We start from the raw sequence: 46,749 nt of genomic DNA on the forward strand, positions 1-46,749 counted from the left end.
GCGCTGTGCCTCGGCGGGCTCCTGCACGTCTTCGGCGAACTCCTGCACGCAGCCGGGGGCTGGGGACTGTCCTTCGACCTGGCGCCCGCGCACGCCCAGGGCCAGTTCCAGGGCCTGTACAACACCGGTTTCCAGATCGCCGAGATCATCGCCCCGGCCGCGCTCGTCGCGCTCGTCATCGGGCAGGGCATGCGCGGCTGGCTTATCCTCGGCGCCGCGTTCGTCGCCGCCGGACTCGCCGTCCCGCTCGCGGCCCGCTGGGCGGAGCGCACGCGCCCGGCGCCGCTGGCACTCGACGAGGTCGTCACGGCGGCTTGACCTTCGGTCGGCGGCTAGCTCCAGCGGCTGAGCCGGTCGAAGTCGGCGCGGATGGTGCGTTGCGACGTGTAGTGGTCCCACATGCGGTGGCGTCCCCGGCCGCGCCGGATCAGCAGCGCGGCCAGTTGCCTGAACACGCAGTCGACGAGGGCGCCGAGGGTGCAGCCGCAACGCCGGGCGATGTGCCGGGCGGCTGCGGCGCCGAGGATGGCGAGCAGGGCGGTCGCGGCGCCGAACAGGAAGCCGGTGAACGGGTCGAGGTGAACGGTCGCCGGGGAGAACCCGGAGAGCTGAGTGACGGCGTGGTGGGTGAGATCGGGTAGATTCACTGGTGACATTCCTTTTGTCATGGAGCCACCCGGGCCGCACGCCGTGGGGTGGCTCCCTTTTCGCGTTGGCGGCCGGGGTTCGGTCGGGCCCTGTAGTGGTCTGTGGCGGCCGGTAGCGCCTGGCCGGGTCACCCCGTCGAGTGGACCGGGTCTATCGGGCCGGTGCCGGTTTCGGGGCCGCCCGAGGCCTTGCCCCGGATCCGGGCGAGGTCATCGCGGAGCCGACGTTCGGTGCGCAGCGCGTAATGGTGGCGCTCGGCGTCGAGGAGGCCGCGACAGCGGACGGGGCTGCGCACATCGCACACGGGGCATCGTTCGCTGCCGAAGCGGGGCGCGTGCTGGGCGCGCATTGTTGCGTAGTGGCGTTCCTCGCGGTCGAGGTCGAGGTCGGAGAAGTCCTTGATGTGCTTGCGAAGCAGGTGGTCGTCGAGCCGGAGGTGCGGGGCGAGGCGCGTCAGTCCGTTGAGGACGAACTGGGCGAAGAGCCACCCGAGGAGCCCGACTCCGACGGCGCAGGCGAGCGCGAGTGCCCAATGGAGGTGGGCGAGGGCCTGGTAGGAGACGTAGAGGGAGAGTGCCGCGGTGACGCCCGCGGGGATGCCTTCCCAGATCAGGCGCAGGAAGAACGTCGGCGGGTCGATGATCTTCCAGAGTGTTTTGAGCATGCGGAGCCCCTGTCGTGTCGCGGGTGGGGTGTGAGGTGGTGTGAGGGCAGGTGGGCGAACCGGTTACGAGAGACCGGGGTCGCGGCCGGTGCGGTGGCCGATGGAGCGGCGCAGCAGGTCATCCCAGTGGAACCACGACGCGCAGGGCCACAGTTGGCGGCAGAAGTGGCAGTGGCGCTCGTTGGGGTGTGGGGTGTGACGGTTCCACCAGTGGAGCTGGATCGTCCACAGTTGAGGGTGGCGGGCTGTTGGCGGGGGAGTCGCCGGCGGCCGGTTCAGGAGCGTGAACGGCGGGTACGGGAGCGGCGGGGTGTGCCGGGCCTGTGGGTCGCGGGCGTTCATGAGCGTGAGGTCTGGATGGGGATGAACCTCGGGGAGGACGGGTGCGCGCCGAGGATGGGCGCGCACGGCCAGGCGGTGCCGCAGGTCCGGCAGCGGCGGACGAACCACGGGACCGGAACGCCGGCGAAGCGTGCCACGCCGAAACGGCGGTAGGGCACGTGGTAGCTGGCGTGATACGGGGCGTGATAGACAGACAGGTGCCAGCGAGTGCGATCCACGATCGCTCCTCTCGTTGAGTGGAGATCGAGGCGGGCCGTCCGGGCCTTCGAAACCTCAGGCCCGCCTCGATCGTTTTCCTCACGCGATCCGTGTTCTGACAACGGATGTCGCCTACCCAGGCAGTCTGAGCTGGGAACATCACTGCCAGTCACATGAGCCGCGCTTGGTGTTAGCATTGCATGGGTATCACGAATATGCAACAACCGCATATCGAAATTTCCACTAGGGAGCTCCCATGCCGCAATCGCACCGCCGCCCGCTCGGGCCGAGCCTGCGCAGTCAATGGCTCGCGCAGAGCCTGAAGCGGCTACGCGGAGACAACGACCTCGGCATCGTGGAAGCCGCTGACTTCCTGGAGGTCGCTTCGTCGACCATGAGTCGGATGGAGAACGCACTCGTCCCGATCAAACGCGGCGACCTCACCGAGCTGCTGACTTTCTACAACGCCGATGAGCGGACACGTGCCAACCTCATGGAGTTGCGGGACATCGCATGGCGGCGAGACTGGTGGGACGGCATGGTCGGGGTGGGCCAGGAGTCGAGTTTCGCGGACTATGCATGGCTGGAATCGCGTGCCGAGACCATTCGGTGTTTCGAGTCCGAAATGGTGCACGGACTGTTCCAGACTGCTGACTACGCAGAGGCCATCATCCGTGCCTGCGAGGGGCCGGCGGTTGCCGATGAGAAGATCGATCCGTGGGTGAGCCTTCGCATGCGTCGCCAGGAAATCTTGGATAAGGATGCTGCGCCGAAGGTCACCGCGATCCTGGATGAGAGCGCCTTCCGGCGAGCCCTCGGTGGCCCGAAGGTCATGAAAGTGCAGCTCCACCGGCTGCTCGCATTCAATGAACGCCCCAATGTGGACATCCGGGTACTGCCGTTCTCCGCCGTCTCGCACGCGGGCTACTGCGGCAGCTTTACGCTCTTCGGACTCGATGATCGGTACCCGGACGTCGCCTACGCTGAGACCGCCGTGACGAAGATGTTTGTCGAAGATCCGGAGAAGCTGGACCGTCTGGAAGGCGTATACGCTGACATTTCCCGATCGGCGCTGACTCCTGGAGAGTCGGCGAGCTTCATCGCCGACATCGCGGAAGGACTCTGAATGGATCGCCCCTTGACCCGTGCTGCCTGGCGTGTCAGCAGCTATAGCCCCAGCGGCGGCGGCAACTGCGTCGAGGTCGGCCCCCTCACCGACCTCCCCACCCGCATCGCCGTCCGCGACAGCAAGGACCGCGAAGGCCCCGCCTTCCTCGCGTCCTCCGCTGAATGGTCCGGCTTCATCACCGGCATCAAATCCGGCGGCTTCGACCACTGATCAGTCACGTGCCCCGGCCCCGGCGAAGCCGGGGCCGGCGCACGTTCACAGCCCTGCGGCCCAGCCCGTCGCCTTCGTCGCTGCGCCGGTCGCACTCCCGGAAGCGGTTTCGAACTTCCCCGAAGCGTCCTCCAGATACCCGATCGCCTCGCGAACATCCCCCGAACTGGTCCCGTTGAAGGCATCATCCAGGACCCCGCCAAACTCAAACGCCTCATCGTCGACCTGATCGACAAAGAAAAGTGGTCCAGCGAGTCAGTCGACGTCAAAGGCGACGCCTACGAGGAACTTCTCCACAAGAGCGCCGAGGACGTCAAGTCGGGCGCGGGCCAGTACTTCACCCCGCGCGAGCTCATCACCGCCATGGTCGACTGCGTCCAGCCCACCGCCGCCGACACGATCGCCGACCCGGCCTGCGGCACCGGCGGCTTCCTGCTCGCGGCATATGAGTACATCGCCGAGAACAGCACGCGCCTCAGCCGCGAAGAGCGCGAAAAGCTCGCCGAAGGCGCCATCACCGGCACCGAAATCGTCGACGGCACCGCCCGCCTCGCCGCGATGAACATGCTCATTCACGGCATCGGCCGCCCCAACGGCGAATCGCCATCGTCGTGAAGGACGCCCTCGCCGCACCGCCGTCGCGGCATGCCAGCGTCGTCCTGGCCAACCCGCCCTTCGGCGTCAAGTCCTCCATCACCGTCGTCGGCGAGAACGGCAAGGCCGGTCGCGAGACGATCTCTTATAACCGCGACGACTTCTGGACGACCACGACCGACAAGCAGCTCAACTTCGTCCAGCACATCGCCTCGATGCTCGCCATCCCGGGCCGCGCGGCCGTCGTCGTCCCCGACAACGTCCTTTTCGACGGCGGCGGCGGGGAGACCGTCCGGCGTAGGCTGCTCAACCAGTTCGACGTCCACACCCTCCTGCGCCTGCCCACCGGGATCTTCTACGCCGGCGGGGTCAAGGCCAACGTGCTCTTCTTCGACAAGAAGACCGCCCGCCCCGGCCAACCCTGGACCGACACCCTGTGGGTCTACGACTTCCGCGTCGGCCAGCACTTCACCCTCAAGCAGAACCCGCTGCGCCGCGAACACCTCGACGACTTCGTCGACTGCTACCTGCCCGGCGAGCCGCGCTCGAACCGTGTCGAGACCGAGCGCTTCCGGCCCTTCACGTACGCCGAGCTCCTTGAGCGCGACAAGGTCAACCTCGACATCACCTGGCTCAAGGACCCGGCCCTCGACGACGCCGACTCCCAGCTCCCGCCGGAGGTCATCGCCCGCGAGATCGTCGAGGACCTCGAAGCCGCACTCAGCGAGTTCGCCGCGATCGCCGAAGCCCTCGCCGGACCGAAGGCCGCCGCTGCGGGCGATGCGGTGGGCTGAGTCCAGAGCCCTTGCCCTGCCGTCGATCCAACGATCATTCGTCCATCATGGACTGTTGTTCTCGCCGGTGCCCGCCGCTAGCCTGACCGGATCCCCGTGACCGTTGGACCGGTAGGGAAGGCGCCATGGCGACCACGCAGATCACCCAGGACATCCAACCGAAGCCGCCGACACTCGCCTGTCGCCTATGGGGGAGGTCGCGGTGTTCGTGGCTTGCGCGTAGGGTGCCGCTCAGCCGCTCCAGGCCGCCCGCCTGCTCACTGATCCGGGAATGCGACCGCTGCTGTCCGGGCAGGTCTTGCGGGTGCTGACCACGATCGGCGGTTTCGCCGCCCTCCTCGCCGGCGGCGTGATCGGCTTCGAGGCGGACACGGGGTGGCATACCGTGATCAACGGTTTCTGGCCGCTGGTCGGCGCGGCCGTGTTCCTGCTGATCCTCACGTGGGTGGTGAGCGCGCCGTCGGCGGCGCGGCGGATGAGGCGCCGGCTGACGTTCCAGGGTGCGACCGGTCCAGACGACCCGGTGTGGGGAACCGTACGCGTGGGGCGGCACGGGTTCGCCGTCGACGGTCCGGCCGAACCCGCGCCGGAAAGCCCGATCAGGGTTTAAGCGAACTCCAGCCGGCCCTCGTCGACGGATCCGAGCAGCCGACGCCGAAGCAGCTTGGCGGTCAGCCGCAGACCTCTTCCCGGGTCCACTCGTAGACGCCCGTGTCACTGTCGTGGATCGATGACCCATTGCGGATGATCAGCCGGTCGAATCGAAGAGGCTCGTCCCGGTCCTTGCAAGCGTCGATGTTGCCGAGCTGGAGTTCGTTCCACAGCACGATCTCGAACTCCTCCTCGTCGTGGAAGTAGAACTCGGAGTTCTTCTCCAGTGCGACGTCGATCCACACCACCGCCTCGTATCCGTCCGGGGCGTTCTCGCGGATGCCCTTGCCGTCTGGTTCGTTCTTCCCGTTCAGCTGGTTGACGGCGTCGTTGATGTGCCCCGCCAGCTTGTTCCCGGCGATCGTCTTGATCTGGACGGCCTGGTTGCCCGAGTCGCGTTCGATGAGCAGGTCAGAGCGCTTATTGTCGATCACGCCCTCGTACTCGACCTTCCGCACGGTCGGATCTCGCAGGACTCTGGCGATCGCTCGGAACTCGCCGAGGGTGCCCTGCATGGCGCTGGGGTTGGCGGGCTTGCCGAGCTTGTTCGCCAACACTCCCAAGCCTTCGAGACGACCGTCGGCCTGCGCCAGCGTGCGGAGATCCGGGAGGAGCTTTTTCTCCCTGGCGGTCTTCACGGCCGTCGCCGCCGTGTCCACCGGCACGCCGTCATCGGTCATCTGGTCAAGGGCTTTGAGGACATCGGGCAGATACTTCCCCTCGATACCGTCCAGTAGCGGTGGAAGGTTGTCGCCGTTGAAGCCCTTGTCCACCAGACGATTGAAGCGATCCTGGTCCCCGTGCAGTTCGACGGCGTACGGGAGGGCCGTGAAGCTCACCGTGACCGAGCCGCCGGTTCCGATCGCCTGATTGCGGTGGGACTTCGAGGCGTCCCCGGACTGCCCGGGCTGCAACACTCCGAGATCGTGCGGCCCCGAGGTGCCGCCGGGGCTTTCGATGAGTGTCACGTGCGTGTGGCCGGGCGCGGTGCCGGTGTTGGTCACCGTCGCCGACCAGCTGCACGTCTCGCTCGCGCAGACCGGCTCAAAGGCGTAGTCCACCGTGAAGGCCGGTTCCAGTGTGGTCGGCTTCTCCACTTCCGGCGGTGCCTCGCCGGGCGCGCTCGGCGCGGACGGCGTGGCCATCCCCGACGGCGTCGTGCCCTTGCCCGACATGGTTCCCGAGGCGTCGGTCTTCGCCTTGTCCGCGCCCGAGGAATCCGCCGGCTCCGGGCTCATCGACAGGTAGCCGCCTCCCGACTCACCCTCGACCTGCCGGATCTCCACGCCGGCGTCGCCGTCGAGCCCGAGTGGCACGATCGGCGATCCGGAACCGGTGTACCCGGCGGGGTGCAGCTTCCCGGACTCGACCGGCCCGCCGAGCCACACCACCCGTCGGGGCGTCTCGGTGGTCAGCAGCAGCGTCCATCCACCCGACCTCACCGTGACCACCGGCCGCCCGTCCACGGCGTCGCCCTCGTCGGTGAGCTCTCCGCCATCGGCGACCGCCGAAACAAGATCCCCGACGGCCGAGGGGGTCAATGCCGCGGCGATGTCCACCGGGAACGCCGTGCCCTCACTCGGTGACACCCACCGGTCCCGTCCCGCACTGACCCGGTCGGGCGCCCGCCGCAGCCACCAGTCCTCATCCCCGTAGACCGCGGTCGCCTCCGGTGTGACGACGAAAGCGGCGACGCCGGTGTCCTCGTCGGCCATCGTGCCGGTCGCGTACCCGTCCGCCGTGACCGTCAAGGTCCCGTCGGACTGGAGTCCGGTCGGATCGACGTAGGAGTACGCCAAGGTCACCGCGGGAGCCTCCGCGAGCGTGCCGGCGGCCCCGGCCACGATCTCCGCGGACGGTCCCCGCAGGCCCCATGACATGACCGCCGCGAGCATCGGAATCACCAGGAGCAGCGCCACGTGGGCCACGATCTGCAAACGCCGATGGCGCATACCATCACTGCCGGGCCCCTTGGGTCGCACTGTGGACGGTGGCCGGGCCGGTGTCGGCGACGGCGGACGTGGCGTGTTCGGCCACCGAGTCGGCCATCCGGGAGTTCGGAGAGGTTCGGCGTGCGGAGGGTTCTGCGGGGAACGTGGATCCATGGACGTCTCCTAGCCGGGAAGCGATCGGCCCGGCGGTGTCGGCGAACGCCGCAGGCGTCTTCAACCTCGCACTCCCCGGCGGGGACCCGTCCCGGGAACGCCTACAGGCGCCTTCCCTACCCCTCCTGCTTCGGCAGGTGCCGCAGCTTCTCCGGGTTGGCGACCATCTGCACGCCCGCGATGCGCCCGTCGGCGACGTCGACGGTGAGCGTCGACACCGGCTTGCCGTGGTGGTAGACGAGCAGCGAGAAGGCGCCGTTGAGGTCGGCGAACCCGTAGGTGAGCTCCTCGATGGGGATCCCCGCCCAGGGGCGCGAGGTCACGCCGAGCAGGAAGCGGGCCACCTTGTCGGCGCCGTGGATGGGGTTGCGCGCGGCCTGGATGCGTCCGCCGCCGTCGGTGACGAGCGTGACGTCGGGCGCGAGGACCCCCATCAGGCTCTCCAGGTCACCGTCCATTGTGGCCGCGAGGAAGCGCTCGGTGGCCTCCTTCTGCTTGGCGCGGTCGGCTTCGAAGCGCGGCCTGCGAGCCTGGACGTGCGACCGCGCGCGGTGGGCGAGCTGCCGGACGGCCGCCTCGGACTTGTCGAGCGCCTCGGCGATCTGGGCGTGCGGGTAACCGAATACCTCGCGCAGCACGAACACCGCGCGCTCGTCGGGTCCCAGGGTCTCCAGGACCACCAGCATCGCCAGCGAGACCGACTCGGCCATCTCCACCTCCTCGGCGACGTCGGGGCTGGTGAGCAGCGGCTCGGGCAGCCACGGCCCGACGTAGGCCTCGCGGCGCGCTTTGGCCGTGCGCATGCGGTTCAGCGCGGTCGTCGACACGACCCGGACCAGGTACGCCTTCGGGTACTCGACGGTCGAGACGTCCACAGTGGACCATCGCAGCCACGAGTCCTGCACGGCGTCCTCCGCGTCGGCCACCGAGCCGAGCATGCGGTAGGCCACCGAGAACAGCAGGTTCCGGTGCTCTTCGAACAGCTCGGTGGCCGTGGCCATGTCTCACCCCTTGCGCGCCGGAATGGCGCAGCTCTCCTTGAACCCCTCGGGCGCGAGGCCGAGGGCGTGGTTGTTGCGTCCGTAGAAGTTCTCGAGCGCGATCGTCGCGGTGATCTCGACGAGCTGCGCGTCGTCGAGGTGCTCGCGCAGCCTGGCGTTGAGCTCGTCGGTGACCTCGGGCGGAGTCTGCGTCATCGCCTCGGCGTACTCCAGGACCGCGCGCTCCACCGGCGTGTAGCAGTCGGCGTTTCGCCAGTTCGGGACCGATTCGATCTTATCGGGGGCGATGCCGTCCTCGACTCCCAGCCAGTAGCCGAAGTCCATGCACCACTCGCACTCGATGGTCGCGGCGGTGCGCATCATCGCCAGCAGGCGCAGGCTCGAAGGGTTCGCGTTCCACTTGGCGGCGCCCATCTCCATTTTCAGCGTGGTCATCAGGACCTTGCGGTTGTGGCCGGCGGCGGTGGCGGGGCCGAGCTCGCGGCCGAACTTGCGCTTGGCGAACCAGGCGACGAAGCGGTTGGTGAGCGTGCGAGGCGGTGTCATCGAGATGCGGGACATCGTGGGCTCCTTCGTGTTGATGTCCCTGTGGACACCCGCCGGCCGCGATCTGTGACAACCGGTGACCTGGATTACAGGATCACAGCCAGGTTTCCGCCTCGGCGAGCGCTTCGGGCGTGTCGCAGTCGAAGTAGGGCGGCGGGCCGGGGGAGGACCAGCGCAGTTCGTTGCGGCGAAGGGGGCCGAGGAGGGTGCGCAGGGGAGCGCCGGGGGTGATGTGCCGTGCCGCGGACGTGAGAGCGCCGACGCGCCAGCAGCCGCAGAGCCACTGTGGACGGTCGTCGGCGTAGAGGGCGCCGTCCGTGTCGCCGACCGCTTCGCGAAGGGCCGTGGTCGCCTGCGGGGTGAGCAGCGGGAGGTCGGCGGCGAGGACCCAGACATGTGTTGCGGCGGCGGGGATCCCGGCGAGGCCCGCCTTGAGCGCGTAGGCGGGTCCGGAGGCGGGCGGGTTCTCGGCGAGCACCGTGACGGTGTCGGGCAGGTCGCCGTGCTCGCCCGCTCCGCCGACGATGACCGTCGGCGTGCCGGGCGGCAGGGCGTCGAGGACGCGGCGGAGGAGAGGCCTGCCTTTGAGGCGCAGCAGGGGCTTCGGGGTGGCTCCGCCCATGCGTCGCGAGGATCCGCCGGACAGGACGATCGCCGCGTCGGTCACGTTCTGTCCTTCGTGGTCGCAGTCGGCTCGACGTCCTCCGAGTTCTTCCTGGTCAGAGGCGTCTCGGGTGCCGTATACGCGAAGTCTATGACACATATCGGCGAGTTATCCACAACCGGTCGGTTATCCACAGGCTCGCGTTCCGGTGCTGGCCGCCCCACCGCCGAGTCCCGCAATGTGGCCATATGGCGAACTCAACGACAGTCACCCGGCCCATCCGACTCAGCTCGCCCGAGGATCTCCTCGCCGCGACGCCCTACCTGCTCGGCTACCACCCGAGCGAGTCCATCGCGTTCCTCGGCCTGTCCTCGGGGGACGTCAAGGTCACCGGCCGCTACGACCTCTCCGGCCCCGAGGACCCGCGCGATCCCACCCGCCTCGTGGAGAACCTCGCCCGGCAGGGCGTCGACTCCGTGCTCCTGCTCGGCTACGGGCCACCGGGTCGCGTCACTGCCGACATGGACGTCGTCCGCGACGCCCTGGGCATCGCGGGGGTGCCCGTCCGCGAGGCCCTGCGCGTCACCGAAGGGCGCTACTGGTCCTACCTGTGTCCCGGCGGCGAGTGCTGTCCCGTGGAAGGCACCGCCTTCGACCTGACCGGCGAGCGCGTCTCGGCGGCGATGACCTTCGCGGGGCTCCAGGCCCTGCCCAGCCGTGGCGAGCTGGCCGCCCTGATCGCGCCCTGCGGCGAGGAGATCCAGGAGCGGATCCGCCGGGCGCTGATCGAGGCCAGTGCCCGGATGTCGCGCGAGCTGCTGGGGTCGAAGGACACCACCGCCTGCTGGGACCGCTGGCGGTCGGAGGGGGTGGGCCTGCTCAACCGGCTCGGGGAGATCGTCCGAGCGCACGGGACGCTCCCGAGTGTGGAGGACATCGCCGGGCTGTGCCTGATGCTCACCCACGACCGCATCCGCGACGAGGCCTGGGCGATGGTCGACGAGCACAGCCCGGACTCGCTGACGCCGCTGTGGGTGTGCCTGGTCCGGCACGCCGAGCCGGAGCACGTCGCGGCGCCGGCCGTCCTGCTCGCCTACGCCTCCTGGCGCGCGGGGAACGGGGCACTGGCCAGGATCGCGCTCGAACGGGCGCTGGACGCCGATCCGGAGTACCGCCTGGCGCTGATGCTGAGTGACGTCCTCAACGCCGGCCTCCCGCCCGTCGAGCTGCCGCCGATCACGCGCGAATGGATCGCGGCGACCTACGCCGAGGGGAAGGTGCCGGCCGAGGGTGCGGTGTCGGTCGAGGGCGCTGTGTCGGCCGAGGGTGCGGTGTCGGTCGAGGGCGCGGTGTCGGTCGAGGGTGCGGGGGAGGAGGTCCGCGACGTGCCGGTGTAGACGTTCATCGAGTCGCCGCGGACGAAGCCGACGAGCGTCATTCCCAGTTCTGCGGCGAGGTCCACGGCGAGCGTGCTCGGCGCCGAGACCGCCGCGAGCACCGGGATTCCGGCCATGGCCGCCTTCTGCACGATCTCGTAGCCGACGCGTCCGCTGACCATCAGGACGTGCCCGGTGAGCGGGACCGCGCCGAGCCGCAGGCGGTCGCCGACGACCTTGTCGACGGCGTTGTGGCGGCCCACGTCCTCCCGGACGGCGAGCTGTTCACCGCCGGGACCGAACAGGCCGGCCGCGTGCACACCACCGGTACGCGCGAAGGCCTTCTGCGCAGCCCGCAGCCTGCCGGGCAGCGCGGAGAGTTCGGCCGGGTCGAGGGTCGACGCGTCCTCGCGGATCGGCCAGCGCACCGCCTTGGCGGTGACCTCGCGGAGGGCCTCCAGGCTCGACGTCCCGCAAGTCCCGCACGCCCCGCTGACGGTGAAGCCCCGGCCGGCCCGGTCGGGCACCGCGACACCCGCCCGCAGGGTCACGTCCAGAACGTTCAGGTCGCTGTCCATGCAGTGCTTGGCGGTGACCACGTCCTCGTAGGAGGTGATGATCCCCTCGGCGTAGAGCCAGCCGAGCGCCAGGTCGACGTCGTCGCCCGGCGTGCGCATCGTGACCGACAGCGGCTCGCCGTTGACCTGGATCTCGAGCGGCTCCTCGACGATCAGCGTGTCCGGGCGGAAGCTCCGTTCGCCCTCGTGGATGCGCTGCACGCGGCGCCGGTCGGTCACTCGTCCCATGAATCCGAGCCTACGACCCCACGCTCTTGAGGAGAACACGATGTTCGACGAAGTCCGCGCCTTCAGCCGCTCCCAGCACTTCCGTGACCTGGCCCTCTACCTGCTCGCGGCCCTTGCCTTCCTGCTCGCCGTGAGCTTCGAGACACGATCGGCCCACGCCTCGCCCGGCGGGTCCGCCGCAGCGCGCATCGTCGGCGGCACCCTCGCCCCACCGGGCGAGCTGCCCTGGATGGTGCGCCTGTCGATGGGCTGCGGCGGTTCCCTCTACCGCTCCGACCTGGTCCTCACCGCCGCCCACTGCGTCGCCGGGGTCGACGACCCCACCACGGTGACGGCCACCGTCGGCGCCGTCGACCTGAACGATCCGCGGGCCCGCACCATCCGCGCCGCCGCCGTTCACGTGGCCCCCGGCTACGACGGCATGGGCCGCGACTGGGCTCTCATCCGTCTCGCCGAACCCGCCACCGACCTGCCGACTCTCCCGCTCACCCCTGACACCACCGCCGACTCCGGCACCTTCGCCGTTGCCGGCTGGGGCGCCACCACCCCCGAGGGCTCCCCGTCGGAGCTGCTCCGCAAGGCCACCGTCCACTTCGTTCCCGACGCCGCCTGCGCCGCCTCCGGCGGCAGCTACGCCGACCTCGTCGAAGACGAGGAATTGTGCGCCGCCGTCCCCGAAGGCGGCGTCGACAGCTGCCAAGGCGACTCCGGCGGCCCCCTCTTCCGGCCCGACGCCGAGGGCCGCATCGTCCAGGTCGGCATCGTCAGCTGGGGCGAAGGCTGCGCCGAGAAGGGCAAACCCGGCGTCTACACCCAAGTCAGCACCTTCGCCAGGTCAATGGCCAAAGCCGCCGCCACCCTCACCACACAATCCCCACCCCCGTAACCCACTCGTCCCACCGCCACCGCACCGCCACCCCACCGACCGGGTACGGCCGTCCTCCCCCGCGGCCGTACCCGCCAAGCCCACCAACCCGCCCACTACCACCCGCCCACCACCACAACCTCATGACCTACCGTTATCACTTCACTACTGCTTGCGATATTCTCGCCCCACACCCGTCGCCCACCAAGGCCCTCGCCGGCCCACCAACTCCGGCAGGGCCCCCGGGCGGCCCCCGAACTCGGGTACGGCCGCACACCCTCCCGCGGCTGTACCCGACCTCGGCGGGGTGGCCGCCGGTGCTCCGGCCCGTCCACTGCCCGCACCGCCGTGGCGACCTGTCGCGGCCGTCCGCTCCCGCCACTCGCACCTACCTGCTGTCCTTGCATCGCCTCGCACGCCGCCACCGCCGCTACCGACGGTCCGCCCGCGTTCAAGTGGATGTTGCGGCTCATGCCCGCGCCGACCGCGCCCACCTCGTCTCCGCCTGCCCGCCGGCCCTCAGTTCCTTCGCCCTCCCGCACGCCCGCCAAAGCTCCTTCGCCTGCCCGCCGGTCGGTGTCACCCTCCCGCCGACTGCGCGGTCCTGCCATCGGCCACCTGCCGCTTGGTCGCCTGCTCTCCCGCCGGTGGCGCGGATCGCGCCAGCGTCCAGTCGCCGCTTTCCGCCGGCTCGCCGACTCCACTGCCGGCTGGGTTGCCCTGCTCCTCCCATCCGTCCGCCGCCCACTCGCACACGAACGCTCGCGCCGACTGTGTGTCCCGAAGCCAGCTATACATCCCCGCCAAGCCTGCCGGTGCGCTGGGGCGCGGCGCGGGGCGCGGGGCGCGGATGTGCTGGTGTGTCGGGCCACGGCTACCCGTTCCCACACTGCCTAAGGAGCTCACGTCCTACGGTTGCCCTCCTCCATCTCCGTGCCGCCTTCCGGAGTTCCCGATCGTCTGCCTCACAGTGCTCAGGAAGCTCGCGCCTCGCTCGCCCCGCTCAGTCCTGCGCCGCCCCGCCCCGTCACGCCCGCCCCGTCCAAGGCCGCCCCGCCTCGCCCCGCCCTGCCCACCTCGCCCTGCGTCGCCTTGTCGCACCCCGCCCTGCCTGTCGCACCCCGCCCTGACCCGCGCCGCTCAGCCCGCCCCGCCCGCCACGTGCAAGGCCGCCCCGCCCCCACGCCACCCAGTCGCCAAGCCCGGCCGCCCCGCCCTCTGCTACCGGTGGCCACTCGCGCGCTTCGCCAACCCGCTTCGCCTTGCGCGGCCGGCCGCTTCCCGCCCTCGCCTCGCGAGGCAGATCGCTTCCCGCCCCGGCGCACGGTTTCTCCATCTGTCGGCGCAGTCCACGCTGCCCTCCGAGGTCAGCTCCCGCCCTGACCCACTTCCGTCCGGCCGCCGGGCGCACCGAGTCCGCCCAGTCGGCGATCACCCGTTCAATCCCCGCCCGCCAGGAGTCGCCGCCTACGGCTGCTCCTCCTACGGCCGCCGCACCCTCCGGAGCCCTCGCCCTCGCCCTCGCCCTCGCCCTCGCCCGCTCCGCCCTTGCCCTGCTTGCTCGGCGGAGCCCTCGGTCGCCGACGGCCCACGTTTGCCCGGTCCTCGATCCATGGCCGCCTTGTGCTCTGGGGTCCCGGCCACCTGGCCCTTGCGCTGGCGCGACCGGCACGGGCGCCGCGAGGTGGTCGCGAACCCCTGAGGCCCTCGGCGGCCCGGCCTCACCCCCCTTGGCGAAACTCGCCGCCCCACTCCGCGAAGCCGTCAGTCGCGCTGCCGCCTCGCCCCACCTGCGAAGCCTCAGTCGCCTTGCCGCCCTACCGCCTCGCCCCTCCGGCCCCGCCTCAACTGCGCCCCAGTACGGCTCCAGCGTCGCCCAACGCCGCACAATCCGCCCGGTCAACTTCACTGATAGTGGCGGATCCCCGTCAACATTCGCGTTGCGTGTTCCATTCGGCCGCTCTGTGTTGAAGGATCATCTCGTACCCACCGCCTACACGGAGGACTCAACCCATGCGCGTGCACACCGTCGTCGCCCTCAGCGCGTGCTTCGCCGCGGCTTTCGCCGCCGGGAGCGCGACGTCGGCCACCGCGCGGTCCTCGGAGGAGGCGGCCTCGCTCGTCCTCACGGTCAGCGGCTCCGCCTCTACGACAGAGGCGACCCTCTCCTGCGAGCCTACGGGCGGAACGCACGTCCAGGCCGCTGAGGCGTGCCGGGCCCTCATCGGGGTCGGCGGTGAGTTCGGGGCGCTCGACGTGGCACCGGACACGAACTGCCCCGCGATCTACGACCCGGTGCGGGCCACTGCCAGGGGCGTGTGGGCGGGCACGGTGGTCTCCTATGACCGCGAGTTCGGCAACTCCTGCGAACTCGGCGCCCGCACGGGCCCGGTCTTCGCCTTCTAAGTCTTTCCCCGACCCCCGACTGACGGGGTATGCCGGTGCCCCCGGGGGCTACCAGGTACTGCCGGACCTGGACGTCTCCCAGGTCTCCGGGAGCACCGGCACCAACCGAAGGAGCCGAACCGATACGGCGGCGGGTGGCGGGCTCGACTGTCGGCCACGGGAACTGCCCGCTCACGTCCGACCCGGCGTCCGTGCGCGCGGACGGGGCTTGGGCGGGCTCCCGGCCGAGGCCGCCGAGAACCACCGGTCACCCGGTTCCGACAAGCCTTACCGAAGGGGAGACGTCCCCGGGTCCGCCGTGTGCCGGCGGCGGGACCGGGGGCGTCGTTTCAGTAGCGGAGGGTGTGCCCCAGGAAGTCCAGGCTCGGCCGCTCGTCGGGTTCCTCGTGCGGCTCGGCCAGCGGGAGCGTGAGCGTCAGCCGCGACAGCGTCGTGTAGCCCGCCGAGGTCAAGGCCGCCAGCGCGGGCAGGTCGCGGGTCTCGGGCGCGACCGACAGGTGCGTCATCCGCCGCTTCTTCGCCTCCGACGCGACCCGTCCGAGCAGCGCCTTGCCGATCCCGCCGCCCCGGTGCGCGGTGGCGACGATGACGGGTTCGACGGCACCGCCGCGCCCGTCGAGGAGCAGACCGATCAGTCCGACCACGCCGGCCTCGGAGTCGTCGGCGACCCACATCCCGGTCAGGTCGAGCCGGGTGAGGTAGTCCTCGAAGGCCGCGCCGGGATCGTGCCCGCCGTACTTCGGATCGGCGTAGAGCTCCCGGTGCACCTCCACGAGTTCGGCCCACAAGGACCGGCACGCGAGATGGTCGCTCGGCCGGTATCCGCGGATGACCGCTTGCGCCTGGGTGTCCACCATGCCTCCATGTCTACTCTCATTTGCGCCCAAGTGGGGCCTTACACCTGTCCGACGCGGCGGGCACGGCCCCCACCGCCGACGGCGTTAGGCTCCCTGCGTGGACCTCGCTTACCTGCGCGCGCACCCGCATCAGGTGCCCATGTTCATCGAGCACCAGCGGATTCGCTGCACGCCGGTCCCGGGCGGCTCGGTGGGCGTGGCGCAGCGGCTGACCCTCGACGACGGCGGCGACGTGTTCGCGAAGTTCGTCGAGGACGGCCCGAAAGGCCTGCTCCACGCGGAGGCTGAGGGCCTGCGCTGGCTCGCCGCGGCCGACGGCCCGCCGGTCCCCGAGCTCATCGCCGTCGCCGACGAGGTCCTCGTCCTCGACTGGGTGCCCACCGGCGAACCGAGCGCGAAGGCCGCCGAGGAGTTCGGCGCCGCCCTGGCCCGCCTGCACCAGGCGGGCGCCGAGGGCTTCGGGGCGCCGTGGCAGGGATTCATCGGCCGGCTGCCGCAGGACAACGGCCCCGGCGACGACTGGCCGTCGTGGTTCGCCGCCCGCCGCATCGAGCCCTACCTGAAGACCTCCCGCGACTCCGGCGCACTGTCCACGCAGGACGCCGCCCTGGTCGGCGCGATCGCCGGCCGGATCGCCGACCTCGCCGGCCCCGCCGAACCCCCCGCCCGGATCCACGGCGACCTGTGGCCCGGAAACGTCCACTGGGCCGCCGACGGCCGCGCCTGGCTCATCGACCCCGCCGCGCACGGCGGCCACCGCGAGACCGACCTCGCCCAGCTCGGACTCTGGGGCGGCGCACCGCATCTCGACCGCATACTCGCCGCCTACGACGAGGCCCACCCCCTCGCCGACGGCTGGCGCGAACGCGCCCCCCTCCACCGCCTCCACCTGCTGCTCGTACACACCGCGCTGTTCGGCGCGAGCTTCCGCGACGAGGTCGTCTCGGCCGCCGCCCGCCTGCGCTGAGAGAGTTAACCCGCCGGTCACGTCCGGCCATTGTGGAGTGATCGACTCTCCTGCCAGACTGGCCGACCCGTCGATCCCCGCAAACGCCTGGAGCAACATGCGAAAGACAGCCTCGGCGGTGACGGCCGCGTTCACGGCGCTCGCCCTCGTCGCCGTGCCCGGCACGCCCGCACAGGCCGCGCCCGCCACGGTCTCGGTCGACTTCACCACCGCGATCGCCCAGCTCGACGCCTCGAAGTACGGCCTCGACATCACCGGCTACGGCAGCGGCAACTACATCACGGGCGCCAACGCGCACACCGCCAACGTGCGCCGCCAGAACTTCGGCACCATGCGCATGGAGCTGATGTTCGACGAGACCGGGCGGCTCGTCTGCGGCGGCGACGGCTGCGAGAAGGCGCTGCTCGACGGCGACGACTGGGTCGCCGCGATCCGTGCGCTGGGCGCCGAACCGATGCTCATCCTGCCGCTGGGCGGCACCCACGCCGGCGCCGCGCAGGAGAACCTCGCCGACGCGCTGGCCATCTACGACCACTTCGCGGCCACGGGCGCCCCGGTGCTCAAGTTCGTCGTCGGCAACGAGACCGACAACGACGGCAACCCCGACAAGCTCGACGCGCCCGAGTACGTCGCGCGCTTCAACGCCGTCTACGACGCGCTGCACGCCCGCAACGCCGCCGTCGAGGTCGGCGGCCCCGGTCTGGCCTCCTACGGCACCAGCGACTGGGAGTACGCGTACATGACCACGTTCCTCCAGGGATCGGGGACGCGCACCGACTTCGTCGACTACCACGACTACGGCGCCGGGTACACGCCCGCGACGCCCGAGGAGCTGGTCGGCCCCGTCATCACCGAGATGGGCACCGACATCGCCGACCTCAAGGCGCGCATCGCCGCACTCGTGCCCTCGCGGCCCGGCGGGATCCCGATCCAGCTCGGCGAGTGGAACATGGACTACGTCGACGCCGAGGACCGCATGGTCACCCACCTGGCGACGGTGTGGGGCGCGGCGGCGCTCGGCACGATCCTGGAGAACGGCGCCTCCTCGCTGATCTACGGCGACAAGAACGGCAACGCCGGCCAGAACACCGGCCTCGGCATCACCAGCACCGAAGGCGAGGGCCCCGGCGGGGTCAACGACCCGATGCCGATCTACCACGGCCTCGGCATGTTCAGCGGCGAAGGACTCTTCCGCGGCTTCGGATCCACCATGGTCGACACGAGCTCCAGCGACTCCCTGCTGCGCGCCTTCGCCTCCACCGGCTCGAAGAACATCGTGCTGGTCAACGGCGCCACCACCGCGACCACCACCAGCCTCGCCCTGACCGGCTACACCGCCGGAAGCGCGGCGATCTGGCAGTCCACAGGAGACACCGAGGCGAACTACGCGCCGCACCGGACCGGCACCCTGCCCATCAGCGGCGGCGCCGCGAACATCACCCTGCCCGCCCGCTCGGTCACCACCCTCGTGCTGGCCGAGCAGGGCCTCAAAGGCGAGTACTTCACCAACACGGCCCTGACCGGGACGCCCGCGCTGACCCGCGTCGACCCGACCGTGAACTTCGACTGGGGCATGGGCACTCCCGGCGCCCCCATCGGCGTCGACGACTTCGCCGTGCGCTGGACCGGCCAGGTCGACGCGCCCGCCGCGGCCACCTATTCCTTCATCACGACCACCGACGACGGCGTGCGCCTGTGGGTCGACGGACAGCTGCTCGTCGACGCCTGGAACGACCACTCCAAACGCGACGACACCGGCACGATCGCCCTGACCGCCGGACGCCACTCGATCCGCATGGAGTTCTACGAGAAGGGCTACGACGCGATCGCGCAGCTCGCCTGGTCCGCACCGAACCTCGCCCGCCAGGCCATCCCCGCCGGAAGGCTGTTCCCCGCCTAGGCCTCGCAGGACCCGCAGCGGCGGCGCCCACACGGGTGCCGCCGCTTCTTCACGTCCCCAGGCGACGAGCCGCACCATCCGCACACCGTCGACCCGTCACGGACGTCCGCGCCCACGGACCTGACCCTGCACAGGCACCGCGACCAGGCGGGGCCGAGGCGAACGGAGGGCGCCATGACAGGACCACACGGCCGACGGCGGCGGCACGGAGGCGGAGGCGACACGATCATCGCGCCGCTGATCAGCGGGGCGCTGGCCGCCGCTCCGGGAACGTACGCAGCCACCGGATCGGCCGTCACCGTCCTGCTCCTGCTCACCATCGCCGCGGGGATCGTCACGGTCCTCCAGCGCCGCTCCACCGGGCGCTGACCGATCGTGCCGAAACGATCACACCCCGACCCGTCACATTCCGGGCCCCCGGCGGACCCTGAAGAACAGAAGAACCCCGAACCTCCCCCGAACAGGAGAGTCCCCGTGGTCGAAGCCGACGAGGTGTTGGCCGAAATGGATCCCGACCCTCTCATGGCCATCGCCCCGTGCGCCTCGATGACCTTCGAGGAGTTCTGGAGCGAGAACTACGTGATCCTCGCCCGCCGGGCGGGGTATCTCGGCGCGGCTCCCGGCGACGTCGAGGACGTCGTCCAGGAGGCGATGTGCGACGTCTACCGCGGCTGGCAGGACATCGTGGACCCGCTGGCCTACGCCATGACGGCGCTGCGGTCCCACGTCGTGCGGCGCAACACCCGCGAGCGCAGGAAGGCCACCACCGCCCTCGAATCCGCGCCGGAGCCGCGTGCCCACGAGGGCGCCGAACCCGAGCGGCTGGTCGAGTGGGCCGATCCGGAGCGCGTCGAGCGGCTGCTGAGCCGGCTGACCGCCGACCAGCGCGCGGTGATGACCGAGATCGTGCGCGAGCAGTCCACCGCCGAGATAGCCGTGCATCTCGGCAAGTCGCACGAGGCGGTGCGCAAGCTCCTCGAACGCGCCAGACGCAGGCTGCGCCAGGCGGTCGCCGAAGAAGCCTCCGGATCGGTGTGGAACCCGCACGCCGGGACGGGCGGGAAGGAGGATCGTGATTTACGACGATGAGGGGGCGTGGGACCCGCGCCCGGACGCCGAACTCGACGGGGCCGCCGAAGCCTTCAGGACCCGTCTCGACGCCGCCGACGCCGCCGCCGAGGACATCACCCCGGACGAGGTCCAGGAGCGTCTGCGGCGCTTCCTGGACGCCCGCCGTGCCGAGACGGGCGGGGGAGAGGGGCCGTCGGATCCGTTCGGCGACTGGACCGCGCTCGGCGACCGCGTCCCGGTGCGGCCGGGGGCCTGGACCGTCGCGGACGGGCCCTTCGAGGCCGGTGCCGGCGCCCACGCGCACATCGCGCGGATCCAGGCCGAGGCGGAGGCGCTGCGGATGGAGGCGGGCCGGCTGCGCGACCAGTCGGCCTGGCACTGCCTGCGCAGCGAGCGGCTGCTCAACGGCGCCCTCGAACAGGCCTCCGCCCGCGTCGAGGCCGCCCGCCGGGAGGCCGCGTCGATCCTGGAGGAGGCCCGCCGGCACGCCGCGCAGATCAGGGAGGAGGCGCGTGCCGAGGTCCGCCGCGACCAGACGCTGACGGTCATCACTCCCCGGGGCCGGATGCAGGTGGTCGTCCTCGACACGCGTTTCACCGCCGACCACCCGGCGGAGGAGCCGAGCCGAGATCGCGGGGAGCGGGCCACGGTCGCCGCCGACCTCCTGGAGTCCTGGCTGGCCGTGCTCGGCGGCGAGGAACGGCGGCGCGTCCGCGCGCGCGCTCCGCGCACGCCCGACAGCGCCGGCGAGACACCGAAGTGGGAGCTGACCTTCCCCGACCTGGAGTCGCGCGTCCGCGTTCGCCTTGAGGAGCTGGCCGAGCTGGAGTCCGAGGCGGCGGGCGGTGCCGAGGGCGAGCGGGTGCCGATCTACCTGCGGGCGCCGGTGGAGTGGGCGACGGGCGAGAACGGGGACGGCTCGCTGGTCCCCGCCGAGGGCTGGGACGAGATCGTGGAGAGCGGCGATCGCGTCGCCTGCTGACGACAGCGGTCCGCCCGGCCCCTGGAGCGATCAGGGGCCGGGCGGACGTCTCGCGGCCGGTCGGGGTGCGTCAGTACACCCGCGATCCGATCCAGTCGTCGTGGCCGTAGCCGACGGGGTTGGCGTAGTCGCGCGCCGAGAGGTTGAAGTTCGTCCGGGCCGCCGAGCACGCGGCCAGTTCGAGGACCGAGCCGGACGCTGCGCCGGCGAAGGCGACGCACAGGTCGGCGCGCCCGGCCGGGTGGATCTTCGTGCCGTCGACGGTGAACTTCTGGTTGGCGCCGCCGTGGCAGTTCCACAGCACCAGGTCGGTGCCGGCCGCGACGTTGCCGCCCTTGACGTCGACGCAGCGGTCGTGGGAGAGCTCGACGTGCAGGGTGCTGCGCGCGGGGTCGATCCAGAAGCCCTGGTTGCGGCCGCCGTGGCAGGCGTAGGAGGTCAGGCGCGTGTTGTTGCGCGAGTCGTAGCCCTCGGCGTCGACGCACTGGCCGGTGTCGGCGCTCTTGAGGTCGCGGAAGGTGAAGAAGCCGTTGTAGAGGGTGCCGTGGCTGGTGCTGGCCGGGTCGACGCAGGTCGCCTGGCGCCAGCCGGAGTTCCACATCTGGGTCATGCATTCGGCGAAGGCGCCGTGCCCGGCGTAGTTCGGGTGCAGCGACTGCCGGAACGCGTGCTCACTGGGCAGCAGGGACGTCTCGACGTACACGCCGCGCGCCCAGGTCACGTCCTCGCACACGCCGTGGCCGTCGAAGAGCCTGCTCGCGTCGAGGAAGCGGGCGCCCTTGGCCAGCGCGCCGTCGCGGATCCCCTTGGCGAACAGCGGGACGGCCTTGTTGCGGGCGAAGGCCGCGTCGGCGAGGTAGAGGGTGCAGCCCCCGGAGTACCAGCCGGGGAAGTCCGGGTTGTCCTCGACGTCGGGACTGCCCGGGCTCGGGTAGTTCATGACGACGAGCTCGTAGTCGGTGCCGAGGTATCCGGCGTCGGTCATGGTCTGCCGGATGCTGTCGATGCTCGCCTCGACGCCCTGCCGCGAGATCTGGACCTTCGCCGCCCAGGTGTCGGAGTGGGCCGGCCAGCACGGGCCGAGGAACAGGATGCGGCGGGTGGCGCAGTCGGTGGCCACGCTGCCGAACTCGATGCCGCCCGCGTCGTTGGCGCCGATGACGACCCACACGAGCTTGAGGTGGGTGTTGCGCGCCTTGATCGCGAGGTTGTCGCCCTGGTTGAGCTCGTTCCACTGCCGCTGCCCGGAACCGGCGATCAGGTGCGGGCTGGCGCCGCCGGAGCAGGCGACGTTGTAGCGGACGTCGGCGGTGATCCCGACGCGGAACACGGCCTGGTCGAGCGAGCGGTCGCAGAAGTTGTCGGGACTGAACTGGTGGGTGCCGGGCTCGTAGTTGCCGACGCCCTCGCCGGAGATCTCGGAGTCGCCCATGGTGATCAGGGCGGTCTTGCGCGTTTCGATGGGCCGGATCGCGGGGCTGCCGTACAGGGCGGTGGCCTCGGCGGCACGGATCGTTTCGAGGTTCGCCGGTAGCGGCGTCGCCGCGGGGCGGGCGGCGGCCTGGGCCGGGGAGGTCGCCGTCAGGGCGCTGATCGCCAGTAGGGCGGCGGCTAACACGCCGGTGAGACGGGCCCTCTTTGCGCGGTCGAATGTGGACATCGCTGTCCTCCTTACCAGTCGGTAGGCAAAGGCTAGCGTCACCGGAGGGTGATGGGGAAGTCCTGGATTCGACACGTTCGACCGCGCGTGACCGTGCGGTTCCCGCGCTCGTGGGGCGGTGTCACTCGTCATCGGGGCGCTTGGCGATGAAGGGGAAGTCCCAGTTCCGCAGGGCTAAGGCGGCTTCGGCGATCGACTGGAGCGGGCGGCGGAAGGTGCGGGCGAGGGCCGCCTCCAGGCGCCAGGCGTGCCGGCTGTGCTGGGCGCTGATCCAGAAGCGGTGGCGCTCCTCGGCGTAGGTGAACGCGACCTCGATGCCGGGCGTCGACGGCTCGGTCGACCACTTCACGTCGGACAGCTCCGAGATGGGCGCGTCGACGGACAGGCGGATGCGGTTGAGGAGCTTGGACTGCCTGGTCATGACCAGGCGCCGCTTCGACAGCAGCAGCAGGAACTCGCCCGGGAAGCCGCCGCCGGAGCGCAGGCAGGGCGTGAGCATCAAGACCTCGTCGTCGGAGCGGAGATTTCGCCGCAGGCTCGGCACGTGGCGGCTGAGTGTGATCGTGGCCAGTCCGGACTCTGCCGAGGCCGCCAGAAGCGTGCGCGAGAACCTGTCCATTGTTTCCCCCCACTTGCAGGTGTGACGGAATGCTGACACTTGGACTAACGGCGTCACGGCAGATGAGTAACGCTCAGTTGTCGAGTGACGGACAGGGTGTGCGACGCCGTCAGGCGTGAGAGGCTCGAAACAGGGGGTGAATGTGATCGATACTCGCAAATCTGGCGGGTGGGAGGCCTACGATCGCTCTCCCGCCCACTCGCACTGTCCTGCCCACGGGTGCACCCAGCACCACAGCCACAGCGCGAAGTCGGCGTACCCGGGCCACGGCCACTCAGGGGCGTCGGGATCCTTCCAGGGCGGCGGTGAGGGCGACTCGCTCGACTCCGGCGGGCGCGGCTTCTGCGTCGGCGTCGGGGTCGGCGACTTCTCGGGGATGTGCGTGGGCTTGGCCGTCGGCGACTTCTCCGGCTCTCGCGGCTCGTCCGTCTCGGGGGTGTCGCTGGGCCCCGGCGGTTTCGGGGCGGGCGGCGGGAGCGGGCGCGGCGACTTCGAACTCGGCGCGGGCGGCGGGGGAGCCAGCGCGGTGGGCGGGGGAGCGCCGCCGGCGAGCATGGGTTCGGGCGAGCCGCCCTCCCCGCCGTCGGAGACGGAGATCACGCCCACGCCCACCACGACCGCCGTCATCAGCGAAGCGACGGTCACCAGACCGGCTATCGCCACGGTGTGCCTGCTCAACCACCTCGGCATGCCTGACCCCCGATCTTCGCGGGTCGCGTCCACGGGGGATGCTGCACCCTTTTTCGGCCCGTGGGAGCGATTTACGCTACCCAGCATCACCGACCTGTCCGACAATGGCGACCACCTGCTGAATGTGGCTCACCGTAATCGTACGAACATGCAGGGTAAAGGCACCCATCAGGGCGTGTCCACCTTCCCAGACTCTGGAATGCTGTGGGTCATCCCCACGGAGTGGACCACTGGTCGGCCACGGTGACCCCGATGATCGACACAGATGAGGGAGGAAGGCAGATGGTCAACGGCGAACGCGCCCGCAGCACCACCAAGAGCGGCGGGACAACGCGCACGGCTAACAAGAAGCCGACGCCACGCAAGAAGGCAACCACCAATCGCAGCGTCGCGAATGTGGCAGATCCCGCGTTCGTTCAGCTGCTGACCCCCGACGGTGAACGGGTCGAACACCCCGATTACACCGTCGACTTCACCGACCAGGAGTACCGCGACCTGTATCGCGACCTGGCGATCGTCCGACGACTCGACACCGAGGGCACCACCCTCCAGCGACAGGGCCAGCTCGGCATCTGGGCCTCCCTCGCCGGGCAGGAGGCCGCGCAGATCGGCTCCGGCCGGGCGCTGGCGGCGCAGGACATGGTCTTTCCGACCTACCGCGAGCACGGCGTCCTGTGGACCCGCGACATCGACCCGATCATGCCCTTCGGACTGTTCCGGGGCATCGACCTGGGCGGCTGGGACGCGCAGAAGTACCGCTTCCAGGGCTACACGATCGTGATCGGCGCGCAGACGCTCCACGCGACCGGGTACGCCATGGGCATCACCAAGGACGGCAAGGTCGGCACCGACGACGGCGAGGCGGTCATCGCCTACTTCGGCGACGGCGCCATCAGCCAGGGCGACGTCAACGAGGCGTTCATCTACGCCGCCGCCTACGACGCCCCCGTGGTGTTCTTCTGCCAGAACAACCAGTACGCCATCTCGGTGCCGGTGCACAAGCAGGCCAAGACGCCGCTGTTCAAGCGCGCCGACGGCTTCGGGTTCCCCGGCGTGCGCGTGGACGGCAACGACGTCCTCGCCACCTACGCCGTGACCAAGGAGGCCATGGACCGCGCCCGCCACGGGCAGGGCCCGGGCCTGATCGAGGCCTTCACCTACCGCATGGGCGCCCACACCACCACCGACGACCCGACGCGCTACCGCGACAAGTCGGAGGAAGAGGAGTGGCGCCTCAAGGACCCCATCGCGCGCATGCGCGGGTTCCTGGAGAAGCAGCAGATCGGCGACGGCGACTTCTTCGCCGCCATCGACGCCGAGGCCGACGAGCACGCCCTGGACCTGCGCGAGCGGGTGCTGAGCATGCCCGAGCCGAAGCCGTCGGCGATCTTCGACCACGTCTATCCCAACGGGTCCCCCCTGCTCGACGCCGAACGCGCCGAGTTCGTCGCGTACCAGGAGTCCTTCGAAGGGAGTGGTCACTGATGATCAAGTCGACCATCGGCAAAGGCGTGAACCTCGGCCTTCGCCGCGCTCTCGAGGACGACCCGAAGGTCCTCATCATGGGTGAGGACATCGGCCGCCTCGGCGGTGTGTTCCGAGTGACCGACAGCCTCCAGAAGGACTTCGGCGAGGACCGTGTCATCGACACGCCGCTGGCCGAGTCGGGGATCGTCGGCACCGCCATCGGCCTGGCCATGCGCGGCTACCGGCCGGTCTGCGAGATCCAGTTCGACGGCTTCGTCTACCCCGCCTTCGACCAGATCGTGTGCCAGCTGGCGAAGATGCACAACCGGTCCATGGGCAAGATCTCCCTGCCGGTCGTCATCCGCATCCCCTGGGGTGGCGGCATCGGCGCCGTCGAGCACCACTCCGAGTCGCCCGAGGCGTACTTCGCGCACACCGCCGGCCTCAAGGTCGTCGCGTGCTCGAACCCCAACGACGCCTACTGGATGATGCAGCAGGCGATCGCGTCGGACGACCCGATCATCTTCTTCGAGCCCAAGCGGCGCTACCACGAGAAGGGCGAGATCGCCGACGAGGGCGAACTCGGCGCTGCTTACCCGCTGCACAAGGCGAGGGTCGCCAAGCAGGGTAACGACTGCACCGTGATCGCCTATGGTCCGATGGTGCGCACCTGCCTGGACGCGGCGACCGCCGCCGAGGCCGACGGGCGCTCCCTGGAGGTCATCGACATGCGTTCGCTGTCGCCGCTGGACATGGAGCCGGTCTACGACTCCGTCCGGCGCACCGGCCGCCTCGTGGTCGTGCACGAAGCGCCCTCGAACGTCGGACTCGGCGCCGAGATCGCCACCCGGGTGATGCAGGAGTGCTTCTATTCCCTTGAGGCCCCCGTGCTGCGGGTGACCGGCTACAACACGCCGTACCCGCAGTCGAGGCTGGAGGAGGAGTACCTCCCCGACCTCGACCGGGTCCTCGACGCCGTCGACCGCACCTTCACCTACTAGGAGCTGCCAGTGTCACGTCTACAGCAGTTCATCCTCCCCGACCTGGCCGAAGGGCTCACCGAGGCCGAGATCCTCCAGTGGATGGTCGCGGTCGGGGACGAGGTGAAGCTCAACCAGCCGTTCGTGGAGGTGGAGACGGCGAAGTCGGCCGTGGAGATCCCCTCGCCGTACGCGGGTGTGGTCACCGAGATCCTGCGCGACGCCGGTGAGACCGTCGACGTCGGTTCGCCGATCATCACGATCGACACCGACCCGGGCGGGGCGGCGGCGCCGCCGGTTCCGCCGCCGGCCGAGGCGCCGATCGAGGCGGAGCTGCCCTCGGCTCCGGTTCCCGACGCGGGTTCGAACGGCGCGAAGATCGGCGAGACGACCGCCGACGGCCGCACCGCCGTGCTCGTCGGGTACGGGGCGAAGGCTCCGACGACCGTCCGCCGGGCGCGCAAGGGCGGGGCGCCGGTCGCGGCCGCCTCGGCCGCCGCTCCCGCGGCTGCCGTCGCGGTCCCGGTCCCGGTCCCGGTCAAGGCTCCCGTCGCGGCTGCCGCTCCGGTGGTCGCCGCGCGCGCCGGGACGGTGCTCGCCAAGCCGCCGGTGCGCAAGCTCGCCAAGGACCTGGGCGTGGACTTGAGCGCCCTCGTCGGCAGCGGGCCCGCCGGGAGCATCACGCGCGACGACGTCCAGTCGGCCGTGTCGGCTCCCGCACCCGTTGCCGCTGCCGCTGCCAGCGCGCCGGTGGTCGCCCCTTCCGCCGGAGACCAGCGCATCCCGGTCAAGGGCGTGCGGAAGCTGACCGCCGAGAACATGGTGGCCAGCGCCTTCACCGCGCCGCACGTGACCGAGTTCCTGACCGTCGACGCGACCCGTCTGCTGAAGACGGTCGAGAAGATGCGGGAGTCGGCGGAGTTCAAGGGAGTGCGCGTCGGGCCGCTCGCGCTGCTCGCCAAGGGCGTGCTCCTGGCGATCAAGCGACACCCGATGATCAACTCCTCGTGGGACGAGGCCAACGGCGAGATCGTGGTCAAGGAGCACGTGAACCTGGGCATCGCCGCGGCCACCCCGCGCGGGCTCATCGTGCCGAACGTCAAGGCCGCCGAGAAGCTGTCGACGAAGGAACTCGCCGAAGCACTCGTCGACCTGACCTCGACCGCGCGGGACGGCAAGACCCCGCCGGCCGACATGTCGGGCGGGAGTTTCACGATCACCAACGTCGGCGTCTTCGGAGTCGACACCGGTACCCCGATCCTGCCGCCCGGTGAGGCCGCGATCCTCGCCTTCGGCGCGATCAAGGACATGCCGTGGGTGCACAAGGGGAAGGTCGTGCCGAGGAAGGTGACGACGCTGGGGCTGTCCTTCGACCACCGGATCATCGACGGTGAGCTGGGGTCGAAGTTCCTGGCGGACCTCGGTCGCTTCGTGAACGATCCGAAGGGGACACTCCTGGCCTGGAGCTGAGGCGGGGTGGGCTTGTGGGCGGTGGCTCGCGGGTGATGACCGGCGGGTGAACGACTTGCGAGTGTGCGGCGGTCTTGCGGTTCGTAAGTACGTGAGGCGGCTCACCTGTTAATCGTTGGAGTAAATCCGGGCGTTGCGATGTTATGTAGGCACACACATCGCAGCAAGACCGAAAACCCGGAGATAATCCTGATGAGCAAGTTCATGACCGCCCGCAAGCAACTCCGAGCCGAGCGCGCCCACCAGCGTGCCCTCAACCGCGCCGCCGCCCAGGTATCCGCCCGCTCCGTGCGGGACGAGATCCTGAAGGCGCGGACCTATGTTGGGATGTAACGCAGACGCGAGACTTCCGCTGGGGATGGACCCGTTACCGAGAGGTGACGGGTCCTTTTTGGTGGGTGGGGCGCGGCTGGGAAGCACGGGGACTCACGGGGACTTAGTAGGGGGACGAGGCGGGGACTCACGGGGACGAGGCGGGGTGGGTTGTGCGGGGTTGCGCGGGGCGGTGTGTGGGCAGCGGGTGTGCGGGCTGCGGGACTGTGGATGCGCGGCGAGAGGTCCGCGGATCGGTGGACCGTGGGACCGTGGGACGAATTGCTGGATCGTGGCCACGGGGGGCGGCCGCCGGGTGGAGGTTTGCGGGGAGGGGCGGGGAGGGACAGCCCTTGTGGTTCGCTGCCGTTGGTGGCTTTGGGCAATGCTCGTCTCAGCCGCTCAGCCGCTCAGCCGCTCAGCCGCTCAGCCGCTCAGCCGCTCAGCCGCTCAGCCGCTCAGCCGCTCAGCCCTGCGTTGAGCCGGCACTCTGGCGTGCTCCGCGCCTGCCTCGCCTCGGTTTCAACGGGGTGCGAACTCGCGTCCGTCCGCTCGCGCAGCACGTAATCGGCAGTGCTGTTGCCGACCGCCTTCGGTGCGCCGGCCCGCGCACGCGCGGCTCAGGGGAAGGCGGACGGTGGTGGCCTAGCCGGCGCCCACGGGCTCGTGCGTGCCTTGCGTACGTGCGCCCGCCATCCCGCCATCCCGCGACCTGCGACCTGCCAACACACCTGTCCCTCGCGCACGCGGGTGAGTGGTGGGCCGACCGCCTGTGCCGCCGCCGGCATCTACCTGTCCCTCGCGCACGCGGGTGAGTGGCCGCCGCGATCGTCGAGCCCGCCGGCGCCGCTGACCTGTCCGTCGCGCTCGTGGGTGGGTGGGAGCCGCGCCGCAGCGACGCGTGGCGCCGCTGACCTGTCCGTCGCGCTCGCGGGTGCTGGTCTGGGCCCGCCTCGGCCCCTCTTCGAGCGTCCGTCACGTGGGTGGTGGCCAGGCCGGTGGAGGTCGCGGTGGGCTACCGCCCGTCCGTGCGAGTGTGTGCCCGCCAGCCCGCCAGCCCGCCAGCCCGCCAGCCCGCCAGCCCGCCAGCCCGCCAGCCCGCCAGCCCGCCAGCCCGCCAGCCCGCCAGCCCGCCAGCCCGTTCCCCCACGCATGCGGGTGGGATGGGGTGCGGCTAGCGATGGCCGCGATGGGCTCCTGTCTGGTTGTCCGTGCGGCAGTCCGTGCGGCAGTCCGCCGGCTTGTCGTTCACCCGCGCATGTGGTTGGGACGCATCCGCCACTTCTCCCCGCACTCGTGTTCTCCCCGCACTCGTGGGGGTGTTGATTACGCACGCATGTGGGTGGGACGGGGGTGCGGCTGGAGATGGTCGCGGAGGCTCTACCCGTTCGTGCGGGCTCGGGCTCGCCTGTCCGTGTGGTCAGGCCGCCTTCGACGACGGAATCAAGGCGCCGTCCGCGCACGCACGCGATGGCGTGGCCGGCCGTTGCGCGGGCTCCTGTCGGTCCCTGCTGGCCTGTACCCGCCATCCTGCGTCTCGTGCCCGTCCACCTGGGCCGCCTGTCGCCTGCGGTCATACGCGTGGAGGGGCTTCCCCCCGGCCGTTGAGGCGACCGACGACTCCTTTGCGCACGATGGTGGGGTTGCCGCCTCGCCCGCATGGACGCCAATCCCTTGCACGCACGCACCCAAGTGAGGCGTGTACGGCAACGGCAACGGCTGACGGCGCCACCGGGCCGCACGCACGCGGGTGGGGCGGAGCCAAGCTCGCGGTTGTGCGAGCTCCAACTTGTCTGTGCGGCTCGCGTCCATCCGTCCGTCTCCGCACGCGCGAAGGCGGGTGGTGGCGCAGTTGGTGTTGGCGTTGGTGGGCTCTGCCTGTCCCACGTCGTCCCGTCGATCCCACGCCCGCGCCCGGTCCCCGAGCTCGCTCCACCGCGACGCCATCGCGTCCCCGCCTGTCATCCGCGCTCCACGCGCCCTGTCTCCCCGCACTCACCCCCACCACGCTCGCCCGCCCCACCCCACCCCACCCCACCCCACCCCACCCCACCCCACCCCACCCCGCCCCCACCGTGTCCTCCACCACCCCTCCCGCCCCTCATCGCCCCCCAAATCCCACGCCGTCCATCCCTCCCCGCCGTCCCCACACGCCCACCCCGTCCCCCTTTACCCCGCTGACCTGCCCTTCCATCTCCCCACCCCACAAACCTCCCGGCCTCCCCTCCGTAACCTCCCGTCCTGCCATTGCCCCCTTCTCCTTAAGATTCTTCGGTCCGTAAGCCAGCTCACCTTCTAATCGCTGGCGAATTCCCCGCTCTTGCGCTGTAATTAAAGGGACTCAAAGAGACCAAGAAGCCCCTGGGGGATCCGATGACCGCCTTCCTCTCGAACCGCAAGCAGCTCCGCGCCGAGCGTGCCCACGCCCGCGCCCTGCACCGTGCCGCCGCCCAGGCCTCGTCCCGGGCCGTGCGTCACGAGATGCTGATGTGGACCTCGACCAACCGTTTCGGTGGCTGACCCCACCGCTCGAACTTCGACTCCTCCCTCAGAAAAGGGCCGCCACCGACGGGTGGCGGCCCTTTTATATGTTGACCACCGGTCGTTTTACGGCGATTCACCGGCCGGGGCGACATAAGGGATCCGCAGGCCCGGCGCGGTGACCGGGCATCGAAGAACGCCGCACTCGCCGCACCGGTCGGGTCCCGGGAGCTGTAGCGTGTACCACTGTTGAAACGGCGCATCATAGGAGGCGCAATGACTGAGCCGACCAATCCGCAGCCCGCACCCGGGGACAAGCCCGGTGCGACGCCGCCGGAGAATGTCGACGAGGAGCGCACCACGATGTTGCGCCCCGACTCGACACCCCCCGCATCACCGACTCCACCCCCACCGCCGGCCGCGCAGCAACCGCCGCCGTCTTCCTCCGACGAGCCGCCGACGACGGTGATGCCCGCGCAGCAGCCGCCTGCCCCGCAGGCGCCGCCGCCGCCGGCCCCTCCCACCCCGCCGCAGGCTCCCCAGTCGGCTCCCCCGACCCCTCCGGTGTCGGGCCCCCCCGCCTCGCCTGCGGCCCCGGGCCCCGGCCCGTACCCGCCGCCCATGGCCCCGCCGCAGGCTCCTCCGGGCTACCAGGCCCCGCCTCCCGGCGCGCCCCAGTCGCCCTACGGCGCCCAGCCCCCGCAGTACGCGCAGCAGCCGGGCGCTCCGGTGCCCCCGCCGGTCTCGGGTCCCCCCGTGTCGGGTCCGCCCGTCTCCGGCCCGCCGACGCCCCCGCAGGGCTCTGAGGCCACCCAGCGCATCGAGCTGCCGAACAGCCAGCAGCCGCCGGTCTCGGGCCCGCCCGTCTCCGGTCCCGGCGCTCCCGGCCCGGTCTCCGGCCCCGGCGGCCCCGGCCCCGTGTCGGGTCCCGGCGCCCCGGGCCACCCCGGTCAGCCCGGTTACCCGGGCGGACCGTCCCTGGAGCCCGGCCAGCCGGTGTGGGGCAGCCCCGGCGAGCAGCACCAGCCCCAGCCCGGGTCCTACCCGCAGCCGGGCATGGGCGACCCGAACGCCTACCAGCAGCCGGGTCATCCCGGCCAGCCCGGCCAGCCCGGCCCCTACGGCGGCGACCCGAACGTGCCTCCCGGCCAGCAGCCGCCCCCGGGCGTCTACCAGCCGGGCATGCCGGGCCAGCAGCCCTGGAACCAGCCCCCGCCCCAGAAGAAGGGCAAGGGCCTCTGGATCGCTCTCGGCGCGGGCATCGTCGCCGTCGTGATCATCGTCGGCGTCATCGTCGGCATCCAGGTCTTCGGCAGCGGCGGCTTCGAGACCGGCGGCTGCATCAAGCAGCAGGCCGGCAGCACCGAGGCCCAGTCGGTCGACTGCTCCGAAAAGGGCGAGGGCGTCTACAAGATCGGCGAGAAGAAGGGCAGCGCGGCCGAGTGCCCCGACCCTTCCCTCCCGACCCTCGACGTGGACGGCCAGACCTACTGCCTGACCCCGAACACCTAAGCCGCACAGGCGCATCGGCCCCGTCCCACCGCGAGGTGGGGCGGGGCCTTTTCCACGCTCCCGGTGATCCGCCGCACAACGCCGCCCGGCGTTCACCGCGCGCCCCGCACGATGGCAGTCTTGGTTGATGAACGCCGCACCGACACCGCCCCCGCAGGCCCGCGTCCGCGCCCCCGAACTCACCGGCCGCGGATGGCTCAACACCGGCGGGAAGGACCTGCGCCTCGCCGACCTGCGCGGCAAGATCGTCCTGCTCGACTTCTGGACCACGTGCTGCGTCAACTGCCTCCACGTGCTCGACGAGCTGCGCCCCTTGGAGCACAAGTACGCCGACGTCCTGGTCACCGTCGGCGTGCACTCCCCGAAGTTCGAGCACGAGCGCGACGCGGCCACGGTCGCCGCCGCCGTCGAGCGCTACGAGGTCGGCCACCCGGTCCTCGACGACCCCGACCTCACCACCTGGAAGCAGTACGCCGCCCGGGCATGGCCGACCCTGTCGGTGGTCGACCCCGAGGGTTACGTAGTCGCGAGCATGGCCGGCGAGGGCCACGCCGAAGGCCTCGACCGGCTCATCGCCAAGCTCGTCGCCGAGCACGAGGAGCGCGGGACCCTCCATCGCGGCGACGGCCCCTACGTCCCGCCGCCCCCGGCCGAGGGCGTGCTGCGTTTCCCCGGCAAAGCGTTGCTCCTGCCGTCGGGAAACCTCCTGGTCAGCGACTCCGCGCGGCACCGGCTCGTCGAACTGCTGCCCGACGCCGAGACCCTCGTGCGCGTCATCGGCACCGGTGAGCGCGGCCGCGCCGACGGCCCCGCCGACGCCGCGACCTTCAGCGAGCCCGCCGGAATGGCGCTGCTGCCCGAGCACCTGGCCGGCGAGGTCGGCTACGACCTGGTCGTCGCCGACACCGTCAACCACCTGCTGCGCGGGGTGCGCCTCGCCGACGGGGAGGTGACCACGATCGCGGGGTCGGGCCGACAGTGGCGCGGCACGGTCGACTTCCACGCCCACGACTCCATCGCGGTGGACCTGAGTTCGCCGTGGGACGTGGTGTGGCACGGCGACCGCGTGATCGTCGCGATGGCCGGGATCCACCAGCTGTGGTGGCTCGATCCGCTCAGGCGGACCGCCGGCGTGTGGGCGGGGACGACGGTGGAGAGCCTGAAGGACGGGCCGCTGCCGGAGGTGTTCCTCTCCCAGCCCTCCGGTGTCGCCTCCGAAGGGCGGCGGCTGTGGTTCGCCGACTCGGAGACCTCGGCGCTGCGCTATGTCGAGGACGACGTGATGGGCACCGCCGTCGGGCAGGGCCTGTTCGACTTCGGGCACGTCGACGGGAAGGCCGCCGACGCGCTCCTCCAGCACCCGCTGGGCCTGTGCGTGCTCCCGGACGGTTCGATCGCGATCGCCGACACCTACAACGGCGCCGTTCGCCGCTACGACCCGTCGACCGGTGAGGTGTCGACCGTCGCGCGCGACCTCGCCGAGCCCTCCGACGTGCTCTACGCCGACGGGCGGCTCCTGGTCGTCGAGTCGGCCGCGCACCGGATCGTCGCCGTCCCCCTCGCCGACGAGGTCGTCGCCGGGAAACGCCACCAGGTCAAGCGCGAGCCCATGCCGCTCGCGCCGGGGGCGCTGTCCTTCACGGTCGTCTACGAGCCGCCGCCGGGCCAGAAGCTCGACGACACCTTCGGCCCGCCGACCCGCCTCGAAGTCACCGCCGACCCGCCGGAGCTGCTCGTCGAGGGCGCCGGCGTCGGCACCGACCTGACCCGCGAGCTGATCCTGTCGCCCGACGTGGCCGGCGGGGTGCTCCAGGTGGTCGCCCAGGCCGCCTCCTGCGACTCCGACGTGGAGAACGCCGCCTGCCACCTCACCCGGCAGGACTGGGGCGTGCCGGTGCGCGTCGAGGCGGGCGCTCCTGCGGAGCTGAGCCTCATCTTGCGAGGCTAGAGCCACCCGTTTCGGCGGAACAGCCACCAGAGGATCCCGCACAGCGACGCCATTACCAGGATCACGCCGGGGTACCCGAAGCTCCAGCTCAGCTCGGGCATCCGGCGGAAGTTCATGCCGTAGATCCCGGCGATCGCGGTCGGCACGGCGATCACCGCCGCCCACGCCGAGATCCGCCGCATGTCGTTGTTCTGCTCGGTGCCGACCTTCGCCTGATGCGCGGTGAGCACCGAGGTGAGCAGGTCGTTGAAGGAGGCGACCTGCGTGTTGACGCGCATCGCGTGGTCCTCGACGTCGCGCAGCCACGGCCGCACCGAGTCGGGCAGCTGCTCGCGCCGCGAGATCAGCTCGCTCAGCACACCCGGGACGGGCTCGACGGCGTCGCGGAACTCGATCACCTCCCGCTTGAGGAAGTAGATCGCGTCGGCGACGTTGTCGCGCCTCGGCGAGAACACCCGCCGCTCCAGCACGCTGATCTCGCGGCCGACGATTCCCGCGATCACCTCGTACTCGTCGACGACGGCGTCGGCGATCACGTAGGCGATCCCGCCGGGACCGTGCGAGCGCAGTTTCGGCGAGGACATCGCCCGCCGGTGGGCGGTCTCGAAGACCTCGGTGGCGCCGTGCCGGACGGACAGGATGAAGTCGGGGCCGACGAACAGGTCGATCTCGCCGAGCTCGATCTGGGCGGTCGACGCGATGTACTCGACGGTCTTGAGCACGACGAGGATCTGCTCGCCGTACTCGTCGACCTTCGCGCGCTGGTGCGCGCCGACGGCGTCCTCGACGGCCAGGGGGTGCAGCCCCAGAACGGCCGCGCTCTGCCGCAGCAGCGCCTCCGGCGGCTCGTCGGTGTCGACCCACAGGTAGGCCGGGCCGCCGAGCTGCCTGGTCCGCGCGATGGCCGCGTCGAGATCCTCCCCGAGGTCCTCGACGCCGTCCTCGTGGATCACCGCGCAGCGCGCGGCCTTCGATGCGGCCATCACCGTCCATCCTGAACGGTCCGGGAGGGACGGTCGGCGGCTTCGGCTAAAAGACCGAGAGCCCGGTGCTCGTGGTGAACGCGTCCAGCGCGGCGACGCCCGCCACGGAGTTTCCCGCCGGGTCCAGCCCGGGACTCCACACGCACAGGGCGCCGTGCCCGGGCACGATCGTGAGGATCCCGCCGCCGACGCCGCTCTTGCCGGGCAGGCCGACACGGTAGGCGAACTGCCCGGCCGCGTCATAAGTCCCGCAGGTCAGCAGGACCGCGTTGACGCGCTTGGCGCCGCTGCGCGTCAGCAGCCGCGTCCCGTCGGCGAGCACGCCGTGCCGGGCCAGGAAACACCCCGCGAGGGCCAGGTCGCGGCAGCTGGCGGCGATGGCGCAGTGCGCGTAGTAGTTCTCCAGGACCGTCGCGACCGGGTTCTCCAGGTTGCCGTAGGAGGCGAGGAAGTGCGCCAGCGCGGAGTTGCGGTGCCCGTGCCCGGCCTCGGAGACCGCGACCTGCGGGTCGGTGTCGAGCAGCGGGTTTCCCGCCTCGGTGCGCAGGAAGTCGGCGACGGCGGTCCCCGCGTCGCCGGTGAGGCTGTGCAGCCGGTCGGTGACCACGATCGCGCCGGCGTTGATGAACGGGTTGCGCGGGATCCCGTTCTCGGTCTCCAGCTGTACGAGTGAGTTGAACGGGCTCCCCGAAGGCTCGCGCCCCACCCGCTCCCAGATCCCGTCCCCGCCCAAGGCCAGTGTCAGCACCAGGCTGAACAGCTTCGAGATGCTCTGGATCGAGAAGGGCCGCTCGTGCTCGCCGACCCCGTGCACTTCCCCGTCGACGGTGGCCACGGCCATCCCGAAGGCGAGCGGGTCGACGGCGGCCAGGGCCGGGATGTAGTCGGCGACCCGCCCGGTGCCCAGCAGCGGACGGGCGGCGGCCAGGGCCTCGGCGAGGTGGGGCTCGAAACGCATGTGGACATCGTGCCGCGCCCACCCCGCCCGGCAGCGACGGTCGGCGGGCGGGGCGGCGAAATTCACGACCTCGGCGCCAGCATCCGGTCGATGAGGTTTCCCGTCGCCACGCGCACGTGCTCGTTGGAGTGCTCGCCGGGGACGAGGGCGAGGGGCCAGTGGAAGGTCCCGGCGACGAACACCATCGTCTTGCGCCCGTCGACGCACAGGCTGGTGTTCTGCGTGCGCACGCCCCGGCCGAGGCTGTCGTCGTAAGGGGAGGCCGACAGCAGCGTCTGCTCCGACTTCTTCGGCGAAGGGCTCTTCGGGTCGACGCCGTCGGCTTCGACGCCGACGAGGCCGGGGATCTCGTCGCCGTCGCGCAGGCCCGTCCCAGCCCAGAACCAGTGGCCGGCCTCGCGCACGACCATCGGCGCGGGCGCGGCGAGCATGCCGTTGTACTGCACGCCGAGCAGCCGCTGCTCGGCCTTCCGGAGGCCCTTGGCGAGCCTGCGCCACCGGACGGTCTGCCCGGCGGCGTCGGGCGCGGGGTCGGTCCCCGGGTCCTTGTAGCAGGCGATCCGGCGGTTTCCCGCCTCAAGGCGGATGTGGAAGTAGATGTTGTTCGACGCGAGGAAGGCCAGGTGGGTGCCGACCTCGACGGCCTTCTCGGCGGCGTCGCGCATCGCCTTCGACCAGTACTCGTCGTGGCCGGTGAAGACGATCGCGGTGTACAACCGCGGGTCCAGGCGGCCTTCGTGGAGGTCGAGGGAGGTGGCGTAGGTGAGGTCGTGGCCGCGCTCCTCGGCCCAGCTCGCGAAGGACGTCTCCATCTCGAACCAACTCGGCAGGCCCACCCCGGTGTAGGGGCGGTCGAAGGAGACCTCCATGGCGCGCAGGGCGCCGTCGGTGACGCCTTCGGGCGTGTACCCCTTGTAGAGGTTGCGGCCGTTGGTCTCGTCCGCCGGCCACATGTTGTACGCCTGGTAGGTCGTCACGGGGACGATGACGAGGATGTCGGACGACCGGGACGGCTCGCGCACCACGAAGGGCGTGTGCGCGCGGTGCCCCTCGCGGTCGGTGAACGACGCGACGTACAGGCCCGAGGGCCAGGCGGCGGGGATCGTCACGCTCCACGAGACCGGCCAGGCGCAGACGACGCGGCCCGCGTCCGGCTCGGGAGAGGGCGGCGCGTGCTCCTCGGCGGCCAGCCCCGGCCCGCGGGCCATCAGCCGCCCGCCGGCGCCGCCGTAGTGGCCGACGCGGTGGATCTCGGCGTCGAACTCGCCGCCGTCGGCGACCGAGACGTGGAAGTCGACGACCTCGCCGTGCCCGGCCGAGGTCTTCGAGGCGTAGCCCTGGACCTGGCGCCTGAGGTCGTCGACCTCCTTGGCGCCGCTGGGACGCCAGCGGGCGCCCGCGAGCCGGTTCTCGGCGACGAGCGGGTTGTTCCCGGTACGCGCGGCGGGACGGGTGGGGAGCGCCGGGGTGTCCGCGCCGACCATCTCGGCGAGTGCGAACCCGACGGCGCCCACACCGAAGAAGCCGAGGGCGGTGCGGCGGGTGGCCCTGTGCACGTTGAAACGGGCTCTGTCCATGAGGCGGGAGACTCCGTGGACTAAGAAGACAAAGTGGCACAAAAAATATCAGCCGCCAGGTGCGATCTCGCGCTGAAAGCCAGCGTGTCGCAGCGCGGATGCGCTCGTCGGCTCGCGGGGGGCGGGACCTTGCCGACCGGTCCCGTCCGGGCCGGCGGATGCGCCTCATCCACCGGTCGGCGGCCGCGTCAGGGCGTGAAAAATGCCCCGCCGCGAAGAACGCGGCGGGGCACTTGTCCTCTAAGGACGGGTCACTCCTCGTCGGTGCCCATCATCGCGGCCGCGCGCTTGCGCCGCGCCACGATCAGGAAGGCGCCGCCGGCCGCGACCAGGGCCGCCGCGGCGATGCCCATCAGCGTCAGGCTCGCACCGGTCACCGGCAGGTCGCCCGGGTCACTCGGCGAGGTCGTGGGCGTGCCCGAGGGGCCGTCGCCGAGGACCTTCGGCTTGAGGGCCGCGACGTTGTTCTCCTGCTTGGGGTCCGGCTGGTTCGCGCCGACCGTCACCGAGCCGTCGTCGCCGACCTGCTCGGCGTCCACGCGCAGGGAGAACACGTACTCGCGGGTCGCACCGGGCTCGATCTCACCGTCGAGGTGGCACACGACCGCGTCGGGACCGGCCTGGCACTCCGCGGCGGAGTGCTGGAGCGTCGTGCCCGAGGGGGCCTTGATGGTCAGGTCGACGCCGTCCTCGATCGCCCACGGGCCGTTGTTGGTGACGGTCGCGGTCACGAGCGACTCGCCGCCGACCTTCGCGTCGGGAACGGAGAGGGCGATCGCGAGGTCGGCCTCGTCGGCGTAGGTGAACACGGCGAACTCGGCGTTGTTGTCGGCGGTGTTGCCCGAGTGCTCGTCGAGGTACTTCTTCACCTTCTTCTCGCTGGTCTCCGGCGTCGACAGCGCGACGGTCGTCTCGGTGAACTCCTCGTCGTCCTCGGCGTTCGCCGGGCCGAAGGCCACCGCCGAGACCTGCACGAGGCCGTCGAGCTTGGCGCGGGCGGGCGCGTCGGCGGCGACCTTGAAGCCGATCGGCTGCGGCGAGTACTCGGCGTGCGCGCCCAGTTCCACGTCCGGCAGCTCGCACTCAACGGCATACTGCGTGGGGTCCTGGCCGAGCTCGCCGACCTCGCAGCCCTGCGGCACCGAGGTGACGCTCATGCCGACGGGCAGCAGGACCGTCCAGAACAGGCCGCGCGCGGGCGTGTTCGAGTCGTTGGTGAAGTGGTAGTCGGCCGCGGTGAGCTCACCGGTCTGGCCGGGGCGCACGACCAGGTCGTCCTGCCGCACCCAGGTCGCCAGGTCGAGGCCGGTCTTCTTGCGGACGGTCACCACGAACCGGTGCTCGTTGTCGCTCTCGTCGGCGTCGGGCTGCTCGGACGAGACCGTCAGCGAGACCCGGCCGATGCGGCGCGGGTCCTTCTTGTCGGCGACCAGCGAGGTCACCGTGAACAACCGGAGGTTGGCGATGGAGCCGGGCTTGAGGTCGCTGAGCAGGCACGAGCCGCTGCCGTCGTCGTTCACCTGGCAGGTCGAGGGGGCGCCCGCGGCGAGAGAGACGCTTCCCGCCGCGTTGGGGGCGGGCAGCTTGAAGTCGAGGGTCACCCCGGTCGCGGTGCCGGCCGCGGTCGCGTCGTTCTTGACCTGGACGCGAAGGTCCTTGGTCTCGCCGTCGAGGGGCAGGCCGACGATCGGGAGCTGGGCGCCGGGACGGCCCTGGTCGGGCACCGTCACCGACAGGTCGACGGGGGCGGTCTCATCCGCCTGCGCGGCCGAGGACACCAGGAAGGCGGACCCCGCGAGCAGCGCGGTCAGCCCGGCGAGGGCGGTGGCGCGTCTGAGGGCACGCGGGGAAGGGGCGAACGACATCAGATCAGATCTCCATCTGCGCCGAAGGGCAAAAAGGGGGCGACGAGGCGACGACGCCCGCGGATCTTCTCCGTGGGCGCCGAGGTGACGCTATCGAGGCACACGCCGACAACGAAGACTCCGTTGCCGGACCGGCCTCTTCGATGCGCAACTGTTACGGCCCGGGCGCCCGAAACAATGAGCAGGGACCCTGTTCATTCCCGCGATATTTCCCTATGATCCCTGGATGCCGATCACACGCGCCCGGATCGGGGTCGTCGTCGCTTTTGTCACCCACGGCCTTCTCTACACCTCCTGGACCTCCCGGATCCCCGAGATCAAGGCCGACCTGAACCTCTCCGACGGCGGCCTCGGGCTCCTCCTGCTGGCCCCTCCCGCCGGCGCGATCGCCGCGATGCCCTTCACCGGCGCGCTGTGCGCGAGGTTCGGCACGAAGCAGGTCTCACGCGTCCTCATGGCCGCCTACTGCCTCATGCTCACCTTCGTCGGCATCGGCGCGGGATCCGTGTGGACCCTCGGGGCCGCGCTCGTCCTGGCCGGCGCGCTCGTGGGCGCCTTCGACGTCGCCATGAACGCCCAGGGCGCCACCGTCGAGCAGACCGCCGGGAAACCCATGATGGGCAGCTTCCACGCCTCCTGGAGCCTCGGCGCCGCCGCCGGCGCGGCCCTCGGCGGCCTCTGCGCCCAGTTCGGGGTCCCGCTGTGGCTCCAGCTCGGCGCCTTCGGCGTCGTCCTGCTCGCCGTGGCCTGGCCGCTCACCGCGTCGATGATCCCCGACCGCCGCACCGCCGACGGCCGGCGTGAAGGCCGCAGCGCCTTCCGCTTCGAACTCCCGCTCGTCCTGCTGGGCGTCGTCGCCTTCGCCGGCCTGCTCGCCGAGGGCGCCGCCGCCGACTGGACCGCGGTCTTCCTCCGCGACGAACTCGACGCCTCGGCCTTCGTCGCGGGCTGGGGCTACGGCGTGTTCGCGCTGGCCATGTTCGCCGGCCGCATGCTCAGCGACTTCATCGTCGCCCGCTTCGGTCGCGGCCTGGCCATCGCCGCGTGCGCGGTGATCGGCGCGGCCGGCATGTCGGCGGGCATGGTGATCAGTGAGATCGCCGACAGCAAGGCCGCCTTCATCGTCGGCCTCGCCTTCCTCGGGCTCGGCCTGGCCGTGATCGTGCCCACATTGTTCGGCGCGGCCGGCGACGGTCCGGGCATCGCCGTGGTCTCCGCGATCGGTTACGCGGGATGGCTCCTGGGGCCGGTGATCATCGGCGGACTCGCCGAGGCGGTCACCCTCCCGGTCGCGATGTGGACCATCCCGGCGTTGACCCTGCTCGGCGGGATCGCCGCGCCGCTAGGCGTCCGTGCCCTGGCCGAACAGCGGAAGAAGGGCCGAGAGGTCGGCGCGGGATCCGTTGGCTGACACCAGGGCCGAGGCGACCGCCTCCTCCCACGACAGGCGGCCCGAGGCCAGCCGCAGCCACGTCACCGAATCGGTCTCGATCACGTTGGGCGGTGTGCCACGTGTGTGGCGCGGACCCTCTCCACATTGGACCGCGCCGTACGGTGGTACCCGTACCTCGACGGCGCGGCCGGGGGCCTTGGCCGCCAGCGCGGCGAGCAGTGAGCGCACGGCGGCCCGGAGTACGGTCCGTTCCGGCTTGTCACCGGCGTCGACAGCACTCAGTGCGTCGGCGACGGCCTGCGGGTCGGAAAGCTCGGTCACGCCTAGAGGCTAACCACACATAACTTTGACCGATCGACCGATGGCGCAGGTGGGAGAACCTGCCGGGAGACTGTTGCGGGCACCCATGGCCCGATCCTGGAGCACGGGTACGGCATAGTGGCCGTCGGATTGATGTAGGCGACCTGGAGGCGATGTTCGTGGCGACCAACCGGACAACACTGCGCTGGCTGCGCGGTGCTGCGGCGTCGGCATTGGCCGCTTTGACGCTCATTGTGCTCGCCGAGGCCCCCGCTCAGGCGGACGGCGAGGTGGGCTTCGCGTTCAACCCGGCGGGCGTGCAGGTGCAGATCGGCGGCGGCAACCAGCGGGTCGACGTCAGCCTCACCAACCAGAGCGTGGGGCAGCTCGACGTCGCCATCAGCGGCGCCGCCAACGGGCTGAACAACCTGGTCGGCGTGGAAATGGGCGGCGGCAGCGGCTGCAACGGCGGCGGCGGGGGTGTGCAGTGCCGCCTGGAGCCGGGCGGGTCGGCCACCTTCCAGCTCAACGTGGCGCCCAAGGCGGAGAGCAACCTCCCCGAGGGCCAGCCCCTCACGGGCTCCTACGACATCACCGCGGCCTCGCGCGACACCGCCAGCCAGGCCCAGGGCCGCAGCTCGACCTCGCTGCCCATCACCGTCACGGGCGGGGCGAACACCAGCTCGGTCCCCTCGGTCAGCGGCACCATCCAGGACGACGAGGGCAAGCCCTTCGCCGGCGTCAAGGTGGAGATCGAGGACCCCGAGGGCGCCAAGTTCAGCTCGACCACCAACGACAGCGGCCAGTACTCGATCACGCCCACCAACGGCGGCAAGATCGCGCCCGGCGAGATCAAGCTCAAGGCCTCGAAGTCGGGCTGGCAGACCAAGTCGGTGAGCATCAACGCCGAGGGCGGCAAGCCCGCGACCTCGAACTTCTCGATGATCAAGAAGACCGAGAAGCCCGCCGACAGCGGTTCGGCCGAGGCCCCCGCGGCGGAGGCACCCGCCGACGAGGAGAAGGACGACGGCTGGGGCGCCGGGACGTGGATCCTGGCGATCGTCGGCGTGCTGTTCGTGGTCGGCGGCATCGTCGCCATCGTGCTGCTGCTCAAGCGCGGCAAGCACGACGAAGAGGACGACGACCTGTTCTCCGACAAGCCTCCCGTGCACACCCCGAAGGCCGCTCAGACGGGCCTGCCCGGCCTCTACGACGCCGGCCCGCGCAGTCCGGTCATGGACGCGCCCACGATGATCCACAACGGGCCGCTGCTCGACCTCGACGACGACGACCTCGCCCGCTACGGCTCCGGCGCGAGCACTCCCGGCTTCGGTCCCGCCTACGGCGACCGCGGTGAGCAGCCGACGCAGATGTTCGACCCCCGCGACGTCGGACCGGTCTCCGGCGGCCCGCGTTCGGCCGGCCCCGTCTCCGGCGGGCCCGGCGGTGCCGCGGGCGCCCCCACGCAGATGTTCGACCCGCGCGGTGGCGGCTACGACGACCGCGACGCCTACGGCTCGCCCCCTGCCCCGCGCAGTGGCGGCTACGACGACCGGGGTGGCTATGGCCAGCCCGCCGACCGTGGTGGTTACGGCTCCCCGCCCGCTCCTGAGCGCGGTGGTTACGGCTCCCCGCCCGCTCCCGAGCGCGGCGGTTACGGCACGCCTCCGGCTCCCGAGCGTGGTGGCTACGACGACCGCGGCTACGGGCCCCCGGCCCCGCCGCCTCCGCCGCCGCCGATGCCCCCCGCGACCCCGTCGCGCGGCGGCTATGACGACCGTGGCGGCTACGGTCAGCCCGCCGACCGTGGTGGCTACGACGATCGTGGGGGTTACGGCACCCCGCCCGCCCCCGAGCGCGGCGGTTACAGCACCCCGCCCGCCCCTGAGCGCGGTGGCTACGACGACCGGGGTCCGTACAGCCCGCCCGCTCCCGAGCGCGGCGGCTACGACAGCCCGAGCCCCTACGGGCCCCCGCCGCAGCAGCAGTCGTACGAGGCGGACCCCCGCTACGACCGCCCGCAGCCCGGCTACGGCCCGCCCGCGCAGGACCAGCGCGGCGGCTACGACGAGCGCGACCCGTACGGCCCGCCCGCCACGCCGCCTCCGCCTCCGCCGTCGGAGCGCGACGGGTACGACGACCGCGGCTACGACGACCGGCCGCGCTGGTAGACGAGGCGAGAAACGCGAGAGCCCGGATCACCCGATCCGGGCTCTCGCGTTCGGCGCCGGAAGGTGTCGGGCCTCACGTCCGACTCATACACCCCTCGCCCACCGGCCGCCTCCACCGCGAGCCGTGAGTCTCCTGTGACCAATCCGTGTAACGGCCGCTGCCTGCCTCGCCGTCGGTGCTTGTACAGTTGACCGCGAAAAGACCCCTGCTCAGCGAGGAGTGCCGCGTGCCCAAAGGCGATGGGCGGCTTAGTCACGAGCTCGATCCCACGATCCCCGGACCCCAGGACGAATGCGGGGTATTCGGCGTCTGGGCCCCCGGCGAAGAGGTCTCCAAGCTCACCTACTTCGGCATGTACGCGCTCCAGCACCGCGGTCAGGAAGCCGCGGGCATGGCGGTCAGCGACGGGTCGGGGATCACCGTCTACAAGGACCTCGGCCTGGTCTCGCAGGTCTTCGACGAGCAGACCCTGGCGCCCCTGACCGGGCACCTGGCGGTCGGGCACACGCGCTACTCCACGACCGGCGGCCCGAGCTGGGAGAACTCCCAGCCAACGCTGATGTCGACGACGGCCGGCACGACGATCGCGCTGGCGCACAACGGCAACCTGGTCAACACCGCCGACCTGTCGCGCGAACTGGCCGAACGCGGCCATGACACCGGCGGCACCAGCTCCGACAGCTTCCTCGCCGCGGCGATGCTGACCGCCGACGCCGACGAGTCGGTGTGGTCGGCGGCGATGCGCACGCTCCCGAAGCTGCGCGGCGCCTTCTGCCTCGTCTTCTGTGACGAGCAGACCCTCTACGCGGCCCGCGACGCCCAGGGCGTCCACCCGCTCGTCCTCGGCCGCCTCGACAGGGGCTGGGTCGTGGCGAGTGAGACGGTCGCGCTCGACATCGTCGGCGCCACCTTCGTCCGCGAGGTCGAGCCGGGCGAGCTGATCGCCGTCGACGAGCACGGACTGCGCTCCGAGCGTTGGGCGACGCCCGACCCGAAGGGCTGCCTCTTCGAATACGTGTACCTCGCGCGGCCCGACAGCACCATCGCCGGCCGCAACGTCTACGCCGCTCGCGTCGAGATCGGCCGCCAGCTGGCCGCCGAGCATCCGGTCGACGCCGACCTGGTGATCCCGGTGCCGGAGTCGGGGACCCCGGCGGCCATCGGCTACGCCGAGGCCAGCGGCATCCCCTATGGACAGGGCCTGATCAAGAACACCTATGTCGGCCGGACGTTCATCCAGCCGTCCCAGGCGATCCGCGAGCGCGGCATTCGCCTGAAGCTCAACCCGCTGCGGGAGAACATCCGCGGCAAGCGGCTCGTGGTCGTCGACGACACGATCGTGCGCGGCAACACGCAGCGGCAGGTCGTCCGCCTGCTGCGCGAGGCCGGCGCGCTCGAAGTTCACGTGCGGATCTCCGCACCGCCGGTGACCTGGCCGTGCTTCTACGGGATCGACTTCGCCACGAAGGCCGAGCTGATCGCCAACGGCCTCGACGACGAGGGGATCCGCCGGTCGATCGGCGCCGATTCGCTCGGATATGTGTCCTTGGACCGATTGGTCACCGCAACGGAGCAACCTCGTAACCGTCTGTGTCGTGCTTGTTTCGACGGCGAGTACCCGATCGAGCTGCCGGCCGCGAACCTCCTGGGTAAGCACCTGCTCGAAGGGCTCGACAAGCGTGGGCAGGCGGCGGCGCCGGGGCAGGCCCCGGCGGGTAGCAGCGCGAAGGCGTTAGCCCGCGCGACCAAGTGAAGGTGCTCAGGGACAGTGAAGGGTGTGGAATCAGTGGACGGTAACCGCAAGGTGACGCCGTGGCGCGGAGGCAGGCGAGGTTCGTCTTACGCCGAGGCGGGGGTGAGCATCCAGGCGGGTGACCGGGCCGTGGAGCTGCTGAAGCCCGCGATCCGCAAGACGCGCCGGCCCGAGGTGGTCGGCGGTATCGGCGGCTTCGCGGGGCTGTTCGCGCTCGACGTGGAGAAGTACCGCAAGCCGCTGCTGGCGTCGTCGACCGACGGTGTCGGCACGAAGCTCGTGATCGCCCAGCAGATGGGGATCCACGACACCGTCGGCATCGACCTGGTCGCGATGGTCGTCGACGACCTCGTCGTGTGCGGCGCCGAGCCGCTCTTCCTGCTCGACTACATCGCCTGCGGGTCGGTCGTGCCCGAGCGCATCGCCGAGATCGCCGGCGGCATCGCCGACGGCTGCCGCTACGCGGGCTGCGCCCTCGTCGGCGGCGAGATCGCCGAGCACCCCGGTGTGCTCAAGAACGACGAGTACGACATCTCCGCCACCGGCGTCGGCGTCGTGGAGAGCGACGCCCTGCTGGGCCCCGAGCGGGTCGAGGTCGGCGACGTCGTCATCGCGATGCGCTCGTCGGGACTGCACTCGAACGGGTACTCCCTGGTCCGCCACGTGCTCCTGGGCGCCGGCCGGATGCGCCTCGACACGGTCGTCGACGAGATCGGCAGCCAACGGACCCTCGGCGAGGAACTGCTGACGCCGACGAAGGTGTACGCCAAGGACTGCCTGGCGCTGATCGCCGAGTGCGAGGTGCACGCTTTCGCGCACATCACCGGCGGCGGACTGCCGGGGAACGTCGTGCGGGCACTGCCGGGCAACGCCGACGCGACGATCGACCGGGGGACGTGGGCGCCGCATGCGATCTTCGACCTGATCGCCGAGCGCGGGCGGGTGGATCCCGAGGAGATGGAGCGGACGTTCAACATGGGCGTGGGGATGATCGCGATCATTCCGGCGCACGACGTCGACCGGGCGCTGGCGGTACTGGCGGCACGGCACGTTGACGCGTGGACGATCGGCGAGATCGTCGCGGGCGAGGGGGAAGTGCGGATGATGGGGGAGTACGGGAAGTAGGGGCCGACGGGCGCCATTGGCGCCGGCGGGACTGAGAGCCCGAGGGCCCGAAGGCCGTCGGGCCCGTCAGGGCCGACGCAGGGCACGTGGCTCGTGGACGACGCGAAGAGACCTCGGCGGAGCCGGGGTCTCTTCGCTTGTGCGGGGGAGAGTGCCTGGGACCGAGCCGCACATGCCTCCCACGTACGCCGAAGTTTCGGCGGAGTGCCGGGTCCAGGGACGGAGTTCCTGGCGGGGTCTGGGGCGGAGCTCCAGCGGGGGTCTGGGGGCGGAGCCTCCCAGCAGGGTTCGGGACGGAGTCCCGGCGGGGGTGCTGGGGGCGGAGCCACCAGCCGGGTTGAGGTGGGGGAGGTGGTGAGGGCGGGGGCGTGTTGTGTCGCCTTCGTCGCCGGTCGTGCGGCTGCTGCGGTTCCTTGCGTGAGTTCCTGGGGCGCTGCCCCAGACCCCGGGCCTCGCTCTGGAAACGGTGGGGTGCTTCGGGTTTGGGTGTGCGCCCCACTCGCGCTTAGAACCGCAGAAGGCTTGGGGTTGTGTGCTTGGGGTGTTTCCGTCTTTCGGCCTGTTCAAGGGCACCTGGGGAACCTGCCGGGGTCAAGGGAAGTGCGCCCTTGACCCCGACAGAACCCCCAGGTAAGTCCAATCACCGGCCGACCGACGGAAACACACCTCCAGGCGAGGCTTCTGCCGTGCTTCGCACGGCTGATGCGGCGCTGAAGACGTCAGCGGCAGCGGCGCACGGGGTGGTTCGGCCGTTAGCCGCACACGAGT

General features: G+C 71.0%; 42 protein-coding genes and 1 pseudogene (1 of these 43 running past the window's edge). 25 read left to right on the forward strand and 18 right to left on the reverse strand.

Annotated features, from left to right (window positions below; genetic code table 11):
* Positions 1 to 318: the 3' portion of an MFS transporter gene (locus AB0I28_RS05600; protein WP_357489813.1), read on the forward strand. Its footprint begins 939 nt before the window's first position; only the last 318 of its 1,257 coding nucleotides appear in the window; the start codon falls outside the window, past its left edge; its stop codon occupies positions 316 to 318.
* A gap of 14 nt (positions 319 to 332) precedes the next feature.
* Here AB0I28_RS05600 and AB0I28_RS05605 read toward each other — a convergent pair whose 3' ends face one another.
* The 4 genes from AB0I28_RS05605 to AB0I28_RS05620 form a co-directional block, all read right to left on the reverse strand.
* Positions 333 to 647, reverse strand: coding sequence for a hypothetical protein (locus AB0I28_RS05605; RefSeq protein WP_357489815.1), 315 nt, complete (start codon positions 645 to 647; stop codon positions 333 to 335).
* 128 nt (positions 648 to 775) lie between these two features.
* On the reverse strand, positions 776 to 1,312 hold the full coding sequence (locus AB0I28_RS05610) for a hypothetical protein (protein ID WP_357489817.1): 537 nt from the start codon (positions 1,310 to 1,312) through the stop codon (positions 776 to 778).
* A gap of 63 nt (positions 1,313 to 1,375) precedes the next feature.
* Complete coding sequence (locus AB0I28_RS05615) at positions 1,376 to 1,654, reverse strand: hypothetical protein (protein ID WP_357489819.1); 279 nt, start codon at positions 1,652 to 1,654, stop codon at positions 1,376 to 1,378.
* Entirely contained in the window at positions 1,651 to 1,872 is a 222-nt protein-coding gene (locus tag AB0I28_RS05620) for a hypothetical protein (RefSeq protein WP_357489821.1), read from the reverse strand. Before AB0I28_RS05620 ends, AB0I28_RS05615 begins: the two co-directional genes overlap by 4 nt.
* 236 nt (positions 1,873 to 2,108) lie before the next feature.
* Here AB0I28_RS05620 and AB0I28_RS05625 point away from each other — a divergent pair, with 236 nt between their 5' ends.
* From AB0I28_RS05625 to AB0I28_RS05645, 5 genes are all read left to right on the forward strand, one after another.
* Positions 2,109 to 2,978 carry a helix-turn-helix transcriptional regulator gene (locus AB0I28_RS05625; RefSeq protein WP_357489823.1) on the forward strand — a complete coding sequence of 290 codons (870 nt, stop codon included), beginning with the start codon at positions 2,109 to 2,111 and terminating at the stop codon, positions 2,976 to 2,978.
* On the forward strand, positions 2,979 to 3,191 hold the full coding sequence (locus AB0I28_RS05630) for a DUF397 domain-containing protein (protein WP_357489825.1): 213 nt from the start codon (positions 2,979 to 2,981) through the stop codon (positions 3,189 to 3,191).
* Positions 3,192 to 3,419: 228 nt separating this feature from the next.
* Positions 3,420 to 3,806 (forward strand): N-6 DNA methylase, encoded by a 387-nt coding sequence (locus tag AB0I28_RS05635; protein WP_357490842.1) that lies wholly within the window; start codon positions 3,420 to 3,422, stop codon positions 3,804 to 3,806.
* On the forward strand, positions 3,803 to 4,579 hold the full coding sequence (locus AB0I28_RS05640) for an N-6 DNA methylase (protein ID WP_357489827.1): 777 nt from the start codon (positions 3,803 to 3,805) through the stop codon (positions 4,577 to 4,579). Before AB0I28_RS05635 ends, AB0I28_RS05640 begins: the two co-directional genes overlap by 4 nt.
* Positions 4,580 to 4,850: 271 nt before the next feature.
* Positions 4,851 to 5,189, forward strand: coding sequence for a hypothetical protein (locus AB0I28_RS05645; protein WP_357489829.1), 339 nt, complete (start codon positions 4,851 to 4,853; stop codon positions 5,187 to 5,189).
* Between the two features lie 61 nt (positions 5,190 to 5,250).
* Here AB0I28_RS05645 and AB0I28_RS05650 read toward each other — a convergent pair whose 3' ends face one another.
* From AB0I28_RS05650 to AB0I28_RS05665, 4 genes are all read right to left on the reverse strand, one after another.
* Complete coding sequence (locus tag AB0I28_RS05650) at positions 5,251 to 7,149, reverse strand: hypothetical protein (RefSeq protein ID WP_357489831.1); 1,899 nt, start codon at positions 7,147 to 7,149, stop codon at positions 5,251 to 5,253.
* A 302-nt stretch (positions 7,150 to 7,451) separates the two neighbouring features.
* The gene (locus AB0I28_RS05655) at positions 7,452 to 8,336 is read right to left on the reverse strand and encodes an RNA polymerase sigma-70 factor (protein ID WP_357489833.1); all 885 of its coding nucleotides are present in this window, start codon (positions 8,334 to 8,336) and stop codon (positions 7,452 to 7,454) included.
* A 3-nt stretch (positions 8,337 to 8,339) separates the two neighbouring features.
* The gene (locus AB0I28_RS05660; protein WP_357489835.1) at positions 8,340 to 8,897 is read right to left on the reverse strand and encodes a carboxymuconolactone decarboxylase family protein; all 558 of its coding nucleotides are present in this window, start codon (positions 8,895 to 8,897) and stop codon (positions 8,340 to 8,342) included.
* Between the two features lie 79 nt (positions 8,898 to 8,976).
* The gene (locus tag AB0I28_RS05665) at positions 8,977 to 9,549 is read right to left on the reverse strand and encodes a molybdenum cofactor guanylyltransferase (RefSeq protein WP_357489837.1); all 573 of its coding nucleotides are present in this window, start codon (positions 9,547 to 9,549) and stop codon (positions 8,977 to 8,979) included.
* A 185-nt stretch (positions 9,550 to 9,734) separates the two neighbouring features.
* On the opposite strand from AB0I28_RS05665, the pseudogene AB0I28_RS05670 reads away from it, so the two are divergent.
* Positions 9,735 to 10,694 (forward strand): annotated as a pseudogene (locus AB0I28_RS05670) (DUF4192 domain-containing protein); the annotation flags it as partial.
* Between the two features lie 53 nt (positions 10,695 to 10,747).
* Here AB0I28_RS05670 and fdhD read toward each other — a convergent pair.
* The gene (fdhD, locus tag AB0I28_RS05675; RefSeq protein WP_357489839.1) at positions 10,748 to 11,668 is read right to left on the reverse strand and encodes a formate dehydrogenase accessory sulfurtransferase FdhD; all 921 of its coding nucleotides are present in this window, start codon (positions 11,666 to 11,668) and stop codon (positions 10,748 to 10,750) included.
* Between the two features lie 40 nt (positions 11,669 to 11,708).
* On the opposite strand from fdhD, the gene AB0I28_RS05680 reads away from it, so the two are divergent.
* Both AB0I28_RS05680 and AB0I28_RS05685 read left to right on the forward strand, forming a co-directional pair.
* Positions 11,709 to 12,554, forward strand: a complete 846-nt coding sequence (locus AB0I28_RS05680; protein WP_357489841.1) for a serine protease — start codon at positions 11,709 to 11,711, stop codon at positions 12,552 to 12,554.
* Positions 12,555 to 14,546: 1,992 nt separating this feature from the next.
* The gene (locus AB0I28_RS05685) at positions 14,547 to 14,939 is read left to right on the forward strand and encodes an SSI family serine proteinase inhibitor (RefSeq protein ID WP_357489843.1); all 393 of its coding nucleotides are present in this window, start codon (positions 14,547 to 14,549) and stop codon (positions 14,937 to 14,939) included.
* A 329-nt stretch (positions 14,940 to 15,268) separates the two neighbouring features.
* On the opposite strand, the gene AB0I28_RS05690 is transcribed toward AB0I28_RS05685, so the two are convergent.
* Positions 15,269 to 15,796, reverse strand: a complete 528-nt coding sequence (locus AB0I28_RS05690; RefSeq protein WP_357489845.1) for a GNAT family N-acetyltransferase — start codon at positions 15,794 to 15,796, stop codon at positions 15,269 to 15,271.
* Positions 15,797 to 15,893: 97 nt separating this feature from the next.
* Here AB0I28_RS05690 and AB0I28_RS05695 point away from each other — a divergent pair, with 97 nt between their 5' ends.
* The 5 genes from AB0I28_RS05695 to AB0I28_RS05715 all read left to right on the forward strand — a co-directional run bounded on the left by AB0I28_RS05695 (position 15,894) and on the right by AB0I28_RS05715 (position 20,716).
* Positions 15,894 to 16,763, forward strand: a complete 870-nt coding sequence (locus AB0I28_RS05695; protein ID WP_357489847.1) for a fructosamine kinase family protein — start codon at positions 15,894 to 15,896, stop codon at positions 16,761 to 16,763.
* 97 nt (positions 16,764 to 16,860) lie between these two features.
* Positions 16,861 to 18,663: a PA14 domain-containing protein gene (locus tag AB0I28_RS05700; protein ID WP_357489849.1), complete on the forward strand. Its 1,803-nt coding sequence runs from the start codon at positions 16,861 to 16,863 to the stop codon at positions 18,661 to 18,663.
* A gap of 174 nt (positions 18,664 to 18,837) precedes the next feature.
* Positions 18,838 to 19,032 (forward strand): hypothetical protein, encoded by a 195-nt coding sequence (locus AB0I28_RS05705; RefSeq protein ID WP_357489851.1) that lies wholly within the window; start codon positions 18,838 to 18,840, stop codon positions 19,030 to 19,032.
* 135 nt (positions 19,033 to 19,167) lie between these two features.
* Complete coding sequence (locus tag AB0I28_RS05710) at positions 19,168 to 19,752, forward strand: sigma-70 family RNA polymerase sigma factor (RefSeq protein WP_357489853.1); 585 nt, start codon at positions 19,168 to 19,170, stop codon at positions 19,750 to 19,752.
* Complete coding sequence (locus AB0I28_RS05715; RefSeq protein ID WP_357489855.1) at positions 19,736 to 20,716, forward strand: ATP synthase F0 subunit B; 981 nt, start codon at positions 19,736 to 19,738, stop codon at positions 20,714 to 20,716. The genes AB0I28_RS05710 and AB0I28_RS05715 overlap by 17 nt, the downstream gene beginning before the upstream one ends.
* Positions 20,717 to 20,786: 70 nt before the next feature.
* Here AB0I28_RS05715 and AB0I28_RS05720 read toward each other — a convergent pair whose 3' ends face one another.
* The 3 genes from AB0I28_RS05720 to AB0I28_RS05730 form a co-directional block, all read right to left on the reverse strand.
* Positions 20,787 to 22,376, reverse strand: coding sequence for a ricin-type beta-trefoil lectin domain protein (locus tag AB0I28_RS05720; protein WP_357489857.1), 1,590 nt, complete (start codon positions 22,374 to 22,376; stop codon positions 20,787 to 20,789).
* A 121-nt stretch (positions 22,377 to 22,497) separates the two neighbouring features.
* A complete protein-coding gene (locus tag AB0I28_RS05725; protein WP_357489859.1) occupies positions 22,498 to 22,995 on the reverse strand; it encodes a hypothetical protein in 498 nt (165 codons plus the stop codon).
* A gap of 177 nt (positions 22,996 to 23,172) precedes the next feature.
* Entirely contained in the window at positions 23,173 to 23,685 is a 513-nt protein-coding gene (locus AB0I28_RS05730; protein ID WP_357489861.1) for a hypothetical protein, read from the reverse strand.
* 252 nt (positions 23,686 to 23,937) lie between these two features.
* Here AB0I28_RS05730 and pdhA point away from each other — a divergent pair, with 252 nt between their 5' ends.
* The 7 genes from pdhA to AB0I28_RS05765 all read left to right on the forward strand — a co-directional run bounded on the left by pdhA (position 23,938) and on the right by AB0I28_RS05765 (position 33,855).
* Entirely contained in the window at positions 23,938 to 25,170 is a 1,233-nt protein-coding gene (gene pdhA / locus AB0I28_RS05735) for a pyruvate dehydrogenase (acetyl-transferring) E1 component subunit alpha (RefSeq protein ID WP_357489863.1), read from the forward strand.
* Positions 25,170 to 26,153: an alpha-ketoacid dehydrogenase subunit beta gene (locus AB0I28_RS05740; RefSeq protein WP_357489865.1), complete on the forward strand. Its 984-nt coding sequence runs from the start codon at positions 25,170 to 25,172 to the stop codon at positions 26,151 to 26,153. Before pdhA ends, AB0I28_RS05740 begins: the two co-directional genes overlap by 1 nt.
* A gap of 9 nt (positions 26,154 to 26,162) precedes the next feature.
* A complete protein-coding gene (locus tag AB0I28_RS05745; RefSeq protein ID WP_357489867.1) occupies positions 26,163 to 27,602 on the forward strand; it encodes a dihydrolipoamide acetyltransferase family protein in 1,440 nt (479 codons plus the stop codon).
* Between the two features lie 192 nt (positions 27,603 to 27,794).
* Positions 27,795 to 27,935: a hypothetical protein gene (locus AB0I28_RS05750; RefSeq protein WP_357489869.1), complete on the forward strand. Its 141-nt coding sequence runs from the start codon at positions 27,795 to 27,797 to the stop codon at positions 27,933 to 27,935.
* A 2,352-nt stretch (positions 27,936 to 30,287) separates the two neighbouring features.
* Positions 30,288 to 30,434: a hypothetical protein gene (locus AB0I28_RS05755; RefSeq protein WP_357489871.1), complete on the forward strand. Its 147-nt coding sequence runs from the start codon at positions 30,288 to 30,290 to the stop codon at positions 30,432 to 30,434.
* 582 nt (positions 30,435 to 31,016) lie between these two features.
* Positions 31,017 to 31,907: a hypothetical protein gene (locus AB0I28_RS05760; protein WP_357489873.1), complete on the forward strand. Its 891-nt coding sequence runs from the start codon at positions 31,017 to 31,019 to the stop codon at positions 31,905 to 31,907.
* A 127-nt stretch (positions 31,908 to 32,034) separates the two neighbouring features.
* Positions 32,035 to 33,855, forward strand: coding sequence for an NHL domain-containing thioredoxin family protein (locus AB0I28_RS05765; protein ID WP_357489875.1), 1,821 nt, complete (start codon positions 32,035 to 32,037; stop codon positions 33,853 to 33,855).
* Here the strand turns inward: AB0I28_RS05765 and AB0I28_RS05770 are convergent.
* The 4 genes from AB0I28_RS05770 to AB0I28_RS05785 form a co-directional block, all read right to left on the reverse strand.
* Positions 33,852 to 34,838, reverse strand: coding sequence for a magnesium and cobalt transport protein CorA (locus AB0I28_RS05770; protein WP_357489877.1), 987 nt, complete (start codon positions 34,836 to 34,838; stop codon positions 33,852 to 33,854). The genes AB0I28_RS05765 and AB0I28_RS05770 overlap by 4 nt on opposite strands.
* Positions 34,839 to 34,884: 46 nt before the next feature.
* Entirely contained in the window at positions 34,885 to 35,796 is a 912-nt protein-coding gene (locus tag AB0I28_RS05775; RefSeq protein WP_357489878.1) for a glutaminase, read from the reverse strand.
* Positions 35,797 to 35,858: 62 nt separating this feature from the next.
* Positions 35,859 to 37,373: a N,N-dimethylformamidase beta subunit family domain-containing protein gene (locus tag AB0I28_RS05780; protein WP_357489880.1), complete on the reverse strand. Its 1,515-nt coding sequence runs from the start codon at positions 37,371 to 37,373 to the stop codon at positions 35,859 to 35,861.
* 251 nt (positions 37,374 to 37,624) lie between these two features.
* Positions 37,625 to 39,238 (reverse strand): LPXTG cell wall anchor domain-containing protein, encoded by a 1,614-nt coding sequence (locus tag AB0I28_RS05785; RefSeq protein ID WP_357489882.1) that lies wholly within the window; start codon positions 39,236 to 39,238, stop codon positions 37,625 to 37,627.
* A 226-nt stretch (positions 39,239 to 39,464) separates the two neighbouring features.
* On the opposite strand from AB0I28_RS05785, the gene AB0I28_RS05790 reads away from it, so the two are divergent.
* Positions 39,465 to 40,649, forward strand: a complete 1,185-nt coding sequence (locus tag AB0I28_RS05790; protein ID WP_357489884.1) for an MFS transporter — start codon at positions 39,465 to 39,467, stop codon at positions 40,647 to 40,649.
* On the opposite strand, the gene AB0I28_RS05795 is transcribed toward AB0I28_RS05790, so the two are convergent.
* Positions 40,581 to 40,952 carry a sterol carrier family protein gene (locus tag AB0I28_RS05795; protein WP_357489886.1) on the reverse strand — a complete coding sequence of 124 codons (372 nt, stop codon included), beginning with the start codon at positions 40,950 to 40,952 and terminating at the stop codon, positions 40,581 to 40,583. The genes AB0I28_RS05790 and AB0I28_RS05795 overlap by 69 nt on opposite strands.
* Positions 40,953 to 41,110: 158 nt before the next feature.
* On the opposite strand from AB0I28_RS05795, the gene AB0I28_RS05800 reads away from it, so the two are divergent.
* The 3 genes from AB0I28_RS05800 (at position 41,111) to purM (ending at position 45,981) form a co-directional block, all read left to right on the forward strand.
* Complete coding sequence (locus AB0I28_RS05800) at positions 41,111 to 43,102, forward strand: carboxypeptidase regulatory-like domain-containing protein (RefSeq protein ID WP_357489888.1); 1,992 nt, start codon at positions 41,111 to 41,113, stop codon at positions 43,100 to 43,102.
* Between the two features lie 227 nt (positions 43,103 to 43,329).
* A complete protein-coding gene (gene purF / locus AB0I28_RS05805) occupies positions 43,330 to 44,856 on the forward strand; it encodes an amidophosphoribosyltransferase (protein ID WP_357489890.1) in 1,527 nt (508 codons plus the stop codon).
* Positions 44,857 to 44,889: 33 nt separating this feature from the next.
* Complete coding sequence (gene purM / locus AB0I28_RS05810; protein WP_357489892.1) at positions 44,890 to 45,981, forward strand: phosphoribosylformylglycinamidine cyclo-ligase; 1,092 nt, start codon at positions 44,890 to 44,892, stop codon at positions 45,979 to 45,981.
* Positions 45,982 to 46,749: the final 768 nt, after the last annotated feature.

Origin of the sequence: Phytomonospora sp. NPDC050363 (assembly GCF_040655735.1) — a bacterium.
GTDB lineage: Bacteria > Actinomycetota > Actinomycetes > Mycobacteriales > Micromonosporaceae > Phytomonospora.

What these genes read in the sequence shown, in the direction of transcription:
- AB0I28_RS05700 (WP_357489849.1), top strand. Translation starts at nt 16,861, where the DNA reads ATGCGAAAGACAGCCTCGGCGGTGACGGCCGCGTTCACGGCGCTCGCC.
- AB0I28_RS05645 (WP_357489829.1), top strand. Translation starts at nt 4,851, where the DNA reads ATGCGACCGCTGCTGTCCGGGCAGGTCTTGCGGGTGCTGACCACGATC.
- AB0I28_RS05740 (WP_357489865.1), top strand. Translation starts at nt 25,170, where the DNA reads ATGATCAAGTCGACCATCGGCAAAGGCGTGAACCTCGGCCTTCGCCGC.
- AB0I28_RS05730 (WP_357489861.1), bottom strand. Translation starts at nt 23,685, where the DNA reads ATGCCGAGGTGGTTGAGCAGGCACACCGTGGCGATAGCCGGTCTGGTG.
- AB0I28_RS05705 (WP_357489851.1), top strand. Translation starts at nt 18,838, where the DNA reads ATGACAGGACCACACGGCCGACGGCGGCGGCACGGAGGCGGAGGCGAC.
- AB0I28_RS05720 (WP_357489857.1), bottom strand. Translation starts at nt 22,376, where the DNA reads ATGTCCACATTCGACCGCGCAAAGAGGGCCCGTCTCACCGGCGTGTTA.
- AB0I28_RS05785 (WP_357489882.1), bottom strand. Translation starts at nt 39,238, where the DNA reads ATGTCGTTCGCCCCTTCCCCGCGTGCCCTCAGACGCGCCACCGCCCTC.
- AB0I28_RS05685 (WP_357489843.1), top strand. Translation starts at nt 14,547, where the DNA reads ATGCGCGTGCACACCGTCGTCGCCCTCAGCGCGTGCTTCGCCGCGGCT.
- AB0I28_RS05615 (WP_357489819.1), bottom strand. Translation starts at nt 1,654, where the DNA reads ATGAACGCCCGCGACCCACAGGCCCGGCACACCCCGCCGCTCCCGTAC.
- AB0I28_RS05790 (WP_357489884.1), top strand. Translation starts at nt 39,465, where the DNA reads ATGCCGATCACACGCGCCCGGATCGGGGTCGTCGTCGCTTTTGTCACC.
- pdhA (WP_357489863.1), top strand. Translation starts at nt 23,938, where the DNA reads ATGATCGACACAGATGAGGGAGGAAGGCAGATGGTCAACGGCGAACGC.
- AB0I28_RS05770 (WP_357489877.1), bottom strand. Translation starts at nt 34,838, where the DNA reads ATGGCCGCATCGAAGGCCGCGCGCTGCGCGGTGATCCACGAGGACGGC.
- AB0I28_RS05630 (WP_357489825.1), top strand. Translation starts at nt 2,979, where the DNA reads ATGGATCGCCCCTTGACCCGTGCTGCCTGGCGTGTCAGCAGCTATAGC.
- AB0I28_RS05775 (WP_357489878.1), bottom strand. Translation starts at nt 35,796, where the DNA reads ATGCGTTTCGAGCCCCACCTCGCCGAGGCCCTGGCCGCCGCCCGTCCG.
- AB0I28_RS05680 (WP_357489841.1), top strand. Translation starts at nt 11,709, where the DNA reads ATGTTCGACGAAGTCCGCGCCTTCAGCCGCTCCCAGCACTTCCGTGAC.
- AB0I28_RS05655 (WP_357489833.1), bottom strand. Translation starts at nt 8,336, where the DNA reads ATGGCCACGGCCACCGAGCTGTTCGAAGAGCACCGGAACCTGCTGTTC.
- AB0I28_RS05610 (WP_357489817.1), bottom strand. Translation starts at nt 1,312, where the DNA reads ATGCTCAAAACACTCTGGAAGATCATCGACCCGCCGACGTTCTTCCTG.
- AB0I28_RS05760 (WP_357489873.1), top strand. Translation starts at nt 31,017, where the DNA reads ATGGCCCCGCCGCAGGCTCCTCCGGGCTACCAGGCCCCGCCTCCCGGC.
- AB0I28_RS05725 (WP_357489859.1), bottom strand. Translation starts at nt 22,995, where the DNA reads ATGGACAGGTTCTCGCGCACGCTTCTGGCGGCCTCGGCAGAGTCCGGA.
- AB0I28_RS05780 (WP_357489880.1), bottom strand. Translation starts at nt 37,373, where the DNA reads ATGGACAGAGCCCGTTTCAACGTGCACAGGGCCACCCGCCGCACCGCC.
- AB0I28_RS05660 (WP_357489835.1), bottom strand. Translation starts at nt 8,897, where the DNA reads ATGTCCCGCATCTCGATGACACCGCCTCGCACGCTCACCAACCGCTTC.
- AB0I28_RS05710 (WP_357489853.1), top strand. Translation starts at nt 19,168, where the DNA reads ATGGATCCCGACCCTCTCATGGCCATCGCCCCGTGCGCCTCGATGACC.
- AB0I28_RS05690 (WP_357489845.1), bottom strand. Translation starts at nt 15,796, where the DNA reads ATGGTGGACACCCAGGCGCAAGCGGTCATCCGCGGATACCGGCCGAGC.
- AB0I28_RS05765 (WP_357489875.1), top strand. Translation starts at nt 32,035, where the DNA reads ATGAACGCCGCACCGACACCGCCCCCGCAGGCCCGCGTCCGCGCCCCC.
- AB0I28_RS05625 (WP_357489823.1), top strand. Translation starts at nt 2,109, where the DNA reads ATGCCGCAATCGCACCGCCGCCCGCTCGGGCCGAGCCTGCGCAGTCAA.
- AB0I28_RS05750 (WP_357489869.1), top strand. Translation starts at nt 27,795, where the DNA reads ATGAGCAAGTTCATGACCGCCCGCAAGCAACTCCGAGCCGAGCGCGCC.
- fdhD (WP_357489839.1), bottom strand. Translation starts at nt 11,668, where the DNA reads ATGGGACGAGTGACCGACCGGCGCCGCGTGCAGCGCATCCACGAGGGC.
- AB0I28_RS05755 (WP_357489871.1), top strand. Translation starts at nt 30,288, where the DNA reads ATGACCGCCTTCCTCTCGAACCGCAAGCAGCTCCGCGCCGAGCGTGCC.